We start from the raw sequence: 48,716 nt of genomic DNA on the forward strand, positions 1-48,716 counted from the left end.
ATACTTCCCCGACCCGTTATTCGCCGTTTCGTTCCTGCCGCTTTCCGACTGCTTCCAGCCTTTCACGCATCGCGCTCACTGCTCACCATGACCGTCAAGCTTGCTCTGTCCGCAGGATCCCCACGCAACCGGCTTCGCCTCAACACCCTCGCCGCCTCACTGACCGTCGCATCGTGCATGTTCATCGCAGCAAGTCCCGCGAGCGCGCAAAGCGCCCCGCGCAAAGCATCGGTGCAGCTCGCGCAGAGCCAGCCGCAACAGCCGGTACCGCAAGGGCAAACGTTTGAGGAAGAGATCATTCCGCAGCGCTATGCGAACAACGCGAACGTCGATGCGTTCATCAACGAGATGGTCGCGCGCTACGATTTCGACGAAGCGTCGCTGCATGCGCTGTTTGCCGGCGTCAGCTACTCGGCGACCGCGGTGAAGCTGGTCACGCCGTCGCTGACGCCGTCGGTCAAGAACTGGCGCTCGTATCAGGCGCGCTTTCTCGACCCGGTGCGCGTCAATGCCGGCGTGCAGTTCTGGCGCGAGAACCGCGCCACGCTGCAGCGCGCGTATCAGGAGTTCGGCGTGCCGCCGGAGATGGTCGTCGGCATCATCGGCGTCGAGACGATCTACGGCCGCTACATGGGTAATTTCCGCGTGCTCGATGCGCTGACCACGCTGAGCTTCGACTATCCGAACACCGCGAATCGCGCGGACCGCCAGGCGACCTTCCGCAAGAATCTCGAAGACTACCTGGTATGGACGCGCGACGCGCAGATCGACCCGAACACGGTGCTCGGTTCGTACACGGGCGCGATCGGCATTCCGCAGTTCCTGCCGAGCAGCATCGTCCAATACGCGGTCGACTACGAGGGCAACAAGCACATCGATCTGCGCACGAGTGACGCCGATGCGATCGGCAGCGTCGCGAACTATCTGCGCCAGAACGGCTGGGAAAGCGGTCGGCCGGTGGTATGGCGAATCGGCTCGGACGCGGGTAGCCTCGGTGTCGCGCAGGCGGCGGCCACCGGTCAGCCGGAGCCGCACTGGCCGCTCGACCAGTTGCTTCGCGCCGGCCTCGTGCTGAACGAGCCGAACCTCGACACCGCTTCCGAAGCAGGCACGCCGGTCACGGTGGTCGATCTGCCGACACCGGGACGCGGCACCGAGTTCGTGCTCGGCCTGAAAAACTTTTACGTGCTCACCCGCTACAACCGCAGCTTCTTCTATGCGCTCGCGGTGTATCAGCTGGGTCAGAAGGTCAAAGCGCAGATGGAAGCAATCGACGCGGCGAATGCCGCGAAAGCGGCCAACAACGGCGGCGCGTCGCGAGGTCAGGCGGATCAGTCGAACTCAGATTCGCAGTGAGTCGCGCAGCGAGTCGCCATGGGCGCCTCGCGTTGAAGGAGGGAAAAAAAGCGCCGGCTCGACCGGCGCTTTTCATTGGCTCGCGCGCCCGCGAAGGCGCTCGCTGACCCGCTTACGCGGGAAAGACCCCCGTGGACAGATAACGGTCGCCGCGATCGCAGACGATGAACACGATCGTCGCGTTCTCGACCTGACGCGCGATGCGCAGCGCGACTTCGCACGCACCGCCCGACGAAATTCCGGCGAAGATGCCTTCGACCGACGCCAGGCGGCGCGCCATCGCCTCGGCCGCGGATTGACTGACGTTCTCCACACGGTCGACGCGGCTGCGGTCGAAAATTTTCGGCAGATACGCTTCCGGCCATTTGCGAATACCCGGAATACGTGAACCCTCCTCCGGCTGCGCGCCGATGATTTCAATCTGCTGGTTCTGCGCCTTCAGATATGTCGACACGCCCATGATCGTGCCGGTCGTGCCCATCGACGACACGAAGTGCGTGATGCGCCCTTCCGTGTCACGCCAGATTTCCGGGCCCGTGCCTTCGATGTGCGAGGCCGGATTGTCCGGGTTGGCGAACTGATCGAGGATGATGCCCTTGCCTTCGCGCTGCATCTGCTCAGCGAGATCGCGCGCGTACTCCATGCCGCCCTTGACCGGCGTCAGAATGATTTCCGCGCCATAGGCGGCCATGCTCTGACGGCGCTCGACCGACAGATCTTCCGGCATGACCAGCACCATCTTGTAGCCGCGAACCGCCGCAGCCATCGCGAGCGCGATGCCGGTGTTGCCGCTGGTCGACTCGATCAGCGTGTCGCCCGGCTTGATGCGCCCGCGCGCTTCGGCCTTCTTGATCATCGACAACGCCGGTCGGTCCTTCACCGATCCCGCCGGATTGTTGCCCTCGAGCTTCGCGAGGATCACATTGTTGCGGCTGCGGATCTCGTCGTCGGGAAGCCGGACGAGTTGTACGAGCGGCGTATTGCCGACCGTGTCTTCAATCGTTTTGTATGCCATATGGGGTCTTGTGATCGATGCGCGAAAGAGTGTCTTCAATCCATCGATTCTAAACCACGATCTCGGGCGCTGCCCTGCAGCCCTTCTGTCCGCATGGATGCATGCCACTTGCTGCGTAGTAAGCCCGCGGCGTGAGCCGCGGGAGTCGTGTGTACCAATCGATGCAATGGGATGCTCGCGGACCCTGCGCGCCGCAAGCCGCTCCTCAGCATGGCACGCGCAAGGCTCGCGGCCGCTTACTTCTTCACCGCCACTGCGGCGGCGCCCTTCTGCGCGGCGGCGGGCGCGGCCGCAGCGGCCGGCTCCTTGCCCGCTGCAGCTGCCGCAACCTGCGTGCTAGCAGCCGCGCCAGCCGGTCCGACAGCGAGACCCTCCGCCTGCAGGCGCTCGATGGTGTGCCCGCCCATGCCCTTGACGCGCTTGCCGAGATCGGCCGCATCCTTGAACGGGCCGTGCGCATTGCGTTCGTCGACAATCGCTTTGGCTTTTGCCGGACCGATACCCTTGATGCCGCGCAGCGCGTCTTCGTTAGCCGTGTTGACGTCGACCGCCGCATACGCGTGGCCGAAAGCGGCGAGCATCGCCGCGGTAACCAGAACTTTTCGAAACATATTGGAATCTCCCTGTTGCCACTGGCCGGCGACCATCACCGGCCAGGAGATTCCAGTTTAAAGAGGACGGCGTACTAATTACACCTGGCCGAACAGCCAGCGCACGTAACGATCGACACCTTCCTGCACGCTCAGAAACGGCGCGTCGTAGCCGGCCGCGCGCAGCTTCGACTGATCGGCCTGCGTGAAGCACTGATACTTGCCGCGCAGCGCGTCGGGGAACGGAATGTATTCGATCAGCCCGCGTTGCACCTGATCCGCGAGCGACAGCGCCGGCTCGTTGTTCAGCGCACGCAGCGTGTTGACCACGGTGCTCGCGATATCGTTGAACGGCTGCGCGCGGCCGGTGCCGAGATTGAAAATGCCGGACTTCTCCGGATGATCGAAGAAGAACAGATTGACCTTGACGACGTCTTCGACGGAGATGAAATCGCGCGTCTGCTCACCAGCCGCATAGCCGTTGTATTCGCCGAACAGCTTGACCTTGCCCTCGGCGCGGAACTGGTTGAAGTTGTGAAATGCGACCGACGCCATGCGCGCCTTATGCGTTTCGCGCGGACCGTACACATTGAAATAACGGAAGCCCACGATCTGACTTTTCGCGGTGGGCAACACGCGGCGAATCACCTGGTCGAACAGAAACTTCGAATAGCCGTACACGTTGAGCGGCTGCTCGACCTCGCGCTCCTCGACGAACCGGCTCGAGCCGCCATACGTCGCCGCCGACGAAGCGTACAGGAACTGGACGTCCTGCGCGAGACAGATGTCGAGCACGTCGCGGCTATAGCGATAGTTGTTGTCCATCATGTAGCGGCCGTCGGTTTCCATCGTGTCCGAGCAGGCGCCTTCGTGGAAGATCGCGCGCACCTTGCCGAAGTCGCCGCGCCTGAAGCGCTCGACGAATTCGGTTTTGTCGAGATAGTCGTCGATTTCGCAGTCGACCAGATTCCTGAACTTGTCCGCGCGCGTGAGGTTGTCGACGGCGATGATGTGCTGTTCGCCGCGCTCGTTGAGCGCCTTCACGAGATTGCTGCCGATAAAACCGGCCGCGCCGGTGACGATGACGGTCATGATGATCCTGCCGTAGTGAGCTTGGTAGTGAGCTTCGTTCAGTCAACGCCGCGAGGGGTCCGCTGGTCCGTCGGACGACGGCGCCCCGCGGGCTGCATCAGGAGAAGAGTTCGTCGTAGTCGACGGTGGCGGTGCCCAGTTTGCCGACCACGATGCCGGCCGCGCGATTCGCAAGCCCGACCGCGTCGACGAGGGAAAGACCCGCGCCGAGCATCGCGGCAAGCGTCGCGATCACGGTGTCTCCCGCGCCCGACACATCATACACTTCGCGCGCAACGGCCGATGCGTGCAGGATGCCATCGTCGGCAAACAGCGTCATGCCCTCCTCCGAACGCGTCAGCAGCAGCGCCTTGAACTGCAATTCGGCGCGCAGCTTCGTGACGCGCGCGATCAGGTCTTCCTCGGACTTCCACTGCCCGACGACCTCGCGCAATTCCGCGCGATTCGGCGTGATCAGCGTCGCGCCGCGATAGCGTTCCCAGTCGTCGCCCTTCGGATCGACGAGCACGGGTTTGCCGGCCGCGTGCGCCTTCGCGATCATTTGCGTGACGTGCGTGAGGCCACCCTTCGCGTAGTCGGACATCAGGATCACGTCGTGCGACGGCAGCAGCTCGTCGAAACGCGCAAGCCCCGCTAGCAGCACTTCATGCGCCGGCGAGTTCTCGAAATCGACGCGCAGTAATTGCTGCTGACGCGATAGCACCCGCAGCTTGATCGTCGTCAGCAAGGCCGGATCGCGTTCGAGATGCGGCGTCACGCCGCTTTCGTCGAGCAGCTGCACGATGCGCTCGCCGGGCTCGTCATGACCGACCACGCACAACAGGCCCGCTTGCGCGCCGAGCGCGACCGCGTTGCGCGCGACGTTCGCCGCGCCGCCCAGGCGATCTTCCTGGCGCTGCACGTGCACGACCGGCACGGGCGCCTCCGGAGAAATGCGGTTGACGTCGCCGAACCAGTAACGGTCGAGCATCACGTCGCCGACCACCAGCACGCGCGCCGCACTGAGCTGCCCGCGCGGCACGACCGTCAGCTTCTGCGCCGTCGTGGACGCGGGCGCCGCGGGCATGGCCTCAGGCATCGGCCGGAAGTTCAGAGGGTTGGGCATAGGGGCGTCCAATAGCGTGGTAGTCGATACCGAGCTCGATCATCGCGTCCGGTTCGTACAGATTGCGGCCGTCGAAAATCAGCGGTGTCTTCAGCACCGATTTCAGATGCACGAAATCAGGACTCTTGAACTCCTTCCATTCGGTCACGATCACGAGTGCATCGGCGCCCGTCAGCGTTTCGTCCTGGGTGCTCGTGAACGTGAGGCGCGCGAGCTGCTCGGGCGCCGCATGCAGATCCATCGCGAAGACGCGTTGCGCCTCGGTCACGGCGACCGGATCGTACGCGCGCACGTTCGCGCCGCGCGCCAGCAGCTCACCGATCACGCGACGGCTCGGCGCCTCGCGCATGTCGTCGGTATTCGGCTTGAACGCGAGGCCCCACACCGCGAACGTGCGGCCGCTCAGATCCTCACCGAGCTTCGCGGCGATCTTGTTCACGAGCACGTCCTTCTGCTGGTCGTTCACTTCCTCGACCGCCTCGAGAATGCGCAGGTTGTGGCCGCTCTCGCTCGCGGTGCGGATCAGCGCCTGCACGTCCTTCGGAAAGCACGAGCCGCCATAGCCGCAGCCCGCGTACAGGAAGTGATAGCCGATGCGCGGATCGGACCCGATGCCGCGGCGCACCGCCTCGATGTCGGCGCCGACCTTGTCCGCGAGATTCGACATCTCGTTCATGAACGAGATGCGCGTCGCGAGCATCGCGTTGGCCGCGTACTTGGTGAACTCGGCCGAGCGCACGTCCATGTACAGCGTGCGTTCGTGATTGCGGTTGAACGGCGCGTACAGACGCTTCATCATTTCGCGCGCGCGCGCGCCGGGTTCGTCTTCGTCGATGCCGATCACGATACGGTCGGGGCGCATGAAGTCGTCGACGGCCGCACCTTCCTTCAGGAACTCGGGGTTCGACACCACCGAGAAGCGATGCTGCGCACTTCCCGCGAGCCCGCGTTTCGCGAGCTCTTCGTTGATCACCGCGCGCACGCGTTGCGCGGTGCCGACCGGCACCGTCGATTTGTCGACGATCACCTTGAAGCCGTTCATCGTTCGGCCGATGTTGCGCGCGGCCTCGAGCACGTATTGCAGGTCGGCGGAGCCGTCTTCATCGGGCGGCGTGCCGACCGCGATGAACTGCACGTCGCCGTGCGCGACGCTCGCCGCAACATCGGTCGAGAACGTGATGCGGCCGGCCGCGCGCGTGCGGGCGATCATCTCCTGCAGGCCCGGCTCGTGAATCGGCACGCCGCCTTTGTTCAGGATGTCGATCTTGCGCTGATCGACGTCGAGACAGAAGACGTCGTTGCCGATTTCGGCGAGACAAGCGCCGGTGACAAGGCCCACATAGCCGGTGCCGATAATGGTGATTTTCATACGCTGTCCGGTAGATGGTTCCGGTGATGAATGCCGCTCATGAGGCCGGCGATAAACTCGTTGCGAAATTCGCGGGGCAATGGCGCGGCAATCAACGCCGACGCGTCCAAAGCCGCCCGTGCGGCATCAGCTCGGCGCGGCAATCGGCTCGACGCGGCGCGGCGCATAGGTTTCCCAACCGCTGCATCCTGGGCACTGCCAGTAGAAAAGCCGCGCCCTGAAACCACAATTCTGGCACGTATAGCGTGGCAGATTTTTGGTGCGCTGGCGGATCAGTGTGCGCATCAGTTCGAGCTCGCTGCGCCGCGGCTCTTCGGCGACGGCCTGCTGCGCTTCGAGCAGACGCGTCATGCCGGCGAGATTCGGCGACTTCTGCATCTGCGTGCGCGCGAGCGCATGCGCGGCATCGGCGCCGCGCAGCGACGCGACGTGCTGATACGCGACGTCGAGCAGATCATTGCTCGGGTGACGGTCGACCCAAGTGGTCAGCAGATCGGCGCCCTCCTGCGCGCGGCCGAGCGCTTCATACGCCTTCATGATCTTCTCGGCAACGAGCGGCAGATAGGCGGGGTTCTGCTCCTCGACCCGGCGCCATTGCCCGATCGCCGCTTCCGGCGCGCCGCCGGCCGCGTCGACATCGCCGAACAGGATCGTCGCGCGCACGTTGGTCGGGTTCGCCTTCAGCGCGAGACTGAGCTGATGACGTGCTTCGTCCGGCTTTTTCTGCTGCAGCGCTTCCTGAGCAAGTTCGCAATGGAACTGCGCGATTTCCTTGTCGAGCGACGGCGCGCCCATCGTTTCGAGATGGCGCGCGGTATCGATCGACTTGACCCAGTCCTTCTCGATCTCGTAGATCGTCAACAGCGCGCGTTGAGCGCCCAGTGCGTAATCGCCCGCCTGCAGCGAGCGGAAGGTTTCTTCGGCACGGTCGAGCAGACCCGCTTTCAGGAAGTCCTGGCCGAGTTCGTACAGTGCGTGATCGCGCTCGTTGACCGGCAGATCCGCGCGGCTCAGCAGATTTTGATGCACCCGAATGGCGCGGTCCGTTTCGCCGCGCCGGCGGAACAGATTGCCGAGCGCGAAATGCAATTCGACGGTTTCAGGATCCAGCTTGACGACTTCGATGAATGCGTCGATCGCCTGGTCGGGCTGCTCGTTGAGCAGAAAGTTCAGGCCGCGAAAATACGACCGCGGCAGGTTGGCGCTTTCGGACAACAGCGTCTTGAGGTCGTAGCGCGCCGCCATCCAGCCGAACGCGAACGCGACGGGTATGACCAGCAGCCACCAGAAGTCTAGATCCATGCGATTAATGCAAATGTGCGGGAAAGCGAAAACGAAAAGCCGCGCTCAGAGCGCGCGGCGCAAGACAGCTCAGATGAGCGGCGGCATCGGCGGCTGCTCCACCACGGCCGGAGTCTCGCGTGCCACGCGCAACTCGCGCCTAAGCCGGCCATTCTCCATGCGCAGACGCACGACAGCCGGCATCGCCGACACGAGCCCCGCGAGCAAGCCGATCACGAAAAACGCGAGGCCGATCAGAATCAAAGGCGCCGACCAGACGTAGCCGGCGAGGAAATTCAGCGTAGCGGGTTGCGTGTTGGAGAGCGCCAGCACCAGCAGCAGCACGAACACCAGAACACGGATCAGCCAGACGATAAATTTCATGAATAGATCTCTTCACGGCAGTTGCGGGGTGACGCCGGCTCGATGACGCGTCGCGCCACGGTGTTGCCCGCGCCGAAGTGACCCGTATTGTAATGGATGCCCTCGCGGCTGGGCAGCAAGTGGCGGGACGGGGCACTTACGGGAGATTCGCGAAATGCAATGGCCGCACCGGGAGGCACCACTTCTCAAATGATGGACGAAAAAAAAGCGCCCGAAGGCGCTTTTCCTGGTCTTTTGCCGACTGGCTTTGGCCGCTGACGCTAGCTATGCCACGCTGCAAGACGCACAGCGGAGTCATTAAAGGTCGTCATCCGGCTCCTCGGCCTTCAGCGGCTCGCCCGCGCGACGATCCACCCGCTCGCGCAATTCCTTGCCCGGCTTGAAGTGCGGTACGTACTTCTCGGGTACCAGCACCTTCTCGCCCGACTTCGGATTGCGTCCGACGCGGGAGGGACGGCGGTTGAGGCCGAAGCTGCCGAAGCCACGAATTTCGATCCGATGGCCTTTGGCAAGTGCCTCCGACATCGCATCAAGCATCGTCTTCACCGCGAAATCCGCATCCTTGAGAACAAGTTGCGGAAATCGCGTAGCCAGCTGGGCGACCAATTCCGATTTGGTCATACTGCAGCAGACCTCTCAGGCTTACTGGTTCTGGCCGTCGAGCTTGGCCTTCAGCAGCGCGCCGAGGTTCGTCGTGCCGGTAGCGGCTGCGCTCGAATCCGAAGCAGCGAGACCACGGATGGCTTCCTGTTGTTCAGCCGAATCCTTCGCCTTGATCGACAGGTTGATGCCACGCGACTTGCGATCGATATTGATGATCATCGCGTTGACCTTGTCGCCTTCCTTCAGCACGTTGCGAGCGTCTTCCACGCGGTCTTGGGCGATTTCCGAAGCACGCAGATAGCCTTCGACTTCACCCGACAGCTGGACCACAGCACCCTTCGCGTCCACCGACTTGACGGTACCGTCGACGACCGAACCCTTGTCGTTCATTGCAACGTAGTTGCTGAACGGGTCGCCTTCGAGCTGCTTGATACCCAGCGAAATACGTTCCTTCTCGACGTCGATGCCGAGAACGATCGCTTCCACTTCGTCGCCCTTCTTGTACTTGCGAACGGCCTCCTCGCCGGTTTCGCTCCACGACAGATCCGACAGGTGAACCAGACCGTCGATGCCGCCCGGCAGACCGATGAACACGCCGAAGTCGGTGATCGACTTGATGGCGCCGCTGATCTTGTCGCCCTTCTTGAAGTTGCGGCTGAAGTCGTCCCACGGGTTCGGCTTGCACTGCTTCATGCCGAGGCTGATACGACGGCGGTCTTCGTCGATTTCGAGAACCATGACTTCGACTTCGTCGCCCAGCTGGACAACCTTCGACGGAGCAACGTTCTTGTTGGTCCAGTCCATTTCCGACACGTGGACGAGGCCTTCGATGCCCGATTCCACTTCGACGAATGCGCCGTAGTCGGTGATGTTGGTGACCTTACCGAACAGACGCGTGCCCGACGGGTAACGGCGCGAGATGCCTTCCCACGGATCGTCGCCCAGTTGCTTGATACCGAGCGAAACGCGGTTCTTTTCCTGGTCGAACTTGAGGATCTTCGCGGTGACTTCCTGGCCAACCGACAGAACTTCGCTCGGATGACGCACACGACGCCATGCGATGTCGGTGATGTGCAGCAGGCCGTCGATACCGCCGAGGTCTACGAACGCGCCGTAGTCGGTGATGTTCTTGACCACGCCTTCGACGATCGCGCCTTCCTTCAGCGTTTCGAGCAGCTTCGCGCGCTCTTCGCCTTGCGTTGCCTCGATGACAGCGCGGCGCGACAGCACGACGTTGTTACGCTTGCGGTCGAGCTTGATGACGCGGAATTCGAGGGTCTTGCCTTCGTACGGGGTCGTGTCCTTGACCGGACGCGTATCAACCAGCGAACCCGGCAGGAACGCGCGGATGCCGTTGACCATCACGGTCATACCGCCCTTGACCTTGCCCGTGATCGTACCGGTCACGAGTTCGTTGTTGTCCAGCGCCTTTTCCAGCGACAGCCACGAAGCCAGACGCTTCGCCTTGTCACGCGACAGGATGGTGTCGCCATAGCCGTTTTCCAGCGCGTCGATCGCGACGGAAACGAAGTCGCCCGCCTGCACTTCTACCTCGCCCGCGTCATTCAGGAACTCTTCGAGCGGGATGTAGGCTTCGGACTTCAGACCAGCGTTCACGACCACGAAGTTGTGGTCGACACGCACGACTTCGGCGGAGATCACTTCGCCAGCGCGCATGTCCTGCTTGGTCAGCGACTCTTCGAACAGAGCCGCAAAAGATTCGGTATTCGGGGTAGAGGTTTGCAGGTCGGACATAAAAATCAGAGTTTGCATGGTCTTCGCAACGCCTGGCTCACCGGACTGGTCAGCAACTGCGGCAAATACGCGAACGCCACGCGGGGTTAAAGGGTTAAAAACAACGCTTCGCGACCATCGCGAAGCACCTACCAACAACGGCACTGCCGCCGCTGGCCACTACTGCGTGACCAGCGCTTCATACCATTGCACCACCTGCTCGACCGCCTGGTCGACCGACAATGCGGAGGTATCAAGCAGCTTTGCATCCGCCGCGGGCTTGAGCGGCGCGGCCGCGCGCTGACTGTCACGCTCGTCGCGCTCACGCAAATCCCGGAGCAAGTCATCTATATTAGCAGAAAATCCTTTTTGGATCAATTGCTTATGCCGGCGCGCCGCGCGGGCCTCGACGCTCGCGGTCATGAACACCTTCAGCGCGGCGTCCTGGAAGATCACGGTGCCCATGTCGCGGCCGTCGGCGACCAGCCCCGGCTCCTTGCGAAACGCCCGCTGGCGCGCCACCAGCGCGGTTCGCACGGGCGCGTGCACGGCGATCGCCGAGGCGCGGCTGCCCACTTCCTCGGCGCGAATTTCGGTCGATACGTCGATCCCATCTAGCTGCGCGAGCCCCTCGCGAAACGTGATGTGGAGGTCGTCGATCAGTTTGACAAGTGCGTCGACGTCGTCCGCCGCAATGTCATAGCGCAAGCTCGCGAGGGCCGCGAGCCGGTACAGCGCGCCGCTGTCGAGCAGGTGAAAGCCGAGATTGGCGGCCACCATCGCGGCCACTGTGCCTTTGCCGGAGGCGCTGGGGCCGTCGATCGTAATGACGGGCGTCTGGTGAAAGGGACGGGTCGGTTTCATCTAAAAATGTCGCACATCGGGGCGATTCGCACGCGAATCAGGGTTGCGCGAGCGCCGTGAAGCGCTCGAAATAATCGGGGAACGTCTTGCCGACGCACTTCGGGTCGTTGATCCTGATCGGCACGCCGCCCAAGCTTACGAGCGAGAAGCACATCGCCATGCGGTGGTCGTCGTAGGTATCGATCGCGGCATTCGGGATCAGCTTTTCGGGCGGCGTGACGACGAGGAAATCCTCGCCTTCCTGCACTTTCGCGCCAACCTTGCGCAGCTCGGTCGCCATCGCGGCGATGCGGTCGGTTTCCTTCACACGCCAGCTCGCGATGTTGCGCAGCGTGGTCGTGCCGTCCGCGAACAGCGCGGCGACCGCGATCGTCATCGCGGCGTCGGGGATCAGGTTGAAGTCCATGTCGATCGGATCCAGCTTGCCATGGTCGTTGCCGACGCCACGCACTTCGATCCAGTCGTCGCCCATCTGCAGATTCGCGCCCATCTTGATCAGCGCATCGGCAAACCCGACGTCGCCCTGGATGCTCGCGCGGCCCACTCCTTCCACTCTGAGCGGCCCGCCGCCAAGCGCGCCCGCGGCAAGGAAATACGACGCCGACGACGCATCCCCTTCCACCATGATCGTGCCCGGCGACCGATAACGCTGCCCCGCCGGCACCACGAACTGGTGCCAGCCGTGACGCTCGACCTCGATGCCGAAGCGCGCCATCAGCTTGATCGTGATCTCGATGTACGGCTTCGAGATCAGCTCGCCGTCGACCTGCACGGTGGTGACGCCGCTCGCGGTGCGCAACAGCGGCAGCGTCATCAGCAGCGAGGTCAGGAACTGGCTCGACACGTCGCCGCGTACGCGGATCGGCGCGTCAACCATGATCTGGCCGGGACGGATGCGCAGCGGCGGATAGCCTTCGTTCTGCTCGTAGTCGATCTTCGCTCCGATCTGGCGCAAACCGTCGACGAGATCGCCGATCGGCCGCTCGTGCATGCGCGGCACGCCGTGGATCCGGTAGTCCCCGCCGTTCACGGCGAGCGCCGCGGTCAGCGGACGCACCGCCGTGCCCGCATTGCCGAGGAACAGGTCAGCCGTGCGCGCCGTAAACGCGCCGCGCGTGCCGGTCACGACGCAGGTGTCGCCGTCGCGCTTCAAACGCACGCCGAGCTTTTCGAGTGCGTCGAGCATCACGCGGGTGTCGTCGGAATCGAGCAGGTTCGTGATCGTCGTCTCGCCTTCGGCGAGCGCGGCGAGCAGCAACACCCGGTTCGAGATGCTCTTCGAGCCGGGCAGACGAACCGTGCCGGACGCACGGGAAAAAGGTCCGAGATCGAGGAATTCCATGATGTGTCCAGTTTCCGGTTATTTCGACGCGTCGCCACTGGCTACGCCAGCCGCGCGCTGCTCTTGCCACTGACTGCGCGCGACGCGCGAGCGCGCGAACACGGCTTCGAGCGCGGCGCCGTCGCCGGCTTCGATCGCCGTGCGCAGGCGCGCGAGGACCGCGGTGTACGCGTCGAGTTCGTCGAGCAGCGCCACGCGATTGGCGACGCAGACGTCGCGCCACATCTCCGGACTCGACGCGGCAATGCGCGTGAAGTCGCGAAACCCGCCCGCCGCGAACGAGAACTTCAACGCGGCGTCGGGCGAATTGAGGATCTGCTCGACCAGCGCGAACGACAGCACATGCGGCAGATGACTGACCGACGCGAATACGCGGTCGTGCTGCTGCGGCGTCATGTCCCGCACCAAGGCGCCGGTGGCGCGCCACATCGCCGCGACGCGCTCGACCGCTTCCGGCGCGTTCTCCGGCAGCGGGCACAATACGACGTTGCGGTTCACGTACAGATCGGGCAATGCGGCATCGACGCCGCTCGACTCGCGGCCGGCGATCGGATGGCCCGGCACGAACTGCCCGATCCGCGCGCCAAGCGCCGCGCGCGCGGCGGCGACCACGTCGGACTTGGTGCTGCCCGCATCGGTGACGATCGTCTTCGCGTCGAGATGGGGCGCGATGCGTTCGAGCAGCGGCTGGGTCTGCGCGACCGGCGCCGCGAGCAGCACAAAGTCCGCGCCCGCGAGCGCGTCGCGCAGCGCGACGTCGTCGTTGAGCACCGCGGCGCCGTCGATCACCCCGAGCGCCAACGCGCGCTCGCTCGACGCGGACGTCCGTCCGACGCCGATCACCGTGCGCGCTCCACCGGCTTCGCCGCGTTCACGCAACGCGCGCGCGAGCGATCCGCCGATCAGGCCGACACCGAAAATCACCAGCTTGTTAAAAGAAAACGCGGCCACGTCGCTCACACAATACGGACATTAAGCGCGCCACTCCTGCCGTTCGACGCGCGGGGTCAAGGTTCAATGTTTATGCTGCGGCAGGCTCGGCAAGCGTCTTCTCGAGCGCAGCGAGGAACGCTTCGTTTTCCTCCGGCAAGCCGATCGTGATGCGCAGCCACTGCGGCAAGCCGTAGTTGGCGACCGGTCGCACGATCACGGCCTGCTTCAGCAGCGCGAGGTTCACCCGGGCGCCGGCTTTGTCGTCGCTGCCGACGCGCACGAGCACGAAGTTGCCCTCGGACGGCACGTATTCGAGGCCGAGCTTGTCGAACGCCTCGGTCAGAAGCGTATAGCCCTGCGCGTTCAGCGCGGCACTTTTCTGCAGAAACGCGCTGTCGTTCAGTGCCGCAATCGCCGCGGCTTGCGCGAGCGTATTTACGTTAAACGGCTGACGCAGTCGATTCAGCAAATCGGTCAACCCGGGCTGCGCGATCGCGAAGCCGATGCGCAAGCCCGCAAGCCCGAACGCCTTCGAGAACGTACGCGAAACCAGCAGGTTCGGATGGCGGCGCACCCAGTCGATGGAGTCGTAGCGCTTGTCTGCCGACAGATACTCGGTGTACGCCTCGTCGAGCACGACGACCACGTGGCGCGGCACCTTGCCGAGAAACGCCTCGAGCGTCGGGCCGTCGACGAACGTGCCGGTTGGATTGTTCGGATTGGCGACGAACACGAGACGCGTGTCGTCGTCGATCGCGGCGAGCATCGCGTCGAGGTCGTGACCGTAGCGCACCGCCGGCACGACGATCGCGCGCGCGCCGACGCCTTGCGTCGCGAGCGCATAAACCGCGAACGAATACTGCGAGAACACAACCGCCTGGCCCTTCTCGACGAACGCGTGCGCCGCGAGTTCGAGGATGTCGTTGCTGCCGTTGCCGAGGGTGATCCACTCAGCCGGCACGCCGTAACGCGCGGCGAGCGCCGCCTTCAGCTCGAAACCGTTCGAGTCCGGATAGCGGCCGAGATCGGCGACCGCCTGCGCCATCGCGCGCTGCGCGGATTCCGGCATGCCGAGCGGATTCTCGTTCGATGCCAGCTTCACGATGCTCGCCTCGTCGAGACCGAACTCACGGGCCACTTCCGAAATCGGCTTGCCGGCGATGTACGGCGCGATCGCACGCACATAGGAAGGGCCGAAAGACGCTGTCATGAAAATCTCCGAACGACGATGGATAGTGAAATATGCGTTCGGGCGGCGCACGCGGCGCCGCCCGCGCTGCGCTGCCAGCCCTTAGCGGGCGCGCGGATACGAGCCGAGTATCTTCAGGAACGCGGCTTTTTCGCCGAGGCCCGCGAGCGCGGCCGCCACGGCCGGATCGTCGCGATGGCCTTCGACGTCGATATAGAAGTAGTACTCCCACGTGCCGACGCGCGCGGGGCGCGATTCGAAACGTGTCATCGACACGCCGTGGCGCGCGAGCGGCTCGAGCAGCTTGACCATCGCGCCCGGTTCGTTCGCGACCGACACGATCAGCGAGGTCTGGTCGTAGCCGCTCGGACCGGTCGGCTCCTTGCCGATCATGACGAAGCGCGTACGGTTGTGCGGATCGTCCTGGATCAGCGCGTTGGTGACCTGCAGGCCGTAGTGGATCGCGGCGCGGTCGCCGGCGATGGCCGCGACGGTCGGATCTTCGGACGCCATCCGTGCGGCTTCCGCATTGCTCGACACCGCCTGACGCTCGAGATGCGGCGCATTGGTCGACAGCCAGCGCTGGCACTGCGCAAGCGCTTGCGCGTGCGCGCAGACGCGCGTGACGCCGACGAGACCGTTCTGCGTGAGCAGGTTGTGATGGATCGGCAATGCGAGTTCGCCGCCGATGGTCAGCTGCGTTTGCAGCAGCAGATCCAGCGTGCGCGACACCGCGCCTTCGGTCGAGTTCTCGACCGGCACGACGCCGTAGTCTGCAGCGCCAGCCTCGACCGAGCGGAATACTTCGTCGATCGATGGGCACGGCAACCCTTCGATCGACTGACCGAAGTACTCGTGCATCGCCTGTTCGCTATAGGTGCCGACCGGCCCGAGGTACGCGGCCTTGATGCTCTTTTCTAGCGCGCGGCTCGCTGCCATGATCTCGCGCCAGATCGCGCTGATGTGTTCGTCCGCTAGCGGACCCGCGCTCATTTCCTGCAGGCGCGCGATCACCTGCATCTCGCGCTCGGGCCGGAACACCGGCGCGTTGAAATGCTTCTTGACCTCGCCCACTTCGAGCGCGACCGACGCGCGCTGGTTCAGGAGCGCGATCAGCTGCGCGTCGAGCGCATCGATGCGATCGCGCAGAGGTTTAAGTCGTGTATTGAGTTCGTCGTCCATGCGTAAAACGGCTCTGCCGGGTAACTGCTGGAAAAGATGCGCGCGCCTGCCGGTCAGTGTGACTCAGGCGCTGCGCTGTTCGAATTCCTTCATGTATTCGACAAGCGCTTTGACGCCTTCGAGCGGGACGGCGTTATAAATCGACGCCCGCATGCCGCCGACGGACTTGTGGCCCTTTAGCTGCACCAATCCCCGCGCTTTCGCGCCGGACAGGAAATCTTCGTTGCGCGACTCGTCGGCAAGGAAGAACGGTACGTTCATCCGCGAACGCGAGCCACGTTCGACCTTGTTCAGATAGAAGCTGCTCGAGTCGATCGTGTCGTACAGCAGCTTCGATTTTTCGAGGTTGCGTGCCTCCATCGCCACGAGCCCGCCCTGCTTCTTCAACCACTTGAACACGAGCCCGGCGATATAGATCGCATAGGTGGGCGGCGTGTTGTACATCGAGTTGTTCTCGGCGACGGTCTTCCATTCGAATGCCGACGGGCAGATCGGCATCGCGCGATCGAGCATGTCCTCACGCACGATCACAACCGTCACCCCCGCCATGCCGATGTTCTTCTGCGCGCCGCCAAACAGCACGCCGTATTTGGCGATGTCCATCGGGCGCGACAGGATATGCGACGACGCGTCCGCGACGAGCGGAATGTCGCCGAGGTCGGGAATCTCGAAAGTTTCGACGCCGTGAATGGTCTCGTTGGTGCACAAATGCACGTAAGCCGGATCGTCCGACAGTTGCCATTCAGAGCGCGCCGGCGCGCGGGTGAAGCCGTCGGCTGTCTTGCCGGTCGCGGCAAGATGCACGGTGCCGTATTTGTGCGCTTCCATGAACGATTTCTGCGACCACGAGCCGGTGACGACGAAATCAGCACGCGGTTTCGAGCCGAGCAGGTTCATCGGCACGATCGCGTTTTCGCCGAGCCCGCCGCCCTGCAGGAACAGGATGCGGTGGCTTGCCGGAACCTGCAGCAACTCGCGCAGATCGGTCAGCGCTGCTTCGTGGATCGACATGAATTCCTTGCCGCGATGGCTCATTTCCATCACGCTCATGCCGCTGCCTTGCCAGTTCAGCATCTCGTCGGCTGCCTGGCGCAGCACTTCTTCGGGCATGGCCGCCGGGCCGGCGGAGAAATTAAAAACGCGCATGTGAGGTCCTGGAAGCGGGCGCGAAATAACAATGTCGCGCGGGAATCGGCGAAAAGAACTGCGAAATGGCTCGGCGAAAAAGAAAATGGCCGTCTGCGCCAGTGCGCAAACGACCATTATCGCATTGTCGCCGCCAACCCGCCACGCCGGGCGGCCCAGCGGGCGCGGCGACAGGCCGACTGATGAGCGCCCGCGAGCGGAATTTACTTGGCAGCCGCCTTGACCGATGCGACTTCCTTGTCGGCCTGATCACGCGTTGCTTTGATCGATTCCGGCATGTACTTCTGCATCAGACCGTTCACGACGTCGCGGCCAACCTGGTCTTGCACCTGGATGAACTTGCGGCCGGTCGGGCTCTTGTAGAACGTGGTCAGGTCCTTGATTTCCGACACGCTGTAGTACTTCGCGTACGCATCGTACTGAGCTTGCATCGCGTCCTGACGGAAAGCGTCGGTTGCGAAGACCTGACCTGCCGCGTCCACCAGCTTCGGTACCGCGTTCTTTTGCAGGGCCGGCACGGCAGCCTGCTTCTGCTTGTCCGTCATCGTCTTGTTCTCGGTCAGCGCGTCCGACAGGATTGCCGGCACGAGCTGCTTGGCCTGCATCTGCGCGCTGTTGCCGATTGCGCCAACCAGCTTCTGCGCGTCGATGGCGTCGAGCAGGTCCTTAATGGCAGCTTGCTTGGCGGGATCAACCGGTGCTGCTGCAGCAGCCGGAGCTGCGGGCGCCTGGTTCTGCAGCGCTTGAGCCATGGCGAAGGTCGGCACGATGGCAGCCAGCAACATCAGTTGTTTAAATCGTTTTTGCATCATTACTCCCTAAGAGAAATTAACTTGAACCGCACGCCGCACGGGAAAGCGTACCGGCCCGATACGCGTTGACCCGCAGCGTAGCTTCAACGTATTAACTGAGACTGAAAGCCGCTGGCACGGATCAGGCCGCGCCGCCGCCCTCACCGCCGTTATCACCTTCAGTGGAGCCGTCGGAATCGTTTTCCGACTCGCCCTCGGCCTCAGCTACCTGTTGCAGACCGGACAGCTTGGTCCCTTCGTCAAGGCTGATGAGTGTAACACCTTGCGTTGCGCGTCCCATTTCACGAATTTCCGACACTCGCGTGCGAATCAGCACGCCCGTCGTGGTAATCAGCATGATCTGCGCTTCCGGGTCCACGAGCGTCGCGGCAACGACCCTGCCATTGCGCTCCGACGTCTGGATCGCGATCATGCCCTTCGTGCCACGGCCATGACGCGTGTACTCGGTGATCGGCGTGCGCTTGCCGAAACCGTTCTCGGTCGCGGTGAGCACCGACTGCTGCTCGTCGCCGGCCACCAGCAACGCGATCACGTTCTGGCCGTCCTCGAGCTGCATGCCGCGCACGCCGCGCGCCTCGCGGCCCATCGGACGCACGTCGTTTTCGTCGAAGCGCACTGCCTTGCCCGAATCCGAGAACAGCATCACGTCGTGCTGGCCATCGGTGATCGCGGCGCCGATCAGGTAATCACCCTCATCGAGACCGACCGCAATAATACCCTTGCGCAGCGGCCGGCTGAATGCTTCGAGCGGTGTCTTCTTTACCGTTCCTAACGCGGTCGCCATGAACACGAACTTGTCGGCCGAGAACTCCTTGACCGGCAGCACGACCGTGATCTTTTCGCCTTCCTGCAGCGGGAACATATTGACGATGGGCCGCCCGCGCGAATTGCGCGAGCCCTGGGGTACCTCGTAGACCTTGACCCAGTACACACGGCCGCGATTCGAGAAGCACAGGATGTGGTCGTGCGTATTGGCGATGAACAGCGTGTCGATCCAGTCGTCTTCCTTCATGGAAGTGGCCTGCTTGCCACGACCGCCGCGCTTCTGGGCCCGATATTCGGACAGCGGCTGCGATTTCACGTAGCCCGCGTGCGACATCGTCACGACCATTTCCTGCGGCGTGATCAGGTCTTCGGTGTTCAGCTCGGTCGCGTTCAACTCGATCTTCGAGCGACGCGCATCCCCGAATTCGGCCTTGATCGACGTGAGTTCTTCGACGATGATCGCCGAAATGCGTTCCGGGCGAGCCAGGATGTCCAGCAGGTCAGCGATCTGCGCCATCACGTCGCGGTATTCGCCAATGATCTTGTCCTGCTCGAGACCGGTCAGGCGTTGCAGACGCATTTGCAGGATTTCCTGCGCCTGCGTATCGGACAAGCGGTAAAGGCCGTCGGCCTGCATGCCGAACGACGGGTTCAGCCCCTCCGGACGATAAGCTTCGCGACCGCCCGCCGACGCGTTATCCGTCTCGGCGCGCGACAACATTTCGCGCACGAGCGACGAATCCCATGAGCGCGACATCAGTTCCTGCTTGGCGATAGGCGGTGTCGGCGCGGCCTTGATCAGCGCGATGAATTCGTCGATGTTCGCGAGCGCAACCGCAAGACCTTCGAGCACGTGACCACGTTCGCGCGCCTTGCGCAGTTCGTAGACGGTGCGCCGCGTCAGCACTTCCCGGCGATGCGACAGGAAGCACGTCAACATTTCCTTCAGATTCAGGAGCTTCGGCTGGCCGTCGACGAGCGCGACCATGTTCATGCCGAACGTGTCCTGAAGCTGCGTCGCCTTGTAAAGGTTGTTCAGCACGACCTCGGGCACTTCGCCGCGCTTGAGCTCGATCACGACACGCATCCCGCTCTTGTCGGATTCGTCGCGGATGTCGGAAATGCCTTCGAGCTTCTTCTCGTTGACGAGCTCGGCGATACGCTCGAGCAGCGAACGCTTGTTCACCTGATACGGCAATTCGTCGACGATGATCGCCATGCGCTGGCCACGGTCGATTTCCTCGAAGTGCGTCAGCGCGCGCATCACGACGCGGCCGCGACCGGTGCGATAGCCGTCGCGCACGCCGGCCACGCCGTAGATGATGCCGGCGGTCGGGAAGTCCGGTGCGGGGATGATCTCGATGAGCTCGTCGATCGTCGCTTCCGGGTTTTTCAGCAAATGCTGACACGCGTCGACGACTTCGTTGAGGTTATGCGGCGGGATGTTGGTCGCCATGCCGACCGCGATGCCGGACGAGCCATTGATCAGGAGATTAGGGATGCGCGCGGGCAGGATGGCCGGCTCGTTCTCGCTGCCGTCGTAGTTCGGCACGAAGTCGACCGTTTCCTTGTCGATGTCGGCCAGCAGTTCGTGGCCGATCTTCGCCATGCGGATTTCGGTGTAACGCATCGCCGCGGCGTTGTCGCCGTCGACCGAACCGAAGTTCCCCTGACCGTCGACGAGCATGTAGCGCAGCGAGAAGTCCTGCGCCATCCGTACGATGGTGTCGTAGACAGCGGTGTCGCCGTGCGGATGGTATTTACCGATGACATCGCCGACGATACGCGCCGACTTCTTGTAGGCGCGGTTCCAGTCGTTGTTCAGCTCGTGCATCGCGTACAGCACGCGCCGGTGCACCGGCTTCAGGCCATCGCGGACATCGGGAAGCGCTCGCCCTACGATCACGCTCATCGCGTAATCGAGATACGAACGGCGCATTTCCTCCTCAAGGGAGATTGGCAGAGTCTCTTTGGCGAATTGATCCATTATCCGTATCTTTTACGTGCGAAGGCGCGGGTTCGCCGCCACTTCGCGTAAGCATTGCAGGCGCAACGCATCACGCGATTCTAACATGCCACGCATCCACGCCCGACGAAGGTACGTATACATATTAGAGGGGTACCCGCCAACACCTCGCCGATCCCACAATTTCGGGCTCATCAGGCTCGATTCCTGCATGGGGCCAATTCCCCGCTCAGGCAGAGCTGGCGGACCGCTCAGACGAAAACATTTGTTGCGCATGCACCACATTTGGAGGGGGATTTGAATGGGGGCAGATTTTTTTTTCGTCGGAGGGGAACGATATGGCAAAATGCCAACGCACAAAGAGTCAGACACTGCTCGAAGTCTACACAGCCGGTTTTTGTTCCGCACCAATGTTATACTTCGAGCAATGTATGACTGGTCATCCGTCAACAGGCTCGCAGTAAACCTGCGGTAATCTCAATTTCGAGAGGAGAAATATGAATAAACTTTCAAAGCTCGCGTTCATTGCAGCTACCGCAGTTATGGCTGCATCCGCCATGGCGCAGTCGGTGCCGGCGTCGCGACAAGCTACCAACGACAACTGGGTGAATGGTACTGGCGAATACGTGTGGATGAACGGCACGAACGAGCTTTGCTGGCGCGATGCATTCTGGACGCCCGCAACGGCTAACGCCAAGTGCGACGGCGCTCTGGTTGCTCAGGCTCCGACCCCGCCGGCACCGGTCGCTCCGGCTCCGGCTATCTCCAGCGAAAAGATTACGTATCAAGCTGATGCGCTGTTCGATTTCGACAAGGCAATCCTGAAGCCGGCTGGCAAGGAACGTCTGAGCGAACTGGCATCGAAGATCCAAGGCATCAATCTCGAAGTCGTCGTCGCTACGGGCCACACCGACCGCATCGGTTCGGACGCCTACAACGACCGTCTGTCGCTGCGTCGTGCTCAAGCTGTGAAGGCCTTCCTGGTCAGCAAGGGCGTCGAAGCCAACCGTATCTACACGGAAGGCAAGGGCCGCCGCAACCCGGTTACCACCGGTTGCAACCAGAAGAACCGCAAGCAACTCATCGCCTGCCTCGCACCGGACCGCCGCGTGGAAGTCGAAGTTGTCGGTACGCCGAAGCAGTAAGCTGGAAAATTACCGCAGTATCGAAAGCCCCGCTTCGGCGGGGCTTTTTTTATGTGCGGGTGCCGCCACGCGATGTGATGCGCGACGGAAGAACACCCCGCTCCGCTACTAGGGCTCTCAGGTCGCATCGGCAGTCGCTCGCCGACGCGCTTTTGCCGCTCTTTCTCTTGCCCTATATACTCAGGGTTTATCCTCGAGCGTCCGCTCACCGCTTTCATCGAGGCAGCCTTCGCCATGACCAACGCCGATCCCCACGAACTACAGAAATTCAGCGACCTCGCGCATCGTTGGTGGGACCCGAACGCCGAATTCAAACCGTTGCACGAACTGAATCCGATTCGCCTGAGCTGGATCGACGCTCACGCGCATCTGGCTGGCAAAAAGGTGCTCGATATCGGTTGCGGCGGCGGCATCCTGTCGGAATCGATGGCAGGCTTGGGCGCTCATGTGAAGGGCATCGACCTGTCGACGCAGGCACTCGGCGTCGCCGATCTTCACAGTCTTGAAAGCGGTGTAACCGTCGATTACGAAGAAATCGCAGCCGAGGCGCTGGCCGCGCGCGAACCGGGCACTTATGACGTGGTCACCTGCATGGAAATGCTCGAGCACGTGCCCAAGCCGGCGGCGATCGTCGAAGCCTGCAAGAATCTCGTGAAGCCGGGCGGCTGGGTGTTTTTCTCCACGCTGAACCGCAACGTGAAGTCGTATCTGTTCGCTGTGATCGGCGCCGAATACATCGCGCGAATGCTGCCGAAGGGCACGCACGACTACGCGCGCTTCATCCGCCCGTCGGAACTCGCCGGCTTCGTGCGCGCCGCCGATCTGCGCACGGCCGACATCAAGGGCATCGTGTACAACCCGCTCAGCAAGCATTTCGCGCTGTCGTCCGACACGAGCGTCAACTATATGCTCGCCTGTCGCCGCGACGCCTGACCTGCCAGAACCGCCCGATCCGCCGTATCCGAAACGAACAATGAGCGACCCGACTCCCCTGCCGCAACGCGAAGACAACGACGACACGCTCGGCTTTTGCCTCGCCGTACTTTTCGACCTCGACGGCACGCTTGCCGACACGGCGCCCGACCTCGCGGCCGCCGTCAACAAGATGCGCCACGACCGGGGACTCGAAATGGTGCCGCTCGAAAAGCTGCGGCCGCTGGCCTCGGCCGGAGCGCGGGGACTGATCTGTGGCGCGTTCGGTATCGGGCCCGATCATCACGAATTCGCATCGATGCGCGAGGAGTTTCTCGCGAACTACGAAGCGGATCTATGCATCGAGACGACGCTCTTTCCGGGCATCGCGGAAGTGCTCGACGAACTCGACGCGCGCGGCGTGCGCTGGGGCATCGTCACGAACAAGGTCGCGCGGCTCACCGAGCCGCTCGTCGCGCAACTCGGGCTCGAGGAGCGCGCCGGCTGCGTGGTGAGCGGCGACACGACTCGGCATTCGAAGCCGCACCCCGCGCCGCTGCTGCACGCCGCGCGTGAGCTGAACATCGCGCCGGAGCGCGTCGTCTATATCGGCGACGACCTGCGCGACGTGCAGGCCGGTTTTGCCGCGGGCATGAAGACCGTCGCCGCGGCGTACGGCTATTGCGGCAACGACATTCCGCCGACACGGTGGCACGCGCAACACGTCGTGGAGTCGACGGCGGAGTTGCAGACGCTGCTGCGCGACATTGGCTGACAAAGTCAGACCACCCAACACGCACAACGCGTGCCGTCGATCTATTGTAAAATCTCCTTTGGCTCATATATGTGAGCAACGAACCGCGGGGGCGACCTGGTTTCGACAGGGGTTGCGAAGCGGCTAGGGCATGTCGAGGACCCGTCACCTCGTTAATCAATGGGAAAAACGTAACTGCAAACGACGATACGTTCGCACTGGCAGCCTAAGGGCCGCCGTCCTCTGCCTAGTTCACTGACGGGCTAGTGTCGCAAGACCGGTAGCAATACCGACAGAGGTCATATACGTCAGTTAAGCCTTGGCGGCGTCACGACGTCCGGGTCGAAAATCTAGTGAATCGCCGTAGTGCAGCGTGTTCGTCCGCGTCGCTGCGGTTAAATCAAAAGACAGAACTAAACATGTAGAACTGGTCGTAGAGGACTTCTGGACGCGGGTTCGATTCCCGCCGCCTCCACCAAACACCTGGCACGTTCGCAATGAACGGCTCCGAAAACCCCGGTAGCTTGACGCTGCCGGGGTTTTCTATTTTCCGGTTCAGTCTGCGGCGCTTCTCGGGCAAGTCAGACGCCCTCCCACGACAACACGACCCGGTAAATCCGCGGCCGCTTCCTATACCCGTAGCTCGAAGCGCGTCGTCGCTCGTCAACCGCGTCGCTACAACAGGAGCCCGCGTCATGCGCAAGACCATCGCCGACGCGCCAAAACTGTCCGAAGGCCGCTTCGTCACCGCCGACGGCATGACGCTCTACACGTTCGACAACGACACCACCCCTGGCGTCAGCGCCTGCACCGGCGGCTGCATGTGCAACTGGCCGGCGGCCACGGCGGAGCCGACCGACAAGCCGTCGGGCGACTGGACGCTGATCCCGAGCCCGGACGGCAAGCAACAATGGGCGTACAAGGGGCATCCGCTGTATCACTACGCGGCCGACAAGCAGGCAGGCGATGCAAAGGGGGACGGCTTCAAGGAAATCTGGCACATCGCCAGGCCATAACTATCGTCCCCGGCCGGCAACTGCGCCACCATCGCACCCGCCACAAAGCACAACGCCGGCCCACGGGCCGGCGTTGCGTCAAACCTCGAAGCTCGAGCGATGCCCGAGCCAATCCTTAGTCGTCTTTCGGGCACTGCAGATTGCAGCCGTTCGGATCGCCCATGTCACCGCGCTTGCGCGCTGCCGAACGTTTGCCGTGCTGATATTTGTCCGACGGCGCGGACGCGGCGAACGGCATCTGCGGATGCTCGTTGAGGCGGAATTCATCGTTCAGGATGCCGCCCGGCACGCCAGGCGAGTTTTGCGCGTAAGCGACGGAGACGGTGGCACAGAGCACACCAGCCGCGACAGCGGTGGCACATGCGTGGAAAAGAGCTTTCATGTTGGTTCAGCGCGGCTTGCCGCGCGGTTAGAGCGGATACGAAGCCAAGAGAGTAGCCGAAACCGGCGCGCCGCGCAGCGGCCCAAGCCGAGCGCGGTCGCGCTTCTGATTACAGGCTCTTACGCCACCGTTACGCGAGCGCGCCGCCGAGCCCCTCATCCAGATCGACGAGCCTGCCGCAGTCGCACGGATCGTAGCCGGCTAACTGCTCGACGCGATGGTGAAACGCGCTACCGCGCAACAGATTGATCACCGTCGCGAGCGGCGCGCGTGACAGGTGCGCGCGGTCGCACGCGAAGTAATAGTCCTCGTCGACGATCGGAATGAAGTCGAGCCCGAAATGATGCGCGGCCGGCTGCACGCCGAAGCCTAGGTCCGCCATGCCGCTCGCGACGAACGCTGCGATCGCGGAGTGTGTCAGCTCGGTCGACGCATAGCCGTTGACGCGGTCCGGGTCCACCCCGATCTGCCGCAGCGCGAGATCGAGCAGCATCCGCGTACCCGAGCCCGGCTGACGGTTGACGAAACGGATGTCGTGGCGCGCCAGATCGCCGAGCCCGCCGATTCCCTTGGGATTGCCCTTGCCGATGAAGAGTCCTTGCTTACGCCGGGTCAGATGCACGAGCACGTGGCGTTGCGGATCGAGCCAGCGCCGGTAGGTATCGGCGCACACCGCGCGAAACTCGCCGAGCGGCAGGTGAAAACCGGCCAGATCGCACTCGCCGCGCGCGAGCGCGCTGACCGCGTCGGCGCCGTCGCGGTACTTGATCTCGACCGGCAGATCGTTGGCGACCAGCGCCGTCACCAGCGCGGCCACCGCATAACCGTGCGACGCGTGGATGCGCACGTTATCGGCGGGGGGCGCGAGCCAGCGGTTCAGATCGCTGGCCACTTCGCTCGCAAGCGCCTGCAGATTGCCGTCGAGCCGCTCGCCGCAGAGCCGCTGTCCACGCAGCACCGCGTGTCCGAGGTCGGACAGGACAGAGCCTCGCCCACGCTCTTTCGCGATCAGCGGACCGCCAAGCCGCTCCTCGATGCTGCGCAACAAACCCCACGCGTGCCGGTAGGACAAACCCTTAAGCGCGGCGGCCTGCGCAATGCTGCCGGATTCATCGACAAGCGCGAGCAGCGGCACCACGTCAGACAGGCTGGCCTCGCGGCCGTCCGCACCCTTCACGACCAGCTCGACCTGACATTCGATCCTGACCATATATGTTTGACTGTTTCCTATTGCACGCGCCGGCTGGCCCGCCTATCTTTCGGCTATACCATATCGAATAAGCGAAGCATACGTGCACGTATTATGAATAACAAGTGCATATATCGCTTGGAGGAGCCCCCAACTTGGACGATTCTCTCGCCACGGCGCCGGATCAGCTCGTGCAACGACACGCGCAACCGGGCCGCACACTCATGACGATCCTGCACGCGATCCAGGACGAAATCGGCTTTGTGCCACCCGCCGCAGTCGGACCGCTCGCTCGCGTGCTGAACTTGTCGCGCGCAGAGGTGCACGGCGTCATCACCTACTACCATCACTTCCGCACCACGCCGGCCGCGCCCGTCACGGTACAGCTGTGCCGCGCCGAAGCATGCCGCAGCATGGGCACCGAGGCGCTCGCCCAGCACATCGAGGCGCACACGGGTTGCCGCTTCGACGCTGGTCACCATGACGGCGCAACGGTAGAGCTCGAATCGGTGTACTGCCTCGGCCAATGTGCGCTGTCGCCGGCGATGATGCTCAACGGCACGCTGCACGCACGCGTTACGCCACAGAAATTTGACGCGCTGCTCGCCGCAGCCAGCAAACGCGTGGAGGTGCCGGCATGACGCGCATCTATGTTCCGCGAGATTCGTCGGCGCTCGCGCTCGGCGCCGACGCGCTGGCCGAAGCCATCAGCAGCGAAGCCGCGCGCCGCGGCATGGCGATCGAATTGATCCGCAACGGTTCGCGCGGGTTGCTGTGGCTCGAACCGCTGCTCGAAGTCGCGACGCCCGAAGGCCGCATCGGCTATGCGAATGTGGACGTCGAAGACGTCGCCGCGTTGTTCGACGCGGGCTTCGTCGACGGCGGCCAGCATGCGCGACGCGTCGGCGTGGTCGACGAAATTCCGTATCTGAAGAAGCAGCAGCGCCTGACCTTCGCGCGGATCGGCATCACCGACCCGCTGTCCATCGACGACTACGTCGCGCACAGCGGCCTCGAAGGCCTGCGCAACGCGCTGCAAACCGACGGCGATGCCGCCTGCGAAGCGCTGATCCAATCCGGCCTGCGCGGCCGCGGCGGCGCCGCCTTCCCGGCCGGCATCAAGTGGCGCACGGTGCGCGGCGCGAAGGCCGCGCAGAAGTACGTCGTCTGCAATGCCGACGAAGGCGACTCGGGCACCTTCTCCGATCGTCTGGTGATGGAAAGCGATCCGTACGTGCTGATCGAAGGCATGATCATCGCGGGCATCGTGACCGGCGCGACCGTCGGCTACATCTACGTGCGCAGCGAATACCCGCACTCGATCGCGACGCTCGAAGCGGCCATCGCCCGTGCGCGCTCAGCCGGCTGGCTCGGCGACAGCGTGCTCGCGAGCGGGCAGCGCTTCGAGCTGTTCGTCGCGAAAGGCGCGGGCTCGTATGTGTGCGGCGAAGAAACCGCGATGCTGGAATCGCTCGAAGGCAAGCGCGGCATCGTCCGCGCGAAGCCGCCGGTGCCCGCCCTCGTCGGTCTCTACGGCCAGCCCACCGTGATCAACAACGTGATCACGCTCGCCACGGTGCCGATCATCTTCGCGCGCGGCGCGGCGTTCTATAAGGACTTCGGCATGGGCCGCTCGCGCGGCACACTGCCGTTCCAGCTGGCCGGCAACATCAAGCGAGGCGGCCTCGTCGAACTCGCGTTCGGCGTGACATTGCGCCAACTGCTCGACGACTTCGGCGGCGGCACCGCGAGTGGCCGGCCGGCGCGCGCGGTACAGGTCGGCGGTCCGCTCGGCACGTATTTGCCGGAAAGCCAGTGGGACATCCCGATGGACTACGAGGCGTATGCGGCAGTCGGCGCGGTGATCGGCCACGGCGGTCTTGTCGTGCATGACGACACGTCGAACCTTGCCGAGCTCGCGCAATATGCGATGCACTTCTGCGCGCTCGAATCGTGCGGCAAATGCACCCCGTGCCGGATCGGCTCGACGCGCGGCGTCGAGGTGATCGCGCGGATTCGTAACGGCGATACGTCGACGCGTCAGGTGCAATTGCTGCGCGATCTGTGCGACACGATGGTGTCCGGCTCGCTGTGCGCGATGGGCGGCATGACGCCGTTCCCGGTGCTTTCCGCGCTCGATCATTTCCCTGAGGACTTCGGTCTCGCCGCCGATCCCACTGCCGACCACGCCACCAAAGCGGCCGCGGCCTGACTCCAGGAGTTCACTATGTCCGACCAGTTCAACTCTCCCGCCGGCGCCCCGAAGGAAGTCCCCTTGGGGGGCGCCCCGAAGGAAGTCCCCTTGGGGGGCGGCTGCGGCTCAGGCAACTGCGCGTGCAAGTCGCAAGCCATGGCACGCGCCGCCAACCCATTCGCTGACGACACCGACTACGGCACCCCCGCGCGTCACTCGGACGTCGACGTGACGCTCGAAATCGACGGCCAGGCGGTGACCGTGCCGGCCGGCACGTCGGTGATGCGCGCGGCGGCCGAAGCCGGCGTCAACGTGCCGAAGCTGTGCGCGACCGATTCGCTCGAACCGTTCGGCTCATGCCGCCTGTGTCTCGTCGAAATCGAAGGACGGCGCGGCTATCCGGCCTCGTGCACGACGCCGGTCGAAGCCGGCATGAAGGTGCGCACACAGACCGACCGTCTGCAGACGCTGCGTCGCAACGTGATGGAGCTGTACATCTCCGACCATCCGCTCGACTGCCTGACCTGCCCCGCCAACGGCGATTGCGAACTGCAGGACATGGCGGGCGTGACCGGCCTGCGCGAAGTGCGCTACGGCTTCGACGGCGAAAACCATCTGAAGGACAAGAAGGACGAATCGAATCCCTACTTCACGTACGACCCGTCGAAGTGCATCGTCTGCAATCGCTGCGTGCGCGCGTGCGAGGAAACCCAGGGCACGTTCGCGCTGACGATCACCGGACGCGGCTTCGAATCGCGCGTCGCGGCGAGCGAGAACCAGCCGTTCATGGAATCGGAGTGCGTGTCGTGCGGCGCGTGCGTGGCCGCATGCCCGACCGCGACCTTGCAGGAAAAGACCGTCGTGATGCTCGGCCAGCCCGAGCACTCGGTCGTCACCACTTGCGCGTATTGCGGCGTCGGCTGCTCGTTCAAGGCCGAGATGAAGGGCAACCAGGTCGTGCGGATGGTGCCGCACAAGAACGGCCACGCCAACGAAGGCCATGCGTGCGTGAAGGGCCGCTTCGCATGGGGCTACGCGACGCACAAGGACCGCATCACGAAGCCGATGATCCGCGCGAAGATCACCGATCCGTGGCGCGAAGTCAGCTGGGATGAAGCGATCTCGTACGCGGCGTCGGAATTCCGGCGCATCCAGGCGAAGCATGGGCGCGATTCGATCGGCGGCATCACGTCGTCGCGCTGCACGAACGAAGAAACCTACCTCGTGCAGAAGCTGGTGCGCGCCGCATTCGGCAACAACAACGTCGACACCTGCGCGCGCGTCTGCCATTCGCCGACCGGCTATGGCCTGAAGACGACGATCGGCGAATCGGCCGGCACCCAGACGTTCGCGTCGGTCGATAAGGCCGACGTCATCATGGTGATCGGCGCGAATCCGACCGACGGCCACCCGGTGTTCGGCTCGCGGCTAAAGCGCCGCGTGCGCGAGGGTGCGAAGCTGATCGTGGTCGATCCGCGCCGCATCGATATCGTCGATACGCCGCACGTGAAGGCGTCGCATCATCTGCAATTGCGGCCCGGCACCAACGTCGCGATCGTCAATGCGCTCGCGCATGTGATCGTCACCGAAGGCCTGCTCGACGAAGCGTTCATCGCCGAACGCTGCGAAGCGCGCGCGTTCGAGCAGTGGCGCGATTTCGTCGCGCTGCCGGAGAACTCGCCGGAAGCGACCGAAGCGGCAACCGGCGTACCCGCGCAACAGGTACGCGAAGCCGCGCGCATCTACGCGACCGGCGGCAACGCCGCGATCTACTACGGACTCGGCGTCACCGAACACGCGCAAGGCTCGACGATGGTGATCGGCATCGCGAACCTCGCGATGGCGACCGGCAACATCGGCCGCGAAGGTGTCGGCGTGAATCCGCTGCGCGGCCAGAACAACGTGCAGGGCTCCTGCGACATGGGCTCGTTCCCGCACGAGCTGCCGGGCTATCGGCACATCGGCGATCCGCTCGTGCGCACGCAGTTCGAAAACGCCTGGAACGTCACGCTGCAACCGGAACCGGGCCTGCGCATTCCGAACATGTTCGACGCCGCGCTGCACGGCACCTTCAAGGGCCTGTACTGCCAGGGCGAGGACATCGTGCAGTCGGACCCGAACACGCATCACGTGGCGGCGGCGCTGTCGTCGATGGAATGCATCGTCGTGCAGGACATCTTCCTGAACGAGACCGCCAAGTACGCCCACGTGCTGCTGCCCGGCTCGTCGTTCCTCGAAAAGGACGGCACGTTCACCAATGCCGAGCGCCGCATCTCGCGCGTGCGCAAGGTGATGCCGCCGCTCGGCGGCTACGCGGACTGGGAAGTCACGCAGTTGCTGTCGCGCGCGCTCGGCTACGAGATGGACTACACGCATCCGTCCGAGATCATGGACGAAATCGCACGGCTCACGCCGACCTTCCACGGCGTGTCGTTCCAGAAGATCGACGAAATGGGCAGCATCCAGTGGCCATGCAACGAAGACGCGCCCGACGGCACGCCGACGATGCACGTCGGTACCTTCGTGCGCGGCAAGGGCAGGTTCGTGATCACGAAGTTCATCGCCTCGCCGGAGAAGGTCACGCGCAAGTATCCGCTGCTGCTGACGACCGGCCGCATCCTGACGCAGTACAACGTCGGCGCGCAGACGCGCCGCACCGACAACTCGCTGTGGCATGACGAAGACCGGCTCGAACTGCATCCACACGACGCGGAGGAACGCGGTATCAAGACCGGCGACTGGGTGGGCATCGAATCGCGCGCAGGACAGACCGTGTTGCGCGCGAAGGTGACGGAGCGGATGCAGCCGGGTGTCGTCTATACGACGTTCCACTTCCCCGAATCGGGCGCGAACGTGATCACGACCGACAGCTCCGACTGGGCCACCAACTGCCCCGAATACAAGGTGACCGCCGTGCAGGTGATGCCGGTCGAGCAGCCGTCGCAATGGCAGAAGGACTATTCGCGCTTCAGTAGCGAACAGCTCGAACTGCTGAAGCGGCGCGAACAGGCCGATTCGGCTGCGGCCGTTACCGCAGGCAAGTGAGGCGAGCCATGGACAATCGGAATCTGATCGACATGGCGAACCGGATCGGCGACTTCTTCGAGTCGATGCCCGACCACGAGGAAGCGCTGACCGGCGTCGCCGAACACATCCGCCGCTTCTGGGAGCCGCGCATGCGGCGCGCGCTGCTCGCAACGCTCGACGAAGCACCGGACACCTATGACATCGCGCTAACGAACTTCACGCGCGAGGCGATCGTCCGGTATCGCGAGAAGTTGACGCCGGCCCAGGCGTCGGCGGCTTAGGCCTAGGCGAATTTCCTCAATCACCGAGGCGCGGCGGCGAGATCCGCTGCCGCGCGCGTGTCACGCAACAGGCGACCCTGATCACAACGTCGCCTGCTCCGCTATCTCTCCCCCCACCGCAAACCACGCCTCACAGTGCCGTACGAGACCGTGCAGGTCCGAGCCGGTGCGTCCGCGCGCGCTGATATAGCCATCGGGCCGCACCAGATAAAACGACGGCCGCGTGCGCCCATACGATTCGGACAGCGCCGGGCCGCCATCGCCGCTCGTATCGGTGACGCGCCAGATCCGTACCGCGTTCGGCAGCAGCCGCTCGACCTCGGCGGCGAGCTTTTCCACCTCCGGGTCCGGCGGCGCCGCGTGTTTTGCGGCCGGATCGAGCGGCGTGCCGTCGACGGGCAGCGGCGGCACCAGTAGAAACAGCGAGAAGAACGCCGGATCGTGCAGATCGAAAATGCAGCCGACGCCCGGCGCGCGCCCGAGCGGACCATCGACGACATGCACCAGCGCATCGGGCGCGCGCTCGCCCGCGCGCGGTCCGCCGTCGAGCACGCGTTCGAGCGTCAGCGGACTGCGCCGGTACTGGATCGCCAGCTCGCTGATGGTCGCGCGCGCGGCATCGCGCAGCGGTCCGAGCGCGGCCAGCACCGGCATCACGCGCTCGCGCAGCAGCTTCAGCGGGCCGTGATCGGCCTCGGCCATCTGCGTGATGAAGCCGGTCTGCCGCAGCACCTCGCGCTCGATCGGATGCCGTTCGGTGTGATACGTGTCGAGCAGGCGATCCGGCGCCGCGCCGCCGATCACACGCGCGAGCTTCCAGCCGAGGTTGAGCGCTTCCTGGATGCCGGTGTTCATGCCCTGCGCGCCCGCGGGGCTGTGCACGTGCGCGGCATCGCCGGCGAGGAAGATGCGGCCCACGCGCAGCCGATCGACCATTCGGCTATTCACGTGGAAATACGCCGACCACGCGAGATCCGACACGTCGACGCGCTCGCGCACGCGCCGCGCGATCAGCGCCTTGCATTGTTCGAGCGACGGCACTGCGGTGGTGGCCGGCGGCGCGGCGCTGCCGGACGGTTCGACCGCATGATCGGCGATCAGTCGATGACGGCCGTGGCCCATCGGAAACAGCGCGACGAGACCGTCGCCCGACGCGAAGATCTGGAACTCGTCGTCGGGCCAGTCGGTTTCCGCGTGCAGGTCGGCGAGCAGGAAGGTCTGCTCGAAGGTCTTGCCCTCGAAGTTCAGGCCGAGGCGATGGCGAATCGAGCTATGCGCGCCGTCGGCGGCGATCAGATATGACGGGCGCATCGCTTCCGTGCGGCCGTCCGCGCGGCGCAAGGTCGCCTGAACGCTCGCGGAGCCTTGCATGAACGCCATCAGTTCGACGCCGCGCTCCACCTTCACGCCAAGCGTCGCCAGATGCTCGGTCAGAAGCCGCTCGGTCACAGACTGGTCGAGAAACAGCAGATAGGGATAGCGCGTGTGCAGCGGGTCGAAATCGAGCTGCGCGAGCCGCATGCCGTTCGAAAACAGATTCGCGACGCGCGCGCGATGGCCGAGTTCGAGAAACGGCTCGATCAGCCGATGCTGCTCGAGCAGTTCGAGCGTGCGTGCCTGAATGCCGATTGCGCGCGAATAAGGGTTCGGCTGCGGCGCCTTGTCGATCAGACGCACGGGGATGTGGGCACGCGCGAGACTCATCGCTGCGGCAAGTCCGGTGGGACCGGCCCCGACGATCAGCACCGGCGACGCGTCGTAGGCGGCAGCGTCCATGCGGAACTCCGGAGGCAACACTGCGTTCTAGTGTACGCCGCCGCTCTCGCGCACACCGGTGCGCTGCATCAATCGCGCGGAAGGGACGCCCCGTCGCTCGAAATGCGCCCGCGAGCCGCGCAAATCCGGGCCCTTTGCGCAAGTATGGGAAAATGCGGCCCAGTCTGATTGATCCGAATACCCTTCCCGTCATGCAACCTGTATTTGACCGCGCGTTCGCGGCGCATCGTGACGGCCGCCTCGACGACGCCGAACGCGGCTACCGCGCCACGCTCGACCACAATCCCAGCCATGTCGACGCGCTGCATCTGCTCGGCGTGCTGAGGCACCAGCAGGGCCAGCACGCCGAAGCCGCGGCGCTGGTGCGGCGCGCGGTCGACCTGCGCCCGGAAGACGCGGCGCTGCAGCTGAACCTCGGCAATGCGCTGAAGGCGCTGGGTCAGATCGACGCCGCGATCGAGCAGTTCCGCAATGCGCTGACGCTCGCGCCGACGTTCCCTATGGCGCACTACAACCTCGGCAACGCGTACGCGTCGCTGGGCCGTCACGAAGACGCCGCCGATGCGTTCGAACGCTCGCTGCGTCTGCAGCCGGAAGACGCGTCGTCGCACAACAATCTCGGCAACGCACTGCACGCGCTCGGCCGTCACGCGGAGGCGATCGCGTCGTTCCGGCGCGCGCTCGAACTGCGCCCCGGTCACGCGGGCGCGCTGAACAACATGGGCATGTCGCTGAACGCGCTCAATCGGCCGGACGAGGCAGTGCCCTGCTTCGAGGCCGCGCTCGCCGTCGAGCCGCGCTTCGTCGCCGCGCACTTCAACCTCGCGAACACGTTCGATGCGACCGGCCGACATGCGCAGGCAGTCGCGTCATTCGAAGCGGCGCTGCGTCTGCAGCCGAACCTGCCGCCCGCGATCTATGGCATGGGCAACGCGCTCGCGGCGCTCGGCCGGGCCGAACAGGCCTTGCCGTATCTGGAGCGGGCGGTCGGGCTCGATCCGCAATTCGCGCTCGCATGGCTCGCGCTCGGCACCGCGCACCAGGCGCTCGGCGCGCACGCGGCCGCAGTGCGCGCGCTCGATCAGGCGCTGCGGCTGCGTCCCGACCTCGCGTCCGCGCATATGAACCGTGCGCTCGCATGGCTCGCGATGCGCGACTTCGAGCGCGGTCTGCCCGAATACGAATGGCGCTTGCAAACCGTCGCGGAGCCGGCGATCCAGACGCTGCCGCGCTGGCACGGCGAATCGATCGACACATACACGCTGCTGATCCATGCCGAGCAGGGTTTCGGCGATACGCTGCAGTTCGTGCGCTTCGTGCCGCTCGCCACGCAACGCGCCGCGCGCGTCGTGCTCGAAGTGCAGCCGCAACTGGTGCCGCTGCTCGCGCCCGTCGCGCAGGCATGGCGCGTCTCGCTGATCGCGCAGGGCCAGCCGCGTCCCGCCGCCGATCTGCAGATTCCGCTGTTGAGCCTGCCGCTCGCGCTCGGCACGCGCTACGACACGATCGAAGCGCGCACGCCCTATCTGAGCGTGCCGCCAGCCTATCGCCGCAAATGGCGCGGCTCGCTCGGCGGTCAGGCGAAGCGCAAAATCGGGCTCGCGTGGTCGGGGCGCATCCAGCGCAACGAGACCCGCACGATGCCGCTCGCCGCGCTGGAGCCGCTGTTCGCGCTCGACGGCATCGACTGGATCGTGTTGCAGCCCGATCTGTCCGACGACGAACGCGCGGCGCTCGACGCGCATCCGCGCGCGGTCACGATCCATCGCTTCGACCAACGCATCGGCGACTTCGCGGATACCGCGGCGATCGTCGAGCGGCTCGACGCGGTGGTGTCGATCGACACGTCGATCGCGCACCTCGCCGGCGCGCTGCGCAAGCCGCTGTGGCTGATGCTGCCGTTCGCCGCCGACTGGCGCTGGTTCGACGGCGACACGCGCAGCCCGTGGTATCCGGACGCGACGCTGGTGCGTCAGCCGCGGCCGGGCGCGTGGGACGAAGTGGTCGAAGTGGTCGCCAACGCATTGCGGCACGGTTAGCCACGGACCACGCGCCGCCAAAAACGAAACAGAAAACCCCGCTTTCGCGGGGTTTTCTGTTTTCAGAACACGAAGCGAACCCGTCAGGCCGCCCGATACTGATTGCGCGACTCCGGCGTGCGATACAGGAACAGCGTCGCCAGCAGACCGCAGATCGCCGCCACGCCGAGGACCAGACCGGGCGCCGCCTTGTTGTTGGTCACGTGGATCAGCAGCGTGGCGATGGCCGGCGTGAAGCCGCCGATCGTCGTCGCGAGACTGTACGCGAGCGAGAAGCCCGCGGTCCGCACTTCGACCGGCATCACTTCGGTCAGTGCGACGACCATCGCGCCGTTGTAGCAGCCGTACAGGAACGACAGCCACAGCTGCACGGCCAGCAGACGCGCGAACGACGGCTCGGCGACCAGCCATTGCAGCGCCGGATACGCGGTGAGGATCGTCAGGATCGTGAACGCGAGCAGCACCGGACGGCGGCCGATGCGATCCGACAACGCGCCGGACACCGGTAGCCAGATCAGGTTCGAGATACCGACGCAGACGGTGACGACCAGCGCGTCGATCGCCGTCAGCTTCAGCACCTCCTTGCCAAAGGTCGGCGTATAAGCGGTGATCATGTAAAACGACACGGTCGTCATGACGACCATGCCCATGCCGCCCAGCACGACGGGATAGTTCGCAGCCATCGACTTCAGGATCTCGCCCATGCTCGGACGATGCTTGCGCGCCGCGAACTCCTCGGTTTCCTGCAGCGAGCGGCGAATGATGAACAGAAACGGCACGATCAGACAGCCGATCAGGAACGGCACGCGCCAGCCCCATGCGAACATCTGGTCGGCGGGCAGAATCTTGTTGAGCATCACGCCGATCAGCGCGGCGAATACCACCGCGACCTGCTGGCTGCCCGACTGCCACGAGCAATAGAAGCCCTTGTTGCCCTTCGTCGCGATCTCCGACAGATACACCGACACGCCGCCGAGCTCGGCGCCGGCCGAGAAACCTTGCAGCAACCGGCCGAGCAGCACGAGCACGGGCGCCACGAGCCCGATGGTCGCGTAGCCCGGTATCGTCGCGACCGTCAGCGTGCCGAGCGCCATCAGGCTCAGCGTGAGGATCAGGCCTTTGCGACGGCCGTGATGGTCGATGTAGGCGCCGAGCACGATCGCGCCGAGCGGACGCATCAGGAAGCCCGCGCCGAACACCGACAGCGACAGCATCAGCGACGCGAAATCGCTGCCGCTCGGGAAGTAGGTCTTGGCAATTGCGGAAGCGTAGTAGCCATAGACCATGAAGTCGTACATCTCAAGAAAGTTGCCGCTGACGACGCGGAACACTGTCTTGACCTTGGATTCTTCGGTTCTGGAAGCGGCGTGGGTCGCGGTAGACATGACACTCTCGGAGAGGCCCGCCGCCTAGTCGGACGGATGGATGCGGACGGCGACGAGCGGGCAGTTGGAACGATCCGCTGCGTTTGGCAAGGGATCCCGCAGGCGGACACGTCGGTATAAGCGAAGCGCGCCCGGGGCGCCGCATTCTGCTGCCCGTGGCGTTCATCCGGGATCAGGGTAAACGCTGAGCTTGATGCGGGGCCGATGCCACGTAATGTTACTGCTGATAAGGTCGCCGCGAAACGCATACAGTTTGCTTACGCACGACACCTGCGGGCGGCGGTAGACTGCCCGCGCGAGGCCATTCAGTTGATAACTCCGATGCAAACCACCCCTGCTCTTTCCCTGCGCCCCGCCACGCTCGAGGACGCCGCGCTGATCGCGTCGATCCACAGTGCCAGCTGGCAGGCCACCTATCGCGGTCTGTTGCCCGACGCGTTCCTCGACGGTGAAGTCACGCGCGAGCGCGCCGCCTATTGGGAAGCGCGTCTCGGCGCGCCGGGCGGCGAGCGCCGCATCGTGCTGATCGCCGAATTGGCCGGCGAGCCGACCGGCTTCGTGTGTGTCGAGCGACAGCCCGAGTCCGCATGGGGCGTGCTGCTCGACAACCTGCATGCGCTGCCTGGTTATCAGGGCATCGGCGTCGGCAAAACGCTGATGCACGCAGCCGTTGACTGGGCGCGCGCGCAAGGCGAAGCACAGCTGTATCTGTACGTGCTCGAGGGCAACACGGCGGCGATCGGCTTTTACGAGCGGCACGGTTGGCAGTTGGTCGGCGCGGAGCCCGACCATATGGGCGGCGTGGATATCACCGCGCTGCGCTACGTGTATCGGTTGAAGCCCTGAGCATCGAAGTTGAGTGTGCGTGCAGCCGTTGATGTCCCCGTTTTCGGAGTCATCTGAAGGTTGGACAAGGTAGTTTCGAGGCACGATTTTCTGTCGCCGATGGCTTCATCGGCCCCCTACAGATTTCGTCACTGCCTCACCAGGTCGTCCTGTTACGAGACGCCGGAAGAAACCGATGACCAGCACGCCGCTCACCTTGATCGAAGGCGCATTCGCCCTTCCCCCTCTCCGTCCGCTCGACCATCCGTCCGAACCCTTCGGCCGCGATTGGGCATTGCTGCCCGACGCTCAGCGCTCGCGAGCCGGACCCGATTCGCTATATGCCGCGCTGCTGCGCACCGTCTGCATCGGGCATCAACAATTGCTGTCGTATGGGCAGCGGGTGTCGATCGACGGCGCGCGGAGCGGCGTGAAGCGTCCGGCAGAGGCGCTCGTCGCGGACGCCACGCGGCATGCCGGGGAAGCGGCGAATACCGCGACGGTGACGCGTCCCGCTATGCAACGGAAGGTGCCTCAGGGTCCGATGCGTATCGCGCTCAAGGCCCGCTCGCCGCGAATCGCGCAGCGGCGCTCAGTTTGGAATCGGCGTACGGTCGCGGCGAGTGCCGTGGTAATCGGCTGCGTCGCGGTGCTGGTGTGGTGGACCGTCGATCAGCCTCTGGCGCCGTGGCACATGACCTCGGACATGCTGAAATCGGCGCAAGCTTTGATGCCGCGCCGTGATGCGCCGGTGATTGCCGAGGCCGTCACACCGGCGCCTGTGCTTCCGCCATTACCTGTCGACGTGGCCGCCGCCGCATCCACGCGCATGGCGGCATTGCCTGAGCGCACCACCTCGCGAAATGTCCGCACGCCGCGTGATGCGATTCACTCGTCAGTTGCGCATCGTGCGCTTCGCGCGCAAACGCGTCCCCTTCCGGTAAATCGCCGTGCCGCGAACGAGTCATCGCATGAAGCGCGCAATCGAGCCCGGTTCGACAAAGACGAATACGCTGATGTGACGACCTTCGCCATGATGTCTTTACTCGACGCCGCGCCGCGGCCGCGCTCCACCGTGTCGAACGATCGGCCAGTCAACAGCACCGAGTGGATGGATCACATATCGCAGCGTCGCGTCACCGAAATCCCGGAACAATTCGCGCAATGAGCGCCGCCGCTACTTCGACGCAGGCAAATCCGCTTCCGTCTGCTGCTGCAAGCGTGTGACCTGGCTCTGAAGCTGGCGCAATCGCGACCGCGCGTTGTCGCGTTCCGGGCGCAGCGCGGGCGCCGTCAAATGGATGGGATAGCCCCCGCCGAGCCAACGCAAACCTGCCCTGCTTAAAACCGCGTCTCCCGCGCGACCCGCAGGAACGTATCGAGCAACGGCGTGCAATCGAGCAGTTCCGGGCCGCCCGCGCGATGAAACTCCGGATGCCACTGCACGCCCATCACGAACGGCGCGCGCCGATAGCGCACGGCCTCGATGATGCCGTCCGACGCCGACACCGCCTCGATATTCAGATCACGGCCCAGCGTCTTGACCGCCTGATGGTGGATCGAGTTGACGATCGCGTCGCGTCGTCCGGGGAACATGTTCAGCAGCGTCGAGCCATCCGGGAAATGCACGCCGTGACGGTGCTGATCGTAGTTCTCGTTGACGTGGGCGTTCGCGGTAGGCACATCGGTCGCGATGTCCTGATACAGCGTGCCGCCGAACGCAACATTGATCAGCTGGCAGCCGCGGCACACGCCGAGCACCGGCTTGCCCGATTCGACGAACTCGTGCAGCAGTTCGAGTTCGTACATGTCGCGCACGCGGTCACCGGGCCATTCGTGGCTGCTCGCCGTTTCCGCATAGGTCTGCGGCGACACGTCGGCGCCGCCTTGCAGCAACAGGCCGTCGAGATGCTTCGCGTAGTCGCGCAGACGGATGTTGCTCGGGTGCAGCATGCCCTGATGACCGACGGTCGGGATCATGAACACCAGCACGTCGCGCGACATCACCCAGTGCGCGATCGACTCCTCCAGATACTGCAGCGTCTTGCCGCGCAAGCCCTTCGCACCAGGTTCCGGGTGGAAGATGCGCGCCGACACGCCGATGCGCAGCGTGCGCTGCGTGATCCGCTGCCCTGCGCGATCGAACAGCTGCCGCGCACGCGCCGCGACGATGCGGCCGAACACGCTCCACGCCGAATCGCTCTGCTTCAGGTAGCGCGGCGGCGACGGCGGAAGCGCGTTGGGGGGCGGTGGATTGGTTGCGCTGAAATCGGGTGCCGCGCCGAAACCGGGCGGCGGCGAGCCGGGCGCACGCGCCGCAGGCGCGGCGGCTTCGTCGGTGGCGATCTCGCCGTCGGTGGCGAGGTCCGCGGCGCTGACACCGCCACGCACTTTGGGCTCGCCGGCGGCCACCGTCGGTTTGACGGCTGGCTCGGGTTTCACGGTGCTCGCGCCGCCGGTGTACGTACCGGCGCGCCGCGCTTCGCGCTCGTGCACCGCGGCTTCCTGCCTTGCGGTCGATTCGGCGGCGGCGCTGCGTGCCTCGACCGCGTCGCGCAGCCGCGCCGCGCGCGGATCTTCGCGAGTGACTGACGAAGCGCTGATCGGATCGTCGGTCGACGACCTGGCGGTCGCCTCCTCGGCGGCCGGGCTCGTGTCTTTGGCGGCCGACTGGGTGGCATCTTCATGCGACGGAGGAAGCGAGGGGGCCGGTGCGGCCGGCGTGCCGCTCGGCGCGGGCGAGCTCGGCGGTGGACTGCCGGTCGTGCCGGCGTTTTCGGGTTTGTCGCTCATGACTGTCGGACGGGCGCCTTCCGCGCGAACGAATGAATATGCCCTGATTATCCGTCAGTGCAGCAGGCCCGGCAAACCCGCAAACAATTACTCACATTGTTGCGAAGCTTTACACAAACCCTTTGAATCAAGGGTCTGGCCGCTCGTCGAATGTTTCCCGCAACGCGATCTGCATCGACGCGTGAATCTTCACGCACCAGCGCCACACGAGCGCGAGCAGCAGCGCGGCGCACCCGAGCACCGCGACGAGCAGGCCCGTTGGCGGCAGGATGCTGCCTGACAGCGCCGCCACCAGCAGAAACACGCCGATCATCGATACGAGCGGCACGAGGTCGGCGATCGCGTGGCGCAGCGCGCTGGTGAAGCGCCCGGCGATGGTCGGCTGCACGCTGACTTCGGCGAGCAGCAGCGCGAGTGACTTGGTCTTGCGATATACGGCCACGAGGAACGGCAACGACACCACGAGCGCGACACTCCACTGCACGACGCGCTGCAATGGCTCCTCGTCGAGCCAGTGCGCGAGCAGCCGGCCGCTATGCGGCGCGCTATACGACACGACCAGGAAAATCGCCGCAACGAGCGCGAGATTCACCGCGATCTGCACGACGATGCGCCGCGTCATGCTGATCAGCGTCGGCTCGCCGCGCGCCGTAATCAAACTGCGCAGCCATTGCCCGTACATGCCGAACGCGTTGGACAACGTGGCGGGCATCGCATTCGCGATGCGGCGCGTCAGCGGATCGGCGACGCGGATCAGATAGGGCGTCGTCAGCGTGGTCAACGCCGACACGGCGACCGCGATCGGATACAGAAACCCGCTCGTCACCTTCAACGTCAAACCGAGCGTCGCGATGATGAACGAGAACTCGCCGATCTGCGACACGGTCATGCCGACGCGCATCGACGTGCGCCCGTCCTGCCCCGACAGAAACGCGCCGAGCCCGCACGACACGATCTTGCCGACGATCACCGCGAGCGTAATCACGGCGATTGGCCATCCATAGTCGAGGATCACGGCCGGGTTCAGCATCAGTCCGATCGTCACGAAGAAGATCGCGGAAAACGCGTCGCGCAGCGGCGCGATCAGATGCTCGATCCGATGCAGATGGCGCGACTCGGCCATGATCGCGCCGATCAGAAACGCGCCGAGCGCGATGCTGTAATCGAGCTTGACGACCAGCAGACAGAAGCCGAAGCAGAAGCCGAGCACGGACACCAGCATCATCTCGTTGCTGCCGGTGCGCGCGACGTAGTTCAGCGCGCGCGGCACCAGCAGCACGCCGACCAGCAGCGACACCGTCATGAACAGCAGCAGCTTGCCGAGCGTGACGGCCGCGAGCCCGGCCGACAACTGCCCGGTCTGCGCAATGCCGGTCAGCAGCACGAGCATCGCGATGCCGAGAATGTCTTCGACGATCAGAATGCCGAACACGAGCTGCGAGAAGCTTTCGCGTTTGAGTCCGAGGTCGGACAGCGCCTTCACGATGATCGTCGTCGACGAGATCGCGAGGATCGCGCCGAGGAACAGCGAATCCATCGGGCTCCAGCCGAATGCATTGCCGATCGCGTAGCCGATCCACAGCATCAGCACGATCTCGGACAGCGCGGCGACGATCGCCGTCGCGCCGACCTTGAACAGCTTGCGCAGGCTGAATTCGAGGCCCAGCGAAAACATCAGGAACACGACGCCCAGCTCGCCGAGCGTCTGGATCGTCTGTTCGTCGTGGATCAGCTGGAACGGCGGCGTGTACGGTCCGATGATCACGCCGGCCGCGATATAGCCGAGCACCACCGGCTGCTTCAGGCGATGGAACAGCACGGTGACGACGCCCGCCAGCGCCATCACGACGGCCAGATCCTGGATGAAGCCGATGCCATGGTGCATGAACGTTTTCCTTACAAACAGTAATCTCAGAAAGCGCAGTGTAACAAACGGACTGACCATGTTTTTGGCGAATTCGCGCGTCGCGCCGCGCCGGCAGTAGCAGGCCGCTCGGCCGCAAAACCTTGCTCTACAATGCGGACGGACCTTCCCGTTGGCTCGGCACCGCCCCGCTCACGCGCCCGAGCTGCGCTCAACCGGATTTCTACCGACATCATGGCCACTGACTTCGCCCCGTTCCCGCCGCTTGCCCAGCTTGCCGCCGATCTCGCCGCCGGCCGCACCACGAGCCGCGCGCTCGTCGAAACCGCGCTCGACCGGATCGCCGACCCGGCCGGCCAGGGCGCCGCCGTCTTCATGCACGTCGACGCCGACGCCGCGCGCGCCGCCGCCGACGCGCACGACCACCTGCGCGCGGCCGGCACCGTGCTGTCGCCGCTCGCCGGGATTCCGGTGTCGGTCAAGGACCTGTTCGACATCGAAGGCCAGCCGACCCGCGCGGGCTCCGTCGTGCTCGCCGATGCGCCAGCCGCGAAAGCCGACGCGGTCGCGGTCGCACGGCTGAAGCGGGCCGGCGCCGTGATCGTCGGGCGCACCAACATGAGCGAGTTCGCGTTTTCCGGGCTCGGCCTGAATCCGCACTACGGCCATCCGCTGTCGCCGTACCGGCGCGGCGTGAAGGGCGACGAGCGGGTTTCGGGCGGCTCGTCGTCGGGCGCGGCGGCATCGGTCGCCGACGGCATGGCGGCGGTCGCGCTCGCCACCGACACCGGCGGCTCGATCCGCATTCCAGCCGCGTTGTGCGGGCTGACCGGCTTCAAGCCGACCGCCGCGCGCATCCCGAAGCAGGGCGGCGTGCCGCTGTCGTCGACGCTCGATTCGTTCGGGCCGATCGGCGTATCGGTCGCGTGCTGCGCGCTGGTCGACCGGATGCTCGCCGGGCTCGAGCCGCGCATTCCGGCCGCGCGGCCGCTCGAAGGCGTGCGCCTCGGCGTGCTGACCAACTTCGTGACCGACGGCGTCGAGCCCGAAGTCGCACGCGCGATCGATACCGCGCTCAAGCATCTGGAGGCGGCCGGCGCGATCGTCAGCGAGGTGCGCTTCGCGCCGCTCGACCGCCTTGCGGAAATCAACCGCTTCGGCTTTTCGCCAATCGAGGCGTATGCGTGGCATCGTCCGCTGCTCGACAAACATCGCGAGCAGTACGACCCGCGCGTGCTCGTGCGCATCATGAAAGGACAGCCGGCCACCGCGGTCGACTACTTGGACCTGCTCGCCGAGCGCGCCGCGATGCTCGATGAAGCCGCGCGCACGCTGTGGCAGCGTTTCGATGCGGTCGTCGCGCCGACGGTGCCGGTCGTGCCGCCGCGCCTCGCCGACCTGCTCACCGACGACGATACGTTTGGCCACACTAACGCGCTGATCCTGCGCAACCCGAGCGCGTTCAACTTCCTCGATAGCTGCGCGCTGTCGCTGCCGTGCCATCTGCGTGGCGACGCACCCGTCGGCCTGATGCTGGCAGGCGCGCCGCACGCCGACGACGCGCTGCTCGCGATCGGCCGCGCGGCCGAGGCGGTGCTGAATGCGATCCGCTAAAGCGCGGCAATCGTCAGGCGATAAGCGGCGCGAAAGGCGTTCGCGCTAGAATCGCCGGCACCCGCTCTTTCGTCTCCAGACCAATCGAAGATCCATGACTAACGACTCCGCGATGCTGCGCCGCGAGCGCACCCTGCTGAATCTGCTCGGCCTGATCTGTCTCGCCCTCGTAGGCGGCGCGCTGTACCTGCAGTTCGGCCTGCGCCAAGACCCGTGCCCGCTGTGCATCATCCAGCGCTATTTCTTTCTGCTGATCGCGATCTTCGCGTTCCTCGGCGCGCGCTTCAAGAACTGGCGCGGCGTGCGGCTGCTCGAAGTGATGGCGGCGCTGTCGGCGCTCGCCGGCATCGCGACCGCCGCTCGCCATGTGTACATCCAGGCGAATCCTGGCTTCAGCTGCGGCTTCGACGAGCTGCAGCCGATCGTCGACAGCCTGCCGCCCGCGCACTGGCTGCCGAGCGTGTTCAAGGTCGCGGGCCTGTGCGAAACCGCATATCCGCCGATTCTCGGGCTGACGCTGCCGATGTGGTCGGGGGTCGCGTTTATCGTCGCGTTCGTCGCGCTGATGCTGAGCCTGGTGCGCAATCGCCATCGGGTGTCCTGACGACCGACCCGCATCGTAACGCCGGACTTCGTGTCGCCCATGCCGGGCCCCGAAGTCCGGCGTTTTTTCTGCGCGGCGTTCTACGAACGCTCGCCATTGTTGTCGCCCGCCGCCCCGCGCACGCAACTTCTCGCTGCCGCGCGAATCGTACCGGGATCATGATCGCCGCCGCATGAGCTTCATGCGACGCGGGAAATATTTTCGGACCGGGGTAGTGCTATCTTCGGGTATGGATGGCGATCTACGTGCGCGAGGCCGGCTTTTGCGACCCCATGCGTAACGCGCGCCCGGTCCGCACTGTCTTCCGATTCGCCATGACAACGCAAACCATCCGCTTCTATCACCAGGGGTCCGTCCGCGAGGTCGCGGGCGTTCCGGCGACGCGCACGGTGCTGCAGCACCTGCGCGAGGACTTACGCTGCACCGGCACCAAGGAAGGCTGCGCGGAGGGCGACTGCGGCGCGTGCACAGTCGTGATCGGCGAACTCGACGCGCGCGGCGAGCTCGCGCTGAAGGCGGTCAACGCCTGCATCCAGTTCCTGCCGACGCTCGATGGCCGCGCCCTCTTCACCGTCGAAGACCTGCGCGCCGCGAACGGCGCGCTGCATCCGGTGCAGCAGGCGCTGGTCGACTGTCACGGTTCGCAATGCGGCTTCTGCACGCCCGGCTTCGTGATGTCGATGTGGGCGCTCTACGAAAACCAGCCCGCCAGCGCCGGCCTGCCGACCCGTGACGAAATCGACGCCGCGTTGTCCGGCAATCTGTGCCGCTGCACCGGCTACCGGCCGATCATCGATGCGGCGCAGAAGATGTTCGACTACGCGCAGCATCCGCGGGTCGCGCTAGATCGCGATGCGATCGCGGCCACGCTGCGCACACTGCAGCGCAAAGACACGTTCGAATACAGCGCCCCCGACACGCGTGGCGCCGCGTTCGGCTCACCCACCTTCCACGCCCCGCTCACGCTCGACGCGTTCGCGACGCTGCGCGCCCAGCATCCGGACGCGCGCATCGTCGCGGGCAGCACCGACGTCGGCTTGTGGGTCACCAAGCAGTTTCGCGATCTCGGCGACCTGCTGTACATCGGCAACGTCGCCGAGTTGAAAACCATCGCGCGCGACGCGCAAACGCTGACGATCGGCGCGGCGGTCTCGCTCGAAGACGCGTACGCGGCGCTCACCGCCGACTACCCCGAGCTCGCCGAACTATGGACGCGCTTCGCATCGCTGCCGATCCGCAATGCGGGCACGCTCGGCGGCAACGTCGCGAACGGCTCGCCGATCGGCGATTCGATGCCGGCACTGCTCGCGCTCGGCGCCGAGGTCGAGCTGCGCCGCGATCGCTCGACCCGCACGCTGGCGCTCGATGCGTTCTACCTCGGCTATCAGAAGACCGCGCTCGCGGCCGGCGAATTCGTTAGCGCGCTGCGCGTGCCGCGTCCGGCCGGTGCACTGCGGTTTCGCACCTACAAGGTGGCGAAGCGGTACGACCAGGACATTTCGGCGGTATGCGCGGCGTTTGCGCTGCACGTCGCGCAAGACGGCACGATCCGCGCGGCGCGCGTCGCGTTCGGCGGCATGGCGGCGACACCGAAGCGCGCCACGCATGCCGAAGCCGTGCTCGACGGGGCGACGTGGAACGACGAGACCGCCCGCCGCGCGATGGACGCGCTCGCCGCCGATTACCAGCCGCTCACCGACATGCGCGCGTCGAGCGCGTATCGGCTGAAGGTCGCGCGCAATCTGCTGTGGCGCTTCTACCTCGAAACGCGCGACGACGCGCCGCTCGCGCTCTGCGACGTCAACGCGTTCGCGTTCGAACCCGACGCAACCGTCGCGAAGGAGTCGCCGTGATGAACCGCACCGATGCCTTTATCGAACGCGCGGTTGAGCGTGCCGAGCAACGCGACGACGCGTCGATCGGTGTCCCACTGCCGCACGAATCCGCTGCGCTGCACGTGAGCGGCGAAGCGACTTACACCGACGACATCGCCGAGCTGCACGGCACGCTGCACGCGGCGCTCGGTCTGTCGCGCCATGCGCATGCGCGCATCGTGTCGATGGATCTCGATGCGGTCAGAAACGCGCCCGGCGTGATCGCGGTGCTGAGCGCGGACGACATCCCCGGCGAAAACAATTGCGGCCCGGTGCTGCACGACGATCCGATCCTCGCCGACGGCGAAGTGCTGTACCTCGGCCAACCGGTCTTCGCGGTGATCGCCGAGAGCCACGAACTCGCACGCCGCGCGGCCGCGCTCGCGAAAAGCGACGACGTGATCCGCTACGAACCGCTCGACGCGATCCTCACCGCCGCCGATGCCAAAGCCGCGAAGCAGTTCGTGCTGCCGCCGCTGCATCTGCGGCGCGGCGATCCGGACGCGAAGATCGCCGCCGCGCCGCATCGGCTGGCCGGCACGTTCGAGGTCGGCGGCCAGGAGCAGTTCTATCTCGAAGGCCAGATCGCCTATGCGGTGCCGAAAGAGATGGACGGCATGCTCGTCTACAGTTCGACGCAGCATCCGAGCGAAATGCAGCAAGTGGTCGCGCATATGCTCGACTGGCCCACGCATAACGTCGTGTGCGAATGCCGGCGCATGGGCGGCGGCTTCGGCGGCAAGGAATCGCAATCGGCGCTTTTCGCGTGCGTGGCCGCTCTCGCCGCGCAACGCTTGCGTCGGCCGGTCAAGCTGCGGGCCGATCGCGACGACGACTTCCTGATCACCGGCAAGCGCCACGACGCGGTCTACGAATACGAGGCGGGCTTCGACGATCAGGGCCGCCTGCTCGGCGTGCGCGTCGAAATCGCGCTGCGCGCCGGCTATTCCGCGGATCTGTCGGGCGCGGTCGCGACCCGCGCGGTATGTCACTTCGACAATGCGTACTACCTGCCCGACGTCGATATCGTCGCGCTGTGCTGCAAGACCAATACGCAGTCGAACACCGCGTTTCGCGGCTTCGGCGGACCGCAGGGCGCGCTCGTGATGGAGGTGCTGCTCGACGGCATCGCGCGCGAATTGCGGCGCGATCCGCTCGACGTACGGCTCGCGAATTACTACGGCGTCGGCGAACGCGATACGACGCCGTACGGACAGCGCGTCGAAGACAACATCATCGCGCCGCTGACCGACGCACTGCTCGATTCGAGCGACTACCGCGCGCGGCGCGCGGCGCTCGCCGAATTCAATGCGAAGAGCCCGGTGCTCAAACGCGGCCTCGCGTTTTCGCCGGTCAAGTTCGGCATCTCGTTCAACGTGCCGTTCCTGAATCAGGCCGGCGCGCTCGTGCACGTGTACAAGGACGGCTCCGTGCTCGTCAATCACGGCGGCACCGAGATGGGCCAGGGGCTCAACACGAAAGTCGCGCAAGTGGTCGCGAATCAGTTCGGCTTGCCGCTATCGCGCGTGCGGGTGACCGCGACCGATACGTCGAAGATCGCCAACACGTCCGCGACCGCGGCCTCGACCGGCAGTGACCTGAACGGCATGGCCGCCGAAGCCGCCGCACAGACGATCCGCGCGCGCCTCGCCGAAGTCGCGGCGCGCCAGCTCGGCGGCGACGCGTGCGACGTGCAGTTCGCGCGCGGCAGCGTATCGGTGAACGGCGGCGCGCTGCCGTTCGAACAGCTCGTCAACGCCGCGTATCTCGCGCGCGTGCAGTTGTGGTCGGACGGCTTCTACGCGACGCCGAAAGTGCATTGGGATGCGAAGACGCTGACCGGTCATCCGTTCTATTACTTCGCGTATGGCGCGGCGGTGTCGGAGGTCGTCATCGATACGCTGACCGGCGAGTGGAAGCTCGTGCGCGCGGACGTGTTGCACGACGCGGGCCAATCGATCAATCCGGCGATCGATCTCGGCCAGATCGAAGGCGGCTTTATTCAGGGGATGGGCTGGCTCACCACCGAAGAGCTGTGGTGGAACCGTGACGGCCGCCTGATGACGCACGCGCCGTCGACGTACAAGATTCCCGCCGTCAGCGACACGCCCGCCGCATTCCACGTGCGGCTCTACGACAACAGCAATGCGGAGCCGACCGTGTTCCGCTCGAAGGCCGTCGGCGAGCCGCCATTGCTGCTGCCGTTCTCGGTGTTTCTCGCGATTCGCGATGCGATCGCGGCCGCGGTGCCGGGCGCGCGACATGCTCCGCCGTTGCGTGCGCCGGCCACGCCCGAGGCCATACTCGATGCGCT

Annotated in this window: 39 protein-coding genes and 1 other RNA gene; 17 read left to right on the top strand and 23 right to left on the bottom strand. The window is 64.9% G+C overall.

Translation table 11 applies throughout. The features are described 5' to 3' along the window. Positions 1–177 precede the first annotated feature (177 nt). On the top strand, positions 178–1,356 hold the full coding sequence (mltB, locus tag GCT19_RS29890; RefSeq protein WP_152853935.1) for a lytic murein transglycosylase B: 1,179 nt from the start codon (positions 178–180) through the stop codon (positions 1,354–1,356). A 112-nt stretch (positions 1,357–1,468) separates the two neighbouring features. On the opposite strand, the gene cysM is transcribed toward mltB, so the two are convergent. The 17 genes from cysM to gyrA all read right to left on the bottom strand — a co-directional run bounded on the left by cysM (position 1,469) and on the right by gyrA (position 20,749). Then, on the bottom strand, positions 1,469–2,371 hold the full coding sequence (gene cysM, locus GCT19_RS29895; protein ID WP_152853936.1) for a cysteine synthase CysM: 903 nt from the start codon (positions 2,369–2,371) through the stop codon (positions 1,469–1,471). 236 nt (positions 2,372–2,607) lie between these two features. Continuing rightward, positions 2,608–2,982: a ComEA family DNA-binding protein gene (locus GCT19_RS29900; protein WP_026228728.1), complete on the bottom strand. Its 375-nt coding sequence runs from the start codon at positions 2,980–2,982 to the stop codon at positions 2,608–2,610. Positions 2,983–3,060: 78 nt separating this feature from the next. Then, positions 3,061–4,053, bottom strand: coding sequence for an ADP-glyceromanno-heptose 6-epimerase (gene rfaD, locus GCT19_RS29905; protein ID WP_018435651.1), 993 nt, complete (start codon positions 4,051–4,053; stop codon positions 3,061–3,063). A gap of 97 nt (positions 4,054–4,150) precedes the next feature. Then, complete coding sequence (rfaE1, locus tag GCT19_RS29910; protein ID WP_018435650.1) at positions 4,151–5,158, bottom strand: D-glycero-beta-D-manno-heptose-7-phosphate kinase; 1,008 nt, start codon at positions 5,156–5,158, stop codon at positions 4,151–4,153. Then, entirely contained in the window at positions 5,124–6,527 is a 1,404-nt protein-coding gene (locus GCT19_RS29915) for a UDP-glucose dehydrogenase family protein (protein ID WP_152853937.1), read from the bottom strand. The genes rfaE1 and GCT19_RS29915 overlap by 35 nt, the downstream gene beginning before the upstream one ends. A gap of 126 nt (positions 6,528–6,653) precedes the next feature. Continuing rightward, positions 6,654–7,829: a lipopolysaccharide assembly protein LapB gene (gene lapB, locus GCT19_RS29920; RefSeq protein ID WP_018435648.1), complete on the bottom strand. Its 1,176-nt coding sequence runs from the start codon at positions 7,827–7,829 to the stop codon at positions 6,654–6,656. Between the two features lie 69 nt (positions 7,830–7,898). Continuing rightward, complete coding sequence (locus GCT19_RS29925; RefSeq protein ID WP_013090140.1) at positions 7,899–8,192, bottom strand: LapA family protein; 294 nt, start codon at positions 8,190–8,192, stop codon at positions 7,899–7,901. Between the two features lie 297 nt (positions 8,193–8,489). Next, the gene (locus tag GCT19_RS29930) at positions 8,490–8,813 is read right to left on the bottom strand and encodes an integration host factor subunit beta (protein WP_006050255.1); all 324 of its coding nucleotides are present in this window, start codon (positions 8,811–8,813) and stop codon (positions 8,490–8,492) included. 21 nt (positions 8,814–8,834) lie between these two features. Next, positions 8,835–10,568, bottom strand: coding sequence for a 30S ribosomal protein S1 (rpsA, locus tag GCT19_RS29935; protein WP_008921410.1), 1,734 nt, complete (start codon positions 10,566–10,568; stop codon positions 8,835–8,837). A 141-nt stretch (positions 10,569–10,709) separates the two neighbouring features. Beyond that, on the bottom strand, positions 10,710–11,393 hold the full coding sequence (gene cmk, locus GCT19_RS29940; protein WP_026228727.1) for a (d)CMP kinase: 684 nt from the start codon (positions 11,391–11,393) through the stop codon (positions 10,710–10,712). Between the two features lie 37 nt (positions 11,394–11,430). Further along, positions 11,431–12,735 (bottom strand): 3-phosphoshikimate 1-carboxyvinyltransferase, encoded by a 1,305-nt coding sequence (gene aroA / locus GCT19_RS43590; protein ID WP_227749350.1) that lies wholly within the window; start codon positions 12,733–12,735, stop codon positions 11,431–11,433. Positions 12,736–12,753: 18 nt separating this feature from the next. Then, the gene (locus tag GCT19_RS43595) at positions 12,754–13,695 is read right to left on the bottom strand and encodes a prephenate dehydrogenase (protein ID WP_184130257.1); all 942 of its coding nucleotides are present in this window, start codon (positions 13,693–13,695) and stop codon (positions 12,754–12,756) included. 61 nt (positions 13,696–13,756) lie between these two features. Continuing rightward, positions 13,757–14,878: a histidinol-phosphate transaminase gene (gene hisC, locus GCT19_RS29950; protein ID WP_152853938.1), complete on the bottom strand. Its 1,122-nt coding sequence runs from the start codon at positions 14,876–14,878 to the stop codon at positions 13,757–13,759. Positions 14,879–14,959: 81 nt separating this feature from the next. Then, the gene (gene pheA / locus GCT19_RS29955; RefSeq protein ID WP_018435643.1) at positions 14,960–16,039 is read right to left on the bottom strand and encodes a prephenate dehydratase; all 1,080 of its coding nucleotides are present in this window, start codon (positions 16,037–16,039) and stop codon (positions 14,960–14,962) included. Positions 16,040–16,102: 63 nt separating this feature from the next. After that, positions 16,103–17,185: a 3-phosphoserine/phosphohydroxythreonine transaminase gene (gene serC / locus GCT19_RS29960; RefSeq protein ID WP_152853939.1), complete on the bottom strand. Its 1,083-nt coding sequence runs from the start codon at positions 17,183–17,185 to the stop codon at positions 16,103–16,105. 203 nt (positions 17,186–17,388) lie between these two features. After that, a complete protein-coding gene (locus GCT19_RS29965; RefSeq protein ID WP_013090147.1) occupies positions 17,389–17,994 on the bottom strand; it encodes a DUF2059 domain-containing protein in 606 nt (201 codons plus the stop codon). 124 nt (positions 17,995–18,118) lie between these two features. Beyond that, the gene (gyrA, locus tag GCT19_RS29970; RefSeq protein WP_026228726.1) at positions 18,119–20,749 is read right to left on the bottom strand and encodes a DNA gyrase subunit A; all 2,631 of its coding nucleotides are present in this window, start codon (positions 20,747–20,749) and stop codon (positions 18,119–18,121) included. Positions 20,750–21,225: 476 nt separating this feature from the next. Between gyrA and ompA the strand changes: the two genes are divergently transcribed. From ompA to GCT19_RS29995, 5 genes are all read left to right on the top strand, one after another. Then, on the top strand, positions 21,226–21,873 hold the full coding sequence (gene ompA, locus GCT19_RS29975) for an outer membrane protein OmpA (RefSeq protein WP_026228725.1): 648 nt from the start codon (positions 21,226–21,228) through the stop codon (positions 21,871–21,873). 234 nt (positions 21,874–22,107) lie between these two features. Continuing rightward, positions 22,108–22,806 (top strand): bifunctional 2-polyprenyl-6-hydroxyphenol methylase/3-demethylubiquinol 3-O-methyltransferase UbiG, encoded by a 699-nt coding sequence (gene ubiG, locus GCT19_RS29980; RefSeq protein ID WP_013090150.1) that lies wholly within the window; start codon positions 22,108–22,110, stop codon positions 22,804–22,806. Positions 22,807–22,846: 40 nt separating this feature from the next. After that, positions 22,847–23,560, top strand: coding sequence for a phosphoglycolate phosphatase (gph, locus tag GCT19_RS29985; RefSeq protein ID WP_152853940.1), 714 nt, complete (start codon positions 22,847–22,849; stop codon positions 23,558–23,560). An 87-nt stretch (positions 23,561–23,647) separates the two neighbouring features. Further along, positions 23,648–24,017, top strand: a transfer-messenger RNA (tmRNA) gene (ssrA, locus tag GCT19_RS29990). A 217-nt stretch (positions 24,018–24,234) separates the two neighbouring features. Next, positions 24,235–24,555 carry a COG4315 family predicted lipoprotein gene (locus GCT19_RS29995; protein WP_152853941.1) on the top strand — a complete coding sequence of 107 codons (321 nt, stop codon included), beginning with the start codon at positions 24,235–24,237 and terminating at the stop codon, positions 24,553–24,555. Positions 24,556–24,670: 115 nt separating this feature from the next. Here GCT19_RS29995 and GCT19_RS30000 read toward each other — a convergent pair whose 3' ends face one another. Beyond that, positions 24,671–24,937 carry a hypothetical protein gene (locus tag GCT19_RS30000; RefSeq protein ID WP_013090153.1) on the bottom strand — a complete coding sequence of 89 codons (267 nt, stop codon included), beginning with the start codon at positions 24,935–24,937 and terminating at the stop codon, positions 24,671–24,673. A gap of 130 nt (positions 24,938–25,067) precedes the next feature. Beyond that, positions 25,068–26,147 carry a substrate-binding domain-containing protein gene (locus tag GCT19_RS30005; RefSeq protein ID WP_152853942.1) on the bottom strand — a complete coding sequence of 360 codons (1,080 nt, stop codon included), beginning with the start codon at positions 26,145–26,147 and terminating at the stop codon, positions 25,068–25,070. A 134-nt stretch (positions 26,148–26,281) separates the two neighbouring features. On the opposite strand from GCT19_RS30005, the gene GCT19_RS30010 reads away from it, so the two are divergent. Genes GCT19_RS30010 through GCT19_RS30025 form a run of 4 tightly spaced genes read left to right on the top strand, consistent with a single transcriptional unit; the run spans position 26,282 to position 31,628 of the window. Then, positions 26,282–26,767, top strand: a complete 486-nt coding sequence (locus GCT19_RS30010) for an NAD(P)H-dependent oxidoreductase subunit E (protein WP_018435635.1) — start codon at positions 26,282–26,284, stop codon at positions 26,765–26,767. After that, complete coding sequence (locus GCT19_RS30015; protein WP_152853943.1) at positions 26,764–28,338, top strand: formate dehydrogenase beta subunit; 1,575 nt, start codon at positions 26,764–26,766, stop codon at positions 28,336–28,338. Before GCT19_RS30010 ends, GCT19_RS30015 begins: the two co-directional genes overlap by 4 nt. Positions 28,339–28,353: 15 nt before the next feature. After that, the gene (fdhF, locus tag GCT19_RS30020; RefSeq protein WP_227749351.1) at positions 28,354–31,365 is read left to right on the top strand and encodes a formate dehydrogenase subunit alpha; all 3,012 of its coding nucleotides are present in this window, start codon (positions 28,354–28,356) and stop codon (positions 31,363–31,365) included. 8 nt (positions 31,366–31,373) lie between these two features. Beyond that, positions 31,374–31,628, top strand: a complete 255-nt coding sequence (locus GCT19_RS30025; protein WP_013090158.1) for a formate dehydrogenase subunit delta — start codon at positions 31,374–31,376, stop codon at positions 31,626–31,628. 81 nt (positions 31,629–31,709) lie between these two features. On the opposite strand, the gene GCT19_RS30030 is transcribed toward GCT19_RS30025, so the two are convergent. Continuing rightward, the gene (locus GCT19_RS30030; protein ID WP_152853944.1) at positions 31,710–33,404 is read right to left on the bottom strand and encodes an FAD-dependent monooxygenase; all 1,695 of its coding nucleotides are present in this window, start codon (positions 33,402–33,404) and stop codon (positions 31,710–31,712) included. A 191-nt stretch (positions 33,405–33,595) separates the two neighbouring features. Here GCT19_RS30030 and GCT19_RS30035 point away from each other — a divergent pair, with 191 nt between their 5' ends. Then, on the top strand, positions 33,596–35,443 hold the full coding sequence (locus tag GCT19_RS30035; RefSeq protein ID WP_018435630.1) for a tetratricopeptide repeat protein: 1,848 nt from the start codon (positions 33,596–33,598) through the stop codon (positions 35,441–35,443). An 83-nt stretch (positions 35,444–35,526) separates the two neighbouring features. Here the strand turns inward: GCT19_RS30035 and tcuC are convergent, their stop codons facing one another. Further along, positions 35,527–36,828, bottom strand: coding sequence for an MFS transporter (gene tcuC, locus GCT19_RS30040; RefSeq protein ID WP_013090161.1), 1,302 nt, complete (start codon positions 36,826–36,828; stop codon positions 35,527–35,529). 321 nt (positions 36,829–37,149) lie between these two features. Here tcuC and GCT19_RS30045 point away from each other — a divergent pair, with 321 nt between their 5' ends. Both GCT19_RS30045 and GCT19_RS30050 read left to right on the top strand, forming a co-directional pair. Next, complete coding sequence (locus tag GCT19_RS30045) at positions 37,150–37,674, top strand: GNAT family N-acetyltransferase (RefSeq protein WP_018435629.1); 525 nt, start codon at positions 37,150–37,152, stop codon at positions 37,672–37,674. A gap of 175 nt (positions 37,675–37,849) precedes the next feature. Continuing rightward, positions 37,850–38,821, top strand: a complete 972-nt coding sequence (locus GCT19_RS30050; RefSeq protein WP_152853945.1) for a hypothetical protein — start codon at positions 37,850–37,852, stop codon at positions 38,819–38,821. 173 nt (positions 38,822–38,994) lie between these two features. On the opposite strand, the gene GCT19_RS30060 is transcribed toward GCT19_RS30050, so the two are convergent. Both GCT19_RS30060 and GCT19_RS30065 read right to left on the bottom strand, forming a co-directional pair. Beyond that, positions 38,995–40,446, bottom strand: a complete 1,452-nt coding sequence (locus GCT19_RS30060; protein ID WP_152853946.1) for a gamma-glutamyl-gamma-aminobutyrate hydrolase family protein — start codon at positions 40,444–40,446, stop codon at positions 38,995–38,997. Positions 40,447–40,573: 127 nt separating this feature from the next. Further along, the gene (locus GCT19_RS30065) at positions 40,574–42,331 is read right to left on the bottom strand and encodes a cation:proton antiporter (protein WP_152853947.1); all 1,758 of its coding nucleotides are present in this window, start codon (positions 42,329–42,331) and stop codon (positions 40,574–40,576) included. Positions 42,332–42,544: 213 nt separating this feature from the next. Here GCT19_RS30065 and GCT19_RS30070 point away from each other — a divergent pair, with 213 nt between their 5' ends. The 4 genes from GCT19_RS30070 to xdhB form a co-directional block, all read left to right on the top strand. Beyond that, complete coding sequence (locus tag GCT19_RS30070; RefSeq protein ID WP_152853948.1) at positions 42,545–43,924, top strand: amidase; 1,380 nt, start codon at positions 42,545–42,547, stop codon at positions 43,922–43,924. A gap of 94 nt (positions 43,925–44,018) precedes the next feature. Further along, positions 44,019–44,528, top strand: coding sequence for a disulfide bond formation protein B (locus tag GCT19_RS30075; RefSeq protein ID WP_018435622.1), 510 nt, complete (start codon positions 44,019–44,021; stop codon positions 44,526–44,528). 314 nt (positions 44,529–44,842) lie between these two features. After that, on the top strand, positions 44,843–46,381 hold the full coding sequence (xdhA, locus tag GCT19_RS30080) for a xanthine dehydrogenase small subunit (protein WP_193727466.1): 1,539 nt from the start codon (positions 44,843–44,845) through the stop codon (positions 46,379–46,381). Further along, a partial coding sequence (xdhB, locus tag GCT19_RS30085; RefSeq protein ID WP_152853950.1) for a xanthine dehydrogenase molybdopterin binding subunit occupies positions 46,381–48,716 on the top strand: 2,336 nt, incomplete at its 3' end. The genes xdhA and xdhB, both read left to right, overlap by 1 nt.

Origin of the sequence: Paraburkholderia atlantica (genome assembly GCF_009362785.1) — a bacterium.
In the GTDB taxonomy this organism is placed as follows: domain Bacteria; phylum Pseudomonadota; class Gammaproteobacteria; order Burkholderiales; family Burkholderiaceae; genus Paraburkholderia; species Paraburkholderia atlantica.

Coding starts and splice junctions, on each gene's coding strand:
- mltB (WP_152853935.1), top strand. CDS start 178: ATGTTCATCGCAGCAAGTCCCGCGAGCGCGCAAAGCGCCCCGCGCAAA.
- cysM (WP_152853936.1), bottom strand. CDS start 2,371: ATGGCATACAAAACGATTGAAGACACGGTCGGCAATACGCCGCTCGTA.
- GCT19_RS29900 (WP_026228728.1), bottom strand. CDS start 2,982: ATGTTTCGAAAAGTTCTGGTTACCGCGGCGATGCTCGCCGCTTTCGGC.
- rfaD (WP_018435651.1), bottom strand. CDS start 4,053: ATGACCGTCATCGTCACCGGCGCGGCCGGTTTTATCGGCAGCAATCTC.
- rfaE1 (WP_018435650.1), bottom strand. CDS start 5,158: ATGCCCAACCCTCTGAACTTCCGGCCGATGCCTGAGGCCATGCCCGCG.
- GCT19_RS29915 (WP_152853937.1), bottom strand. CDS start 6,527: ATGAAAATCACCATTATCGGCACCGGCTATGTGGGCCTTGTCACCGGC.
- lapB (WP_018435648.1), bottom strand. CDS start 7,829: ATGGATCTAGACTTCTGGTGGCTGCTGGTCATACCCGTCGCGTTCGCG.
- GCT19_RS29925 (WP_013090140.1), bottom strand. CDS start 8,192: ATGAAATTTATCGTCTGGCTGATCCGTGTTCTGGTGTTCGTGCTGCTG.
- GCT19_RS29930 (WP_006050255.1), bottom strand. CDS start 8,813: ATGACCAAATCGGAATTGGTCGCCCAGCTGGCTACGCGATTTCCGCAA.
- rpsA (WP_008921410.1), bottom strand. CDS start 10,568: ATGCAAACTCTGATTTTTATGTCCGACCTGCAAACCTCTACCCCGAAT.
- cmk (WP_026228727.1), bottom strand. CDS start 11,393: ATGAAACCGACCCGTCCCTTTCACCAGACGCCCGTCATTACGATCGAC.
- aroA (WP_227749350.1), bottom strand. CDS start 12,735: ATGGAATTCCTCGATCTCGGACCTTTTTCCCGTGCGTCCGGCACGGTT.
- hisC (WP_152853938.1), bottom strand. CDS start 14,878: ATGACAGCGTCTTTCGGCCCTTCCTATGTGCGTGCGATCGCGCCGTAC.
- pheA (WP_018435643.1), bottom strand. CDS start 16,039: ATGGACGACGAACTCAATACACGACTTAAACCTCTGCGCGATCGCATC.
- serC (WP_152853939.1), bottom strand. CDS start 17,185: ATGCGCGTTTTTAATTTCTCCGCCGGCCCGGCGGCCATGCCCGAAGAA.
- GCT19_RS29965 (WP_013090147.1), bottom strand. CDS start 17,994: ATGCAAAAACGATTTAAACAACTGATGTTGCTGGCTGCCATCGTGCCG.
- gyrA (WP_026228726.1), bottom strand. CDS start 20,749: ATGGATCAATTCGCCAAAGAGACTCTGCCAATCTCCCTTGAGGAGGAA.
- ompA (WP_026228725.1), top strand. CDS start 21,226: ATGAATAAACTTTCAAAGCTCGCGTTCATTGCAGCTACCGCAGTTATG.
- ubiG (WP_013090150.1), top strand. CDS start 22,108: ATGACCAACGCCGATCCCCACGAACTACAGAAATTCAGCGACCTCGCG.
- gph (WP_152853940.1), top strand. CDS start 22,847: ATGAGCGACCCGACTCCCCTGCCGCAACGCGAAGACAACGACGACACG.
- GCT19_RS29995 (WP_152853941.1), top strand. CDS start 24,235: ATGCGCAAGACCATCGCCGACGCGCCAAAACTGTCCGAAGGCCGCTTC.
- GCT19_RS30000 (WP_013090153.1), bottom strand. CDS start 24,937: ATGAAAGCTCTTTTCCACGCATGTGCCACCGCTGTCGCGGCTGGTGTG.
- GCT19_RS30005 (WP_152853942.1), bottom strand. CDS start 26,147: ATGGTCAGGATCGAATGTCAGGTCGAGCTGGTCGTGAAGGGTGCGGAC.
- GCT19_RS30015 (WP_152853943.1), top strand. CDS start 26,764: ATGACGCGCATCTATGTTCCGCGAGATTCGTCGGCGCTCGCGCTCGGC.
- fdhF (WP_227749351.1), top strand. CDS start 28,354: ATGTCCGACCAGTTCAACTCTCCCGCCGGCGCCCCGAAGGAAGTCCCC.
- GCT19_RS30025 (WP_013090158.1), top strand. CDS start 31,374: ATGGACAATCGGAATCTGATCGACATGGCGAACCGGATCGGCGACTTC.
- GCT19_RS30030 (WP_152853944.1), bottom strand. CDS start 33,404: ATGGACGCTGCCGCCTACGACGCGTCGCCGGTGCTGATCGTCGGGGCC.
- GCT19_RS30035 (WP_018435630.1), top strand. CDS start 33,596: ATGCAACCTGTATTTGACCGCGCGTTCGCGGCGCATCGTGACGGCCGC.
- tcuC (WP_013090161.1), bottom strand. CDS start 36,828: ATGTCTACCGCGACCCACGCCGCTTCCAGAACCGAAGAATCCAAGGTC.
- GCT19_RS30045 (WP_018435629.1), top strand. CDS start 37,150: ATGCAAACCACCCCTGCTCTTTCCCTGCGCCCCGCCACGCTCGAGGAC.
- GCT19_RS30050 (WP_152853945.1), top strand. CDS start 37,850: ATGACCAGCACGCCGCTCACCTTGATCGAAGGCGCATTCGCCCTTCCC.
- GCT19_RS30060 (WP_152853946.1), bottom strand. CDS start 40,446: ATGAGCGACAAACCCGAAAACGCCGGCACGACCGGCAGTCCACCGCCG.
- GCT19_RS30065 (WP_152853947.1), bottom strand. CDS start 42,331: ATGCACCATGGCATCGGCTTCATCCAGGATCTGGCCGTCGTGATGGCG.
- GCT19_RS30070 (WP_152853948.1), top strand. CDS start 42,545: ATGGCCACTGACTTCGCCCCGTTCCCGCCGCTTGCCCAGCTTGCCGCC.
- GCT19_RS30075 (WP_018435622.1), top strand. CDS start 44,019: ATGACTAACGACTCCGCGATGCTGCGCCGCGAGCGCACCCTGCTGAAT.
- xdhA (WP_193727466.1), top strand. CDS start 44,843: ATGACAACGCAAACCATCCGCTTCTATCACCAGGGGTCCGTCCGCGAG.